This window comes from Actinophytocola sp. NPDC049390 (assembly GCF_044466355.1).
GTDB lineage: Bacteria > Actinomycetota > Actinomycetes > Mycobacteriales > Pseudonocardiaceae > Actinophytocola.
On sequence record NZ_JBITMQ010000001.1, the window covers coordinates 1 to 57671 of the forward strand.

Sequence of the window (57671 nt, forward strand, 5' to 3'; positions counted from 1 at the left end):
AACAACGCCACCACCCTGGTCTACGACGAACGCGCGAGCCTTGTCGAGGCCCGGGTTCCGCACAAGACCGGGATCACCCGCACCACGAAGTTCGTTTACGACGAGGTCGGCAACCGCACCAAGACCATCACCCCCCGCGGTGTCGAGACCACTGACGATCCGGACGACTTCGTCGCCGAAACCATCTACGACAAACTTAACCGCCCCAAGGAACAGCTGACCCCGTTCGACCGCGACCACGCCGAGATCACAACCCCCGACAAGACGATCTACACCTACGACGAGGCAGGTCGGCTCACCGAGGTGTCCATGCCCCCCTCAGCGGGGCAGACCATCCGCAACATCACCCGCTACAGCTACTTCGACAACGGCTGGCAGCGCACCTCCACCGACCCCTGGGGCATCCAGACCAGCTACGACTACAACGCCCTCGGCCAGCAAACCCTGCGCACCCTCACCAGCGCCGGCGGCTCCACCGACCGCACCATGGTCTGGGACTACTACCCCGACGGGAAACTCAAATCCCGCAGCGACAGCGGCGCCCCTGTCGGCAAACACGAAATCCTGGTGGACAACTCCGACAGCTCACGGGTCTCCTTCGTCGGCCCAGGCGAGGACGTGACAGTCCGCGACACCTCCGGCACCGGATACCACGGCTACGACTACGGCCGAGCCCCAGCAGGCACGTTCACCTGGAACCCCGTCGTCCCCGCCGACGGCACCTACGAGGTCTTCGTCCGCTACCCACAGGCCGCCAACGGCGCGCAGGCCGCGACGTACGCGGTAGATACCGGCACGACCCGGACGTTCAAGGGCGTCGACCAGACCCAGGGCGGTGGCGCGTGGGTGAGCCTCGGCCGCCATCAGCTGACGGCGGGCACGGCGGCGAAGGTCGAGCTTTCCGATGACGTGGCCACCGGAGACCTGCTCGCGGACGCGGTGAAGCTGGTCCGCGACAACACCGGTGTCCCGGACAACGAGGCCAAAACGTTCTCCCACGTCTACGACGCCAACGCCAACCTCACCACGCTCACCGACTCCAGCCCCGGCACCCCGGTCGACACCTACGCGATGACCTACAACGGGCTCAACCAACTCACCAAGGTCGAAGAAAAACTCGCCACCACCATCAAGAACACCACGCTGTTCACCTACAACGAGAACGGCGCCATCAAAACCCGCGACCACGACCGCCAAGACTCGGTGTTCGACTACAACACCCGCAACCTACTCGACAAGGTCACCAACACCGAAACCGGCGGCACCCCCAAGATCACCGCCTTCACCTACACCCCACGCGGCCAGATCGACATCGAGACCAAGGCCAACGGCAACACCGTCGACCACGGCTACCACCTCGACGGCGCCCTCGCCTCCCAGGTCGAGAAGAAGACCGATGGCACCCTCGTTGCGCAACATCTGATCGAGTACACGCCGAACGGCAACCGCGCCACCGACCACACCAAGATCCAGAACGCGGACAATCACGCTGGCTACCTCGACCACATCTACAACTACACCTACGACCCGCGGGAACGGCTCTCCCAGGTCCAGAAGAAGAACCCGACCAGCGGCGCGGTGATCGAGTCCGAGACCTACCGGCACGACGCCAACAACAACGTCGTCGACCAAACCGTCGACGGCACCCAAACCCAGTTCACCTACGACCGCAACCGCCTCGTTACCGCCGCCAGCGGCGGGGCTACCGCGGCTTACAACTACGACCCGTTCGGACGGCTCGACTCGGTCATCTCCGCCGGCCAGATCATCGAGCAGTACATTTACGACGGTTTCGACCGCACCACCACCCACCGCAAACGCAGCAGTGGCGGCAGCCTGACCTCGACGAGCTACGCCTACGATCCGCTCGACCGCACCACGTCGAAGACCGACAAGGCGGGCACCCCGGAGGCGAAGACCACAGACTTCGCCTACCTCGGCCTCACCGACAAGGTCGTCGCCGAAGAGATCGCCGGCCAGCTTGACCGGACTTATCAGTACGACGCCTACGGTCGCCGTCTGACCCAGCAGAAGAAGGACACCGACGGTTCGGGCCCGGAGGTGGCGGAGGACTCCTATTACGGCTACAACCCGCACACCGACGTCGAAATCCTCACCACACAGGCGGGTGACACGAAGGCGACCTACGGCTACACCGCCTACGGCAAGGACGACGAGCAGGCGTTCACCGGTATCGACAAGCCGGACACCCAGAACCCGGGCAAGGAACCGTTCAACTTCTACCGCTACAACGGCAAACGCTTCGACCCCGCCTCCGGCGGCTACGACATGGGGTTCCGCGACTACCAACCCGGGATCAACCGCTTCATGACGCGGGACATGTACAACGGCGCCCTCGCTGACTTCAACCTCGCCACCAACCCCTGGACCGGCAACCGCTACGCCTTCACTGGCGGCAACCCCATCAGCCGCATAGAAATCGACGGCCACTGCTGGGTGTGGGACTTCGTCTGCGACGGTGCCGAGGCTGTTGGAGAATTTGCCGTAGACACAGCCGACAAGGCTGTCGAGGTCGCAAGCGACGTCGGCAACTACGTCGCCGACACTTTTGGGGACGCCGTCGACTTCTTCTCGGAGCACATCGATGACTTCGGCGAGATGGCTCTCGGCGCAGCCACTGCTATCGGTGGCGGCTTCCTTGCCATAGCAGGAGGCACTCTTGCGGCCGGCGGAGCGGCTGCCTGCGGCACCGGCGTGCTATGTCCCGCAGGCATACCCGCCATGGGAGTCGGGACGGCTGCGGCAGCAACCGGCGGAGGTATCTTCCTCGCCGGCGCGGCGATGGTCGCCAACGGATTCTCGGGTCTGTTCGACAACACAGGTGGCGGCAGCGGTGGCGGAATGTCAGGCGAGGCAAAGCTGCCGAAAAACTTGCGAGTGACGCCGGAACGCTCAACGCATATTCGAAGCGAACACGGGCCGGGTGCCAGAGATCGAAACCCTGAGAAAGGCGAGTTCTCTGACGACTTCTTCTATGATAGGAATGATAACGATGTCCTCGATAAAAGAGTTATTGAGGCTGCGCGTAACGGTGACGTGCGCGTCAATGACAAAGGGCCCGGTGTGATCTCTCGTTACGATTTCGGACCAGGAAACGAGATTGGTTGGGATGGAGAACGTCCCACAAGTATCATTGAAGTGGTCATATATCCAGATGGTAGAATCTGGACGGCATATCCTACACTATGATGTGGTGAGGCTCCAAAGATGTACCGTGTTGAGCGTGTGGCAACCGACAGAGTCTCGGGTAAGGTCGTCGGCGCATGTCTTAACCTTGAGGGCAATCCAGTCAGGCTCGTGAGGGAGAAAGAAGGCCTGCGAATATATGCGAATGACCTCGTGATCCCGGTTCCGTCGGCGGCGAGTTCGGCGGATGTGGTCGATGTGCTAGGAGATCAGTATATCCTGGTGAGACGTCGAGTATCCCCGGAGGACTATCGGTCATTCGAGAAGAATGCGTGGATAATCACCAAATCAGGAGAGTTGGTCCGTGCGTTCGCCTTGACCGGCCGATTCTCTGGGGTTGCGACGGACTATAGTAGCCGAATTTGGACTCGATATGAGGATCAGGCAGGGTTCTGGATGCCGCCCCCGGGTGCCAATAATTCCAGCCATCAGGCGAGGGATTCGTACCTGTTGCCTGGTGCGGTGCGTTGGGATGACACTGGGTTGTTTAACTGGGTACTATCAGAGGATGGAGGGATTGATCCTCCGCTGATTCATTGTGGCGTTATCAATTGTTCTCGCGACGCAACGATCTTCGCTATTGATCATGAGAACTCCGTGTTACGATTCTCGGGTGATTCAAACTTGTCGGTCTGCTCTACGCCGGTCCAAAGCCCGTGGGGTCTGGCCGTTGTCGAGAATAAAGTCGCCTTCCTGGGGAGATACGAGCCGTTGAAGAGGCGCGGTGCGCCTACTACTGGCTACGATGTGGTGACTGTTGGCGAAATCATTGATCAATCATTTACGGTCGTAGACATCGGTACTGCGGTCATGTCGGACGGATCTCCGTTTCCTAGGCCGCCGCAGGTGATATATTCACGGGATGGCTCAATATTGATGCACTTCGGTGATCCTTCAATTCTATATATTCTATCTGTATTCTAACGGTGGAGACAAGGCCATTCAACAGTGCTGTCGATGAGCTTTACGCGCTGGCCGGTCTTGCAGATTTCGCACGCCCGAATGATACCTGGTTGGAATCGAGCACTCTCTAGAGCTCCGACTGCCAGATGACTATAAGGAGATAGAGTCAGAAAAATTCCCCGTAGGTCACTTCCACGGATTTTCGCGTGCTCCGACTGGGCGATCGAAGAGGAGTACCGTAAGGGTACCTGGCTATTAGAGACGTCGAGCGTTATTCAGAAGTGTTGATCTTGTTGGTAGCGCAACAGCCCCGTCTGGTTAGGATCGTTTCCTTCCACAGAACACGACTGACCAGGGCGGGGCTGTTGCGGTACGAGTCTACGACGGGTCTTGATCACGCTCAGATCCAGGAGCTGGTCGCCCGGATCAACCAGGTCCTGCCCGCAACGAAGCGGGGCCGCCGTCCGGTACTGGGGTTGTACCGGCGGGTGGTGCTCACCCTGGTGCTGCTGCGGTCCAACGCCGCCCAGACCATGCTGGCCGACTTGTTCGGGATCTCCCAGCCCACCGTGTCCCGGATCTACCGGACGATGCTGCCGCTGGTCGAGCAGGTCACCTGCCTGCACCGGCCGCCCCTGCCCGACGTACTACGCGGACGGGTGGTGCTCGTGGACGGCACCATGATCCCGATCGGGAACCGCCGCACCGACCGGGCCACCCACGACGCCAACTACTCCGGCAAACACCACAAAGCCGGACTGTCCGTCCAAGTCCTCTCCGACCTGGACGGACACCTCCTCGCCGTGGCCGAACCCATGCCCGGCAAAACCCACGACCGGGCCGGGTTCACCGCCGCCGGATACGACCAGCTCCTCGCCACCACACCCACCATCGGCGACCTCGCCTACCAGGGCACCCACGTGATCCGACCCCACCGCAAACGCCCCGGCCACACCACCCACGACCCCGCCACCGCCATCTGGAACCACAGCGTGGCCTCGATCCGCATCGCCGTCGAACGCTGCATCGCCCACTGGAAGAACTGGAAGATTCTCGCCACCGGCTACCGCGGACGACTCACCGAACTCCCCAACCTCATCCGCATCATCACCACCCTCGAGTACTACCGCCTCGGCTGGTGAACCACTTCTGAATAACGCTCGTCGACTCGGCGACATGAGGACTTGGCAAGCGGACGAGCCTGAACGCTTCCCTATCCAATTTCCGGAGTCGGGCGGCCTCGTTCCGTGGGGTGAGAAGACCCCGACGAGACGCTGACCCGGGCGCGTGAGCGGTGTCTGCCCGTCGTAGGTGCCAGGGTGTTAAGGGCGCGATCGGCGGCCTTCGTGACCGATGTGTTTCACACCGGCGAAACTGGAGCAAACCTGGAGCAGGGGTGCGTGCACAACCGCGCCGTACTGCACTGGACCGCGCCAAGCCGCTTTGGTTGCAACCGTTCTGACGTGGGGATTGGCTAAAGGCGCAGGTCAGGGGCATGTTGCGTATCACACTGGCAGTGTGGGGGTCAGGGGTTCGAACCCCCTCAGTTCCACTTCCGAATCTGTTTCAGAAGCGCCCGTTGACCTGCGAGAACAAGGTCGGCGGGCGATCTTGGGTTCCGTCCTTTGTGGATAGTGACATCTAAACCCTGGAGCAAACTGGAGCACGCCCCCTGACCCTGTTCAAATGGCGAATGGCAGGACCCGTTGGACGTCGATATCCACTGCTGCCGAAGATCCTGACGCGCAGGGTGTGCGGTGTCCGAATGTACGGATCTTGTACGGGCCTGTCCCACAGTACGTGCATGTCGCTTCGTTACAAGAGTCTCAGCCGTCGTGGGTTCTTGGCCGTGGTTCCGGCGGCGGTGTTCGCACCGTCGGTGGCGGCTGCGAGTGCCGGCACCGCAGACATGGAACTGGTCGTACTGGCCGCGCAGTGCGACCCGGTGAAGGATGGCACCGGGCTCACCCCGGGCGCGGGGACGAGTGTGCGGTTGGTCGAGCAGGCGCTCGTCGCCGAAGGCCTGCTGGCCGCCCAGTATGTCGATGGGCACTTCGGCACCGCGACCCGGAGCGCCTACGGGCGTTGGCAGGAGTCGCTCGGGTACCAGGGCCTGGCGGCGAACGGGCTGCCGGGCAAGGCGTCGCTCACCGCGCTCGCACAGAACCGGTTCACGCTGGTCCGCACCATCACGCCGGGCACCCGGACGACGATGCAGGGCTTCCCTTTCAACACCCGCACCGTCGCGATGCTCCAGGAGGCGCGGCGCCTCTGCGGCGTTCCGCTGGTGGTCGAGCAGGGCTCGTACTCGCCGGGCAACGACCCCACCTCCGCGGGCACACACGACGGCGGCGGCGCGGTCGACCTCGACGCGGAGGCCCTCACCTCGACACAGCGAACCGCACTGGTCACCGCCCTGCGGCGGGTGGGCTTCGCCGCGTGGCTGCGCAGGCCCCGTCAGGGCGACTGGCCACTGCACATCCACGCCGTCGCGGTGAACGACACCGACCTGTCCACCCCAGCGCAGAAACAGGTCGGCCAGTACTACCTCGGCCGCAACGGACTGGCGGACAACGGCCCGGACGACGGTCCACAGGTGACGAAGGTGACGTGGGAGCAGTACCTCCGCACCGCCTGACCGTACCGTCGGTGACCACCGCGGACAGCGGTGGTTGAGCAACGGAGCGGCTGCCCGCCCTGACCGACTGCCTCACGTCGCTGGGTGCCTCGCATCGAAGGTTCAACCTGCAACCGTGGCACCACGCGGCGGTCGGCGACAGCTGATCTCCACGCTGCGGGTTCGCGCCCGTGACACCTGGAGACATCATCGCCAACAGCATGCGCGAGGCGACACCGGCGAACCGACTCGGCATACTCCTCGGCCGGTCGGAATGGATCGTGACCCGCCGTGAGGCGCGACTGTCCTGCCGCTCCCGGGACCGGACCGGTCTGTGGCACGTCAGGTGGCGGCCAGCGGCGACTCGGTCGAGAACGTGGCGCGCGGTGAGTGCTGGTGCAAGGCCGCCGAGGTCACGGTGGCTGTGGGCCAGCAGCTGCTCAGTTGTTCGGTGATCGTGGTGGTGAGTCGTGCGATGTCGGCGGCCGCCGTCTCGTGCACCGCCTCGGCGACCACGAGTACGGCGGTGGTGTCATCCCGCACCGCGGACCAGCCGCTCTGCCGGTCGGTCCAGCGGCGGGCGTGGGCGCGGCCGACGTTGTCGACGAAGATCACCTCGTCGGGCTGCGGATGTTCGGTGTCTCCGCCGAAGGTCAGGTACGGCTCGTCGCCGTTCGCGTGCCGCACGGTCACGCCCCCGGTGATCCTCACCGCGTCGAAGACGCCGATCGGGATCGCCAAGGCGAGCGACAGAGCGTTGCACAGGTCGATCACGGGATGGATGCGCGGAGACCGGTGGTGCGACGGAGTCGCTGTACAGCGGGGCCAGCATCGCGGGTGGGATGGGCATCGGGTTGTTCTCGGCCGCGTTGCGGTTCGGCTCGCGGGCTCGTTTCGCCGGGTCGGCCGGGTTGAGGCCGCGGCCGCCGGGTGCTCCGTTGGGCGGGCCGTTGGGCGACGGGCCCTCGAACGAGCCCGCTGCCCGAACCCGTGATTACACCGTTGCCAATTCCTGGCGCTTGGCCGTTCCCGGTCTGGTTGCAGTTGCCGGTCAGCCCACGGCCCTCCGGCCGCAGCGGGCATAGGCCGGAGCCGATGCCGCCACCCGGCTGGGTTCTGGCGTGACCGTCGGGGTCGACGTAGTTCAGCGGCGAGCCGCCCGTGTAGCCGTACCGGTTCGTGACGGGTGACGGTGTGACCGGTTTCGTTGCCTTCGGCGTCGGTCATGCGGATGACGCGGTTGTGGTCGTCGTAGAGCAGGGTGGCGACGCGGGTCGGGTCGTAGGTCGTGGTGGTGCGCAGGCGGTGGGTTTCGGCGGTGACCGTGGTCGTCACTGCCGGTCAGGGTGGCGAGGTTGGCGTTGGCGTCGTAGGCGTGGGGAACGTCTTGGCCTCGTTGTCCGGGACACCGGAGTCGTCGCGGACGAGTTCACCGCGTCGGCGAACAGGTCACCGTCTCGCTCTCCGGCGCGTGGTCCGAGCGCACTGACCATGCGTGATCGCGTTGTTGCCGACCGGGCGGCCATACGACGGCGAAGGGTCCAAGATCGGTTAAGAGCAGGCAACAATACCGGTCAGTAGTGGGTGGCTCGGCGATGTGATGGCAGGATGCCCCTCACTCGACCTGACCTGAGTAACGAGGAGCCCAACCGTGACGCGTCGACCCACGCTGAAGGTATTCGCGGTGTTACCGGCACTGGCGATCATGCTGGCGGGCTGCGGGGATGCCAGCGCGCCCTCCGGTGACGGAAGCAGTGCGGACGGGGGTCCCGAACTGGTCAACGAGGGCAAGCTGACCAACTGCACCGGGCTGCCCTACAAGCCATTCGAGTACGAGGAGGGTGGCGAGGTCATCGGCTTCGACATCGACCTCATGGACCTGGTGGCCAAGGAGCTGGGCGTCGAGCAGGACGTCGTCGACACGCCGTTCGACGGCATCCAGTCCGGCGCGGACTTCAACGCCGGCAAGTGCGACCTGTCGTCGGCGGGCATGACGATCACCGACGAGCGCAAGCAGAACATCGACTTCTCCGACCCGTACTTCGACGCCACCCAGGCGCTGGTCGCGAAGAAGGGTTCAGGCATCGCCAGCCTCGACGACCTCGAGGGCAAGCGCCTCGGCGTGCAGAACTCCACCACCGGCCAGACGTATGCCGCCGAGAACGCGCAGGGCGCGGAGTCCGTCGTCTTCGAGGACCTCGGCCTGCTGTTGCAGGCGGTCGAGACCGGTGCCGTGGACGCCGGCATCAATGACAACGGCGTGCTCTACGACTGGGTCAAGGAGAAGACCGACTTCGAGGTCGTCACCGAGTTCGACACCGGCGAGCAGTACGGCATCGGCATGCGCAAGGGCAACACCGCGCTCGCCGACGTGGTGAACAAGGTGCTGGCCGACGCCAAGGCGAGCGGCGAGTACGACCGGATCTACGAGAAGTGGTTCGGCACCAAGCCCGGCGCCAACTGACCGATCGACAAGGGCTCGCGCGATTCTCGCGCGGGCCCTTCCCTCGTGACGGCCTTCTCGAGGAGTGAGTGATGGCCCTGTCCAAGCGCAAGCGCGCGAAAGTCATCCGCTGGGTCCAGTACGGGATCCTCGTCGCCGTCGTGGCGGTGATCGCCTTCGCCGCCGACTGGAGTCGGATCGGCGCCGCGTTCTTCGACCTCGAAGTCGCCGCGGAGCAGTTCCCGGACGTCATCACGATCGGGCTGGTCAACACCGTCATCTACACCGCGCTCGGGTTCGGCTTCGGGCTGCTGCTCGGGTTGCTGCTGGCACTGATGCGACTGTCGACCGTGGCGATCAACCGCTGGGTCGCGGGAGCCTACGTCGAGTTCTTCCGCGGCCTGCCGGCCCTTCTGGTGATCCTGGCCGTCGGCACTGGCATCCCCCTCGCGTTCCCCGGCATCATCCTCGACAAGTACGTGGCGCTGATGCTGGCGCTGGGCATCGTCGGCGCGGCCTACATGGCGGAGACCTTCCGGGCCGGCATCCAGGCGGTGCCCCGCGGGCAGATCGAGGCCGCCCGGTCGCTGGGCATGTCGCCGGCCAGGACCATGATCACGGTGGTCATCCCGCAGGCGTTCAAGATCATACTTCCGCCGCTGACCAACGAGCTGATCCTGCTCACCAAGGACTCCTCGCTCGCGCTGTTCCTCGGGTCCTCGATCGACGAGTACGAGCTGACCCAGTTCGGCCGGGTGGCGCTGAACGAGTCGCGCAGCCTGACTCCGGTACTCGTCGCCGGTCTCTGCTACCTGGCCATCACGATCCCGCTGTCGTACCTGTCCCGGTACCTGGAGCGGCGCACCGGCGGCAAGAAGATCGCCTCACCCGAGGCGCCCGGCCTGGAGGTGGCGGCATGACCGAACTGGTGAGCGAGGTTTCGGGCGATGTCGCGGTCGACGTCACCGACCTGCACAAGTCGTTCGGATCGGTCGAGGTGCTGCGCGGCATCGACCTTCGGGTCAACCGCGGCGAGGTGGTCTGCATCATCGGCCCGTCCGGATCCGGCAAGTCCACGCTGCTGCGTTGTGTGAACCTGCTCGAGGAGCCCAACAGCGGCACGGTGATGGTGAACGGCGTCGCACTGACCGACCCGGACGTCGACATCGATGCCGCGCGCAGCAGGATCGGCATGGTCTTCCAGTCGTTCAACCTGTTCAGCCACCTCAACGTGTTGAACAACCTGACGATCGCGCAGCGCAAGGTGCTCGGCCGCGGCCGAGCGGAGGCAACCGAGACCGCACTCGCCAACCTTGCGCGAGTCGGTCTGTCCGGCCGGGAGAACGCGCTGCCGAACGAGCTCTCCGGCGGCCAGCAGCAGCGGGTGGCGATAGCGCGGGCGCTGTCGATGGACCCTGACGTGATGCTGTTCGACGAACCGACCTCCGCGCTGGACCCGGAGCTGGTCGGCGACGTCCTCGGGGTGATGCGCCAGCTCGCCGACGAGGGCATGACGATGCTCGTGGTGACCCACGAGATGCAGTTCGCCCGCGAGGTAGCGGACAACGTGCTGTTCATGGATGCCGGCACGGTGGTCGAGGAAGGCCCGCCGGACCAGGTGATCGGCGCCCCGCGACACGAGCGCACCCGAACGTTCCTGGCCCGGGTGCTCAACCCCACACACCAGCACACCAGCGGGACCTAGCCTCGATCTTTCATCTGGTACCAGGACCGCTGTTCGTAGGCAACCGAATCGGTCGATTGGTCGGCGTCGGAACCGATGTCGGTCCGGCGGTGTAGGAGTGGCATGAGAATGCGTGCCCTCCTCGCGGGTGTCCTGCTCGTCGCGGCGTGTGGCCCGGATCCGACCCCACGCTCCGCTCCGCCTGCCGATCTTGTGTTCTATCGTTCAGCACAGGGCATCGTGGTCGCCGACGGCCGGGGTGAGGTGCTGTCGGCGGGGGCCACCGTGGCAGCCCCGGACTGGGCCCGGCTCTACGCGGTTCGCGGCGGCGACCTCGTCACGATTGAGCCGGCGACGGGCCGTGAGGTGGCGAGCACGGCTGTGCGCGAGGGGTTGAGCGCGCGGGTGGTGTCGGCCGACGGGGGTCTGGTCGCGCTCACCGAGTCGGGCGGCGACACCTATGAGCCGATTCCGAGGACGCGGACCAGGATCACGGTCGCCGACCCGAGCGGTGCGGCCCCGGCTCGGGATTTCGACCTGGTCGGCAACTTCGAGCCGGAAGCGTTCTCCGGAGACCGCACCCATCTGTACGTACTGGAGTACCTGCCGGCGACCGCTCCGGCGCGATACCGGGTGCGGCGGGTGGAGTTGGCGACCGGCACGGTGGTTCCCCTGCTGCTGCGCGACAAGTCGGTGGTCCCGGCCGGTGCGGAGGAGGAGATGCGCGGTGAGGGCAGGCAAGCGGTGCTGTCGCCGGACCGCGGTCGCCTGTACACGCTCTACCTGCACCAGGGCGACCACGAGCACACCCGCGACCTGCTCCCCGGCCCCACCTCGGGCGGCTCGCAGGTGCACGCGTTCGTCCACGTCCTGTCGCTCACCGAAGGCTGGGCTTACTGCCTGGACCTGCCCAGCCCTTTCGGCGAGCACCCAGCGGGCACGCACGCGCTGACCGTCTCCCCGGACGGCACCCGGCTCTACGTCGGCGAACTGACCACGAAGCGGGTGGCCGTGGCCGACACCGCTGAGCTGACCATCACCCGGGTCGCCACCCTGCCAGACGACCAGGTGGGCGGGGTCGGTGCGACGATGTCGATGTCCCCTGACGGCGACACGCTCTATGTCGGATCGGCGAGAAACGTGCTGGCACTGGACGCCAAGGCGCTGACGGTGCGTGACCTCTGGCCGACGCCGGAGCCGGTCCAAGGGCTGGCGGTACGTCCCGACGGACGGCAGGTCCTCGTCGGCCAGCGCGACCACATCGCCCGCCTCGACCCTGGAACCGGCAAGATCCTCGACACCGTCGTCGCGCCGGACCTCCGCACGCTCTACACGACCATCGCCCGATAGCTGTGCTCCTGCTCGACTGGAGTCATCGCCAGTCGTGAATGTGCTGTCCGAAGTCCGCGCGGACGAGGGTGCCGAGGAGACGATCATGGTTCGCTTTGACTGACGGCCATGTGGGGTCGCCTTGCGGGGTTCTCCTCCGCCATCTGTGCTCAACCGGCGTCATTCGTGGTGGACTGCCGCCGCGACGGGTTCGGTCGCGGTCGATGGGGGATGCTGGTGAGGAACTGCTGCCATCTCTGGGCGTTGCACTATGCGGCGTCACAGCCGAAGCTGTGACGCCGCATGATCTCGCAGGATCGGTCCAAGCGGTCTTGTTGATCGTCGGTGTTCAGTGATGTGTTGGGTCGTGCCCGGTCCACAGCCACGCGGTGGTTGTGACTTCCTTGACCCGGATATCGATGTGGGTGAAGTGCTCTGGTGGTAGTCCTGGCATGTCCTCGCCGACGACGAAGGAGTGGAGGCGGTCTGAGACAACGACGGCTACCTGGCGAGCGAGGCTGTCGGCAAGCCACTTGCGTGGTGGCGCGCTGTTGACCAGCCTGCCGAGGTTTGTCGCTACAGCACCGTCGAATCCGAGTTGCGCCACGCTCACCGGGCCAATGTCGACCGCGACACGTAGCTGCACCTGGTCGCGGAACTCGTCGTTGTCGGCAGCAAGGTGGGTCACGGTCGAGCGGAGCAGTTGTGGAAGGGAGCGCTGGAAGTCGAGATCCTCCGGGAGGAACACCAGTATGCCGTCTCCGGTGCCCTGCCAGTCGGTGCTGGCCAAGGTCACGCCCAGGTCGTTCAGCGTGACATTCGCGAGCGCGGGGAGCCGCTGTTGTACACGCTTTTTGTCGCGTGCGGTACGGGCACCGTAGCCGACCACGTCCCAGACGAAGCCCATCCTGAACGGGCGAGGACGGGGGTCCTGCCACATGGTCTTGTCGAGCTGGTCACGCAAGAAAAATTGCACCAATCGGTGTAGTTGGAGCGTGTTGCGTGCGTGGTCGATCTTCGCGAGGCTGTAGCGCGGCATGTCCGGAGCGCCGCGCACGCCTGCAGGAACTCATGGTGTGGCGGCCGGGCCTGCGCGGTTCCGGTGAGGAGCGTCAACGCCGTGAAGCCGATTGCGGCACAGGCCAGGTGCAGTTTGGTGGACAGCCCGCCCCGTGACCGGCCCCCGTACGCACCCGCCACCGAATCTAGTCGAGCCGCTTCCAGGTGGTGTCCGGGAAGGTTCGATGCGCTGCCACAGCCCGTCGAGCACGATCCAAGGTGGCTGCTCGCCACGCCTCACACCACCGCATCGTTGATCATTGTCGCGAGCAGGGATTCCGCCTTCGTGGTCTGGGCGTGCAGTACGTTGGGGCCCGAGCGCCTGCTCGTGATCAGGGCGGCTTCCCGCAGCCGGCCCAAATGGTAGGAGACCGTCGCCGGGCTCAGGGCGTGGCGGTGGGCCAGTTCTTTGGTCGACCGGGGCACCCGCAGGTCTTCTAGCAGTGTGGTCCGCCGGGCGCCAAGTACCACCGAGGGCTGCATCGGCGATGGCTGCGACCAGATCCGTCCTCGGCCGCGAGCGGGGTAGCCGAGCATGACCTGCTCCGGTGTGCCACGCCACATCGCGGGGCTCGGCAGGAACACCGACGGTGTCAGCACGAGCCCAGGCCGCGGATCCGCGGCCACCTCGGAACGCAGGTCCACCGTCAGGTACTCGCCGTCCCACTGCAGGCTGGGGTGGAGGTCGATGACGACCTGGCTCAGGCCGACCCGCATCGCGCGTGCCGCACGGTCCCTGATGTCCTCGTCCATGATGCGGCGCAGCATCGGCCACGAGTCGGCAAGGACCGCCTCCCAGCAGATTCGTAGCTCCTCGGCGGCTCGTTCGGCAACCGCCCGGCCACCTCCGCGGGCCAGCTCGTCCGCGATGATGTCGGGCAGGGCGGTGTGCGGGCCGCTGTCACACCCGGTCTGCTGTCCGTGATCGGTGCCGAAGGTCTGGTCGAGCTGGGCGCGGACGACCTCGTCCGGGGTCGCCGCTACCGCGGTCAGCTCCGTCTCCAACGTCGGCTCGTACTCGGTGGGCCAGGGCACCAGGAAGTCCGGCACGTACCACGACCCGTGGCTGACAAGGGCGTGAACCAGGGCGGCAGCACGTGGGGCGAGCCGGGGCCGGGTGAGCGCCACCCATGCGTGCGCGAACGGGGCCCGCTCCGGGTGCGCCAGCACCTCGAGGGCGCAGGAGAGCTCGGCCATGCGGGACAACGCGAACCGGGACCGGAGGAGTCGGCCGGGGTCTGCGCGCAGCCTCAGCACGGCCGACCTGGCCCGGAACCGGGAGCTGGACGATACATCGGCGTCGTGTTGTGACCGGTCACGGCATCACCTCCGCGCTGACTCTCGCGGAAGTGAGCATAACGGGGTGCCCGGTTCACCGACGCGGGCGTTCGACGTTTTTCGAATACCTCGCGGCGTGCGGCACCAGCTGGTCGACTCGGGCAGGTCCGGTGACAGGGCGAGGAAAGGTGCTTATGAGCGACCACTCGAGGACATTCATCGACGGTTTCGCTTCGGCTGAAGGGATGCGGGAACTCGATGACGCGATCGAGGTAGCTACCCGGCGCGCCGAGGTGTTCGGCGAGGCCAACCGGCGGATCGACGCCATCACCGTGACGCAGTGCTCACCCGACGGCGCGGTGGAGGTCACCGTCGGCGCCAGTGGCAACGTGCTGAACGTCCGCTGCACCGAGCGGGTTCGCACCATACCGCCGCATCAGCTCGCGGCCGTCATCCAGCAGTGCGTGCAGGCCGCACAGGCCGGGCTCGCCGGCCGGATCGAGGAGACGCTGCGGTCCGCCGCGCCTGATGACCCGCTCACCGACGAGCTGGTGGCCAACGCGCACAAGGCGTTTCCCCCGCCGCTGCCCGTGCCCGTGCAGGCGGCGGGAGGACCGGCCGGGCCGCGGCACATGGACATCGGCGGCATCGTGGACGACGACCCGCGGCCACGCCGGATGACACCACGCCGCCCGCGCCCGCCGTCTCGCGACGAGGACCCGGACGACTGGGGCGGCCGGTCCTTCATGTCGTGACACCGAAAGCGCACTACCAGGAAGGCAGAGATGGCGCCGCCGAAGACGTTCACGATCAAGCCGGACGAGCTGTACGCGCACGCCCGCGCGGTGGCCCAGATACAGCACCCGTTCGACTACCTGAGGGCCGCGACGAAGACGGTGTGCCCCGACGGGTTCAATGTGGCGTATGGGGTGTACTGCCAGGTGCTCGGGGCCGCGTTGATCCCAGCTCAGGAGCGCGCGCAGGACGCGATCGGGAAGATGTCCACAGCAGTGGACGGCGCGGTCGAACAGCTCCTCGATGCCGTCGACACATACGTCCACTCCGACGGGCAGGCCTCGCAGAAGCTGCGTGAACTCGGCGCCGAGCTATCGTCCAACGCGCCCAACAAGCTCATCAAGGATGGGACGACGTGGGACTGGAAGAACTACAACCCGCTCGACGGCGGTCCCATGACCAACATGGAGCCGAAGAACCTGACCAAGGGCGCCGGAATCGTCGGCGACGTCTACGACCTGTACACCCAGATCCACAACAGCGCCCAGCGCAACTACGCCACGATGGCGGGCCATGTCGCCTCCATCAGCGTCAACGCGGCCGCGATTGCCGGCGACCCGGTCGGTGTCGCCGTCGCCAGCGGGGCGGGTTGGGTGATGGAGCACATCAAGCCGTTCAAGCTCATCCTCGACGGGCTCGCCGGCAACCCCGACATGGTCAACGCCGCCAGTGACACCTGGAAGAACATCGCCGGGGAACTGGACCGGCTGGCCGGGCACTACACCGCCGCAGTCAAGCACGGCACCGGCAACTGGAACGGCGACGCCGGCGCGTCCTATCGGGACAAGTTCGCCTCACCCATCGTCGACGCCCTGAAATCGAGCGCCGTCCTCGCCAACGCGCTGAGCATCATCGTGGGCACAGCGGGCGAACTGGTCAACATGGTCCGGTCCCTCGCCCGAGATCTCACCGCGGAGGCGATCGGCATCCTCGTGGTCGAGGGGCTTAAGAAACTCGGCTACAAACCGCCGATGGACGAGATCGAGAACGTGCTCTACACGCTGAAGACCCTCAAGGGCGTCGTATCCTTCCTGATCGTCTTCGTGGACGAGTTCGCCAGGCAGATCCAGCTCCTCCTGGAGGCGTACAAGGCGGTCTCCGCCATCATCCCGAAGCTGAACGGCGTGTGAGCCTGATGACCGGCAGCTCCCGGTCTGTGTCCACGGGGCACCCGCGAGCGTCCTGTCCGGCAGAATCTGCTGGTGGTCGGCCCATCACAAGCCCGCGGCCGTCGTCGACACCAGGGTCGGCAGCCGCGACTGCACGATGCGCTACCGATCACAGGTCCGGGGACGTCGGCTATGGTCGGGCCGGTGAACGTCGACCCTGTCCACGCCGTCAGCGGAGCACGCGGGCAGGAGTGGCAACAGCTTCACGACGAAGGCGTGCGGCTGCTCCAGTCCGGTGACGTCGAGGCCGCAGCCGCCGCGCTCGAGGCGGCCCGCCGGATGACGATGACCGACGACGTCGACGTGGAGGGGCTGGCGTGGCGCGCGTCGACCCTCGCGAACCTCGCCGCGCTCGCCGGGCACCAGGGCGACCTGGACCGGGCCACCCGGCTGGTCACCGACGCGGTCGAGCTGACCGCGGCGGTGGAGCGGGAGGTCGGCGACCGGTTCGGCACGACGGCGGTGCGCGCCAACGCCTACGCGCTGCGCGCGCAGGTGGCCATCCGCGCGGGCCGGGCCGACGAGGCGTTCGCCGACGTCGACCGGGGGCTCACCGACGCGGCGGTGGCCGGCGACGATCGTGAGCCGCTCACCATCGCCCTGCACAACGTGCGGACCGGTCTGCTGATGGTCACGGGACGCCTGTCGGAGGCGCAGGACGCGGCGCTCGCCACGGTCGAGCTCGCGCTCGCCCACTCTCCCGAACTCGCCGCGGACCCGTACACGAACCTCGCGCTCATCGCGGACGCGGTCGGCGACGACGAGCACGCCACGATGTACCGCCGACTCGCCGAGTCCACTATGGATGGTGTGCGGCCGATCGGTGAGCGCTGGCGACGTTGCGTCGAACTGAACGCGCAGGGGGCCGAGCTCGTCCAGTCGGGCGATCTCCGCGCGGCGGCCGCCACGCTCGACGAGGCTTACCGCGAAACCCTCGTGCCCGACGAAAGCGAGGACGGGGACGTCGAGGCGCTGGTGTGCCGGGCCGCGATCGCCGGGAACCGGGCTGGTCTCGCGGCCACCCTCGGCGACTTCGACGACGCGCTCCGGCTGAGCACCGAGTCGATCGACCTCGCCAGGGAGATCGAGGCCCGGGTGGGTGACGAGTACGGCACGACCGCCGACCGGATCGGCGCGTTGACCACGCGGGCGCAGTACCTGCGTTACAAGTCGCGCTACGCCGAGGCCCTGCGCGATCTCGACGAGGCGGCCGAGGCGGTGCCGGGCGACGGGCCCGCCGCGGTCTCGCTGCATCATGTCCGTGCCACCGTGCTGGCCGCGGCGGGCCGGTTCGAGGAGGCCGTCGCCGCGGCCGGGACCGCCCTCGACGTCGCGGGCCGGGTCGCGCCGCACCTCTCCCCGTACCCGCACATGACGCTGGCCGACATCGCGGAGGCGACCGGGGACGCCGCGGTGAGCGCCGAGCATCTCGACCTGGCCCGCGTGCTGTTCGCGACGGTGGGCGACGCCAACGGCGAGGCCGCCGCACTGCTCGGCCTGGCCCGGCTGTCCTATCTGGACGGTCAGAACGACGTGGCGGACGAGCGGTACGGCGCGGCGGAGGAACTGTTCGCCCGCATAGGGAACACCCTGCAGCTCACCACCTGCCTGCACGGGCGGGCCGCCGTCGCGGTGAGCCGCGGTGAGCCACGGACCGCGCTCACACTGCTCGACCGAGTACTCGACGCCCTCGGGCCGGACCCGGCGCCGATCCCGCTGGTCGCGACATATCACGTGCAGGGTGGGGCGCTGGAGGCGCTCGGCGAGTTCGCCGAGGCCGAACAGCGCTACCGCGCGGCCCGCGAGTCGAGCGAACGGGCCGGGCTGTGGCACGCGGCGCTCGGCATGGACTGGTGGCTGGCCGACGCGCTCGCCAGGTGGGCCGCGACCGTGCCCACCGAAGACGAGCGCCGCGAACTGCGCCGCCGCTCGCTGGACCTCGCGCTGCCCGCCGCGCTCGCGGCGGAAGCGCTGCGGCAGCGGTTCGCCCCCGGGCCGATGCGGGAACGCTGGGTCGCGCTCGCCGCCGCCCCCGCGACCCGTGCGGCGCTGGCCGCCATCGCCGCCCTCGACGACGTCGAACTGGCGGGCGCGTACCTCGACCACCTCGCCGCGGCGGTATCGCTGCCCGGCGAGTCGGCCCAGTCGTCCGGCGCGCGGCCGGTGCGCCCGGACGAGGTGGTCACCCTCCCGGCACCGGCGCCCGGGACCGGCCCCGCCTGCGGCCCGCACGCCTTCGCGCTGCCGCCGAGGGTGCGGCTCGACCCCGACGTGCGCTCGGTCCTCGACGACTGGATCGACCTCGCCGAGGCGCGTTACGCGCTCGCGGTGCGCTCGACCGAGGCGGTGCGGTCGTGGTGACGACCGCACCGAGGACGACACGGAACACGACGCGGCCTGCCGTCCAGCTCACGCTCGTCGACGCCGGGCACCTGTACCTGTCGTGGCGCTGGGAACACGATCCCCACGCGCAGCGCGTGCTTGTGCTGCCGCGGGACGAGGTCCGGGGGCCGCTCGACGAACTCGCCGCCGCCGTCCCGTCACCGCTGGCCGGTGAGAGCGGCGAGCAGGCGCTCGAACGGTCTCTTGGACACGGGCCGCTGGTCGACCGGTCCCGCGAGACCGGCCTGGCCGAGCGCCTCGCCGCCGGCCTGTTCCCGGCCCGGCTCGCCGCCGAGCTGACGGCGGTGTGCGGCGACGGCGTGCGACCGCACCTGCGGGTCCAGCCGTCGCCGTCGACCGCGCAGGTGCCGTGGGAGGCCCTCCTGGTCGACCCCGGCACGCGGCTCGTGGACCACGTCGACGTGTCGGTGCTGGTGCCCGCGACCGTGCGCAACGCGCGGGAGCGGTGTGTGTCGCCATGGCGTGCCGGTGGTCCGGTCGTCGGCGTGCTCGACCCGGTCGTGCCGGGCTTCGACTCCGCGTCGGCGCTCGGGTCCGTGCTCGGCCCGGGCGCCGCCGACTCCGCGCTCGCCGGGATGCTGACGCGGCTGGGTTCGCGGCTCGCACCGACGGGCGCGCGGGCGTTGCGCCCCGACAACGTCGACCGCGACGTCCTCGAACGCGCCCTGGCCGACGCGTCGCGGCTGCTCTACGTCGGGCACGTGACACGTGGCGGACACGGGCTCGACGTGCGCCTGCACCTGTGCTGCGGACCCGGCACCACCGGCCTGGCGCCGCTGGTCGGCGCACACCGCCCGCTGACCGCGGCCGACATCGTGCTCGGTCACCGGCCGGACACGCGGCAACCATGGCGCATCCCGAACCGGGTGGCGCTCATCGCCTGCGAGAGCGGCAGCGACGCGCGGTTCGCCGAACCGGCGGGCCTGGTCACCGCGATGGTGCACGGTGGGGCCGAGTACGTGACGGCGACCAGGTGGGTGCTCCCGACCGACGCCGGGCTCGCCAGATACCTGCCGGGGATCGACGGCGCCGTCCTGGCCGACACCGTGGTCGCCGTGAACGACACCCACGAGTCCGCGGATCCGGTCGCCGCGCTGGGCACGTGGCAGCGGGACATGGCCACGCGCTGGGCACGGACCGGCGAGCCGGCATGCTCGCCACTGCTGTGGGCGGCCTTCTCCACCGCGTACGCGCCCGCTCCGGCGATCACCGGCCGAACCTGTGATCGGTAGGCAGCGGGGACCGGCACACTCCTGAGAACGTGTCGCCGGCCTACCCGTGGTCACGGCGACTGCCAGCGAAAAGAGGCGCAGCATGGTGTTCCTGGCGACCTACGCGACACCAGCGTTCGCCGTGTGGGCGTTCGCGTGGTTCTGGTTCGAGCTGCCGTGGTACCTCTCGCCACTGCCGGCGTTCCTCGCGTTTCCCGCGGGCTTCCTCGTCTGGGTCATCCGACTGCGGGTCGCCCGCCTCCCCGCGCTCGACCCGCACACCTACCGGGCCACGGTCGTCGAGCACACCCTCGAGGTCTACGACCAGGAAGATGGTTACGAGCGGACGAACCTCCACGTACGGGTCGACACACCGGACGGCGGTTTCGACTCCGTGCTCGCCGACAACGTCGCCGACGAGGATCTCCACCGGTTCCACCCGAGCAGCACGTGGTCGGTACGCGTCTTCGCCGACACGACCGCCCGGGTCTTCCTCAGCGACGCCCACGACGACGTACTGCGGAGCGGCTACCACCTCGACGGCATCCGCCACCCTGGCGAGCACACCCAGAGGCCCCGGCCGAAACCCGGATCACCGTTGGCGCGCAAGCGATTCCGGACGTAGCCACCATGCCGGACTTCTGCCGGGACCGCGCCGGCCCGCGCCCGGGCCGGGTGTGGGCCATCCGGCTGGGCCCGCTCGCCCTGGTGCTGTGGGTCATCGCCGCGATCCGGTTCGACCTGCCGTGGTACCTCCCACTACTGATGATCTTCGCCGGCTTGGTGGGCTGGATGCCGTACTTGGCTTTCGGTCCCCTCCCCGCGCTCGACCCGCACCCGCGCCAGGCCACGGTCACCGGGCACACGACCGAGGTCGTCGACGAGCTCGACAGTCGACGGCCCGTCATCCACGTCCGGGTGGACACGCCCGGCGGCGGCTTCGACTCCGTCCTCGCCGACCACATCGCCGACGACGACCGCGACCGGTTCGTCCGGGGCAGCACGTGGTCGGTACGCGTCTTCGCCGACACGACCGCCCGGGTCTTCCTCAGCGACGCCCACGACGACGTACTGCGGAGCGGCTACGACCTCGACGGCGTCCGCATGGCGACGGAGAGCGTCCACTTCTCGGGTGCGCCGAAACCCGGGTCACCCCTGACGCGGCACCGGATCGGGAGGCGGCTTCGATGAACCTCGTGGGATGGCTGGTCGTCGGTGTCAACGGACTGGTGCTGTTGTCCGTGGTGGCGTTGGCGATCTTCGACCGGAAAACGTTCAGCACGCCGGAAGAACTGGCCGCCGTCGCCCGCCGGGTGGCGGCCAGGACACGGGACTCCTGGGACCTCGACCGCCGGAAGCTGAGCGAACCGCTGGCCATGACGGGCCGGTGGACGACCGCGGTCGGGGTGGTCCGATGGCGACCCGGGTTGCCGCGCCCGACCGTCGGCAGGCTCACCCCGTGGTGGGCGACGGACGGGATCTCGGACTCGATCGACACCGTCCGGCTGGCGCTCGACGTGGACGGGCAGCGCGATCCCGTCGTGCTGGAGGAGTACCTCCATGACCTCCGCGAACTCCAGCCCGGCATGCTCGTGCCGATCGTGGATCCGGGCGACGGCAAGGGCATGCGGCTCGCCCTCGACTATCCGGCCGACCAGCTCGGCCTGCTGCTGGCCGACTACCGGCGCGACCACGGGCTGCTCGACGAGCACCAGCACGCGGCCTGGACACGCGGGCGCCGGCAGCTCGCCGAGGTCCTCGACGTCCGGCCCACCGGCCGGGTGCTGGCGGACTCGGTCGAGGTCGCGGCCGTGGTCAGGGTGGCGGGCGAACCGTTGACGGCGGTCGGTTTCGTCCGGCCGGAGGAGGCCAGCGCGATGCGCAGAAGCAGGCAGGTGCCTGTCTGCGTCCTCACCGAGCGGCCCGGCGAACCCGTCCTCGGCTGGTTCCCGTTCTGATGGGCACCGCGAACCCCGGACCCGTCCGGTACGCCGCCATCACCGGCGTCGAGGACAACCTCAGCAGGACAGCACCGGATCCGCGGCACACACTGTCGCTGAGCGTCTCCGTCGAGCTACCGGGTGCCCGGCCCGCCCTCCTGCTCGTCAAGGAACGCCCCCGGCGGTGGTCTCAGCTGCGCGCGGGCCGGATCGTCGCGGTGCGGGCACACTCGTCGATCCCGGACGTGGTGACCTACGCGGGCGACCTGACCCGCGAACAGCAGCTGGCCGGGCTCGTCGCACAACGGGCAGCGCACGGCCTGCTCCCCGACCTCGCTTCCGCCGACGACGACCTCGTGGCCGCGACCCTGCGCGCGGTCCACGCGGGCACGCACACCCTCGGCGAGCACACCGAGATGCTGTTCGACGTCGAGGTGTCGCGGCCGGACACGGCTCCCGAGCATCACCTTGCCCGCGGCTTCCACCTCCCCGAGGAGATCGCGGGCCACCGGCAGGGCACCGCCGTCCGCATCCGGCCGGGCAGCCCCGCGATCCTGTGGCCCGACCTCGAGCTGGTCACACTGTCGGCACAGCACGGGTAGCCCCGTCCGCCGGAATCCGCTCCCGGCGTGCCGCGACCGCCCACGCGCACAGCGCCGCGAGCACCGCCATCGCGACGAACGTGCAGATGCTCGTCGTGATCATCGGCAGCGGATCGAGGGTGAGCGGGTCGTACGGCGGGTCGGGAATCACCCACACGCTGATGCGCAGCGCCAGCACCGCGACCGGGACCACCGCGCACGCCCACAGCACCGTGCTGCGTCGTCGCCGGGCCACGTCGCCGACGTGGATCGACACCGGCAGCAGCCAGACCCAGTAGTGGTGCCAGGCCACGGGCGACACGAGCACCATCGCGAGCACGACGGCGGCCAGGCCGACACCGTCCTCGCCGATCCGGTGCGCGAGGGTCGCGGTGACCGCCGCGGCGGTCACCGCCAGCATCGAGGCGACCAGCCATGGCCCGGTCACCTCGGTCGAGTGCAGCACGCGCGCGAGCATGGCCCGCATCGACTCGTTGTCGACCCAGCCGATGGGGGCGAGCCGGTCGGGCTGCAGGCCCTTGTCGAACCAGAACTCCGCCGAGTACGCCGGGAACACGAGCCAGCCGAGCGCGACCGTGCCCGCAGCGGCGCCCGCAACAGTCGCCGCGGCCCGGCGGCGGCCGGTGAGGGCGTAGTACAGCACGATCGCCATCGGATACACCTTGATGCCCGCGGCGATGCCGGACAGCACGCCCTTGACCCGCGAGGTCTCCGGCAGGTGCAGGTCCAGCGCGACGAGTCCCACCAGCACCAGGCTGACCTGTCCACATTGGAGGACCTGGTCAACGGGCTGCACGAGCAGCGCGGCGACCGTGGCGCCGACCGTGAGCGACCACGGTGGACGGCGGCGCGAAGGTTCTCGACGGCTGGTCGACACGATCGCCGACAACGCGTCGTCCGGCGGTGTCGTGCTTCGGAGTGTCGCCACGCGGCTGTCCGATGTGGACTCCCACTCGCCGGGTGCGTGCTGCGCACCGGCGGCGCGGCCGGGTTCGGCTCGGTTACCGCAGTGTTCGGAGGTGGCAGGTGATCGTTGTGCTCGGGCGCTGATGGCCTGGGCGATCCGGGCGCGCCGATCTCGCTCACGTGGGTGATTTTCCCGCGTCGACGCATCGGGCTGAGCGTTGCCGAAAGTGCGCGGCAGGAACGCGTTTCAGGGTCGTGGAGGCGTCGGCTGCCGGAATTGTCAGCAGGCGACCAGGGTGGGAGATCGGTTAGCGTCCTGAGCGGTTACCGCCCGTCGAACCAGTGAGAGGACAACAACGTGGCCATCTCCGCCAACCTCGACAAGCACCTGGACAAGGCGTACGAAAACCTCAGCCTTGCCGAGCTTCTCGACGCTCCGGTTGCCGCGCTCGCAGGTGTCAGCGACGGTGACGCTGACAAGCTGGCCGCGGCCTTCAACATCAAGACGGTGCGTGACCTCGGTGCCAACAAGTATTTCCGCCTCGCCGCGGCCCTCGTCGACCTCGACAAGTAGGCGAATCCGCCAAAGCCGGCCGCTTGGTGACGGTGCCCGTCCGCCTGATGACCGGTGCGGTCGCGCTGAGCGTCATGGTGCCGCTGTCTCGGTGAGGCGTTGCTTGAGAGCTTCCAGTTCGGTGTGCAGCGCGATCGGGTCCCGCCGCACCACACCGACCTGGCCAGCAAGGTCTGGTGGGTGGTGGGGGCCTGGTCAAGGCCGGGAATGGCTGCGGTGGTCGTCGTCTCCCTGCGGATGCTGCGGCGTCGTCGGGCCGGTCAGCCGATCGTGGTGTCGAAAGGGCGGTGAGCCAGCTTGCGGAGCGCCCGGGCGGCGGCGTCGGCAACCCGGTCGGTGAGCGCCGCGTCCGGTCCTGCCGGTGAGCGCTCGTCGGGTGGGGTGGCCATGACCAGCGCGAGCGCACAGTCGTGGTAGACCTCGAAGTCCAGGCGTGCGCCGGGGAAGTCGGTGAGCGCGCGGAGCAGACCGGGCAGCGCGAGTAGCGGGTCGCTCGCCTCGTCCGGCGCGAGAACGGTCGGTTCGGCGTGCGGCGTGAGCGGTTCCAGGTCGGCGGTGACGTCGAGGAGGTCGACGACGACGTGTGCACCCGCGGCGATGCGTCGCAAGGGGAAGGTGATCGCGTCGGCCGGGCTCCAGGTGGTGATGTCGCTGATCCCGCAGACCATCAACAGCGGGCACAGGATCGGCAGGTTGTCCGCACCGGCGATCACGACCTTGCTGGCCCGTGGCGCGCGGCCGGCGCGGCTCAGGGTGGTCAGCAGCGCCGCCGCCAGGGCGATCGCGGTGGTGTCCTGGTCGGTCAGTACGGGCCGCCAGCCCGCCAGCGCCCGCACCTGACGTGCGAACTCGGGCCGTGCGTGCTGGAGAAAGATCGTGGCGACTTCGGGCGGGAACGCGCGCAGGTCGGTCTCGTCCTGCTGCTCCCCGCCGCCGGCGGGGCCCAGCACGCGGACGGGCAGCCCGGCGAGGTCCTCGATCAGCGCTGCGTACCGGCGCGCGCTCGGCGCTACCGCGCCGCCGTCGCTCACCACGGCCACCAGGTGTTCCGGTCGTGGTTCGGCGGTCACGCGGTGCCACGCAGGATCGCCGGATGCCGGGACAACGCGCCCATGATCAGTCTCCGAGGGTCGCGGATTCCAGGACGGCCGCATCCACCCACTCGCTGGTGTCGATGCCGTGCCGCGCGGCCACGTCGAGCAGGTCCCGGATGCGGGCTACGTGCACATGGACCTCGTGGTCGTGACCGGCTTGCGACGCCTTGTCCAGCGTCTTCAGACCGTCGGCGACCTGGCTTCGCAGGACCGCTTCGAACTCGCTCATCGTCCCCATGTCTCCCGCGCGCGATCCAACGCCGCACCCCACTCGATGACGAATACATCATCTGCGCACTTAAGTAATTTCGCAACTACTGGATCGCGCGAGACCAGCCACACGGGTGCCCGCGTGTCCTACCTGGCCGGTTGCCCAGTCGCCGGCGAGGGTCGAGACGGTTCGGCCACCCGCGCTTCCGCACGGGTTGTGAAACGGGGACGAGGTGCGGGTCTAGCCACGCCGCGACGTGGTGCCGGGCGAGCCGCCGCCCCGGTTCGTCGCCGAGGACGCTGGGGTGCCGAGGTCTGCCAGCAGTTCGACCTGCCCGGACAACACCCCGGTCAGGATCAGTCGGGCGACTGACAGCAACTCGGCCACATGTGGGCTGGTCAGCGAGTAGTAGACGTTCGAGCCCTCCTTGCGGGTGGTCACCAGACCCGCGCGGCGCAGCACCGCCAGCTGTTGCGACAGGTTCGCCGGCTCGATCCCGACCTCCGGCAGCATCTCCGCGACCGCGTGTTCCCGCTGACTCAGCAGCTCCAGTACCCGGATCCGCGCCGGATGCCCCAACGTCTTGAAGAACTCCGCCTTGAGCTGATACAGGGGCCTGCTCACCAGCACTCCTCCCCACACGCTCCCGACATACGGCCGGCCCGCGCCCCACAACGAGAACAGGACACCTGGTCGCAGGGGTTCAACAGTTGCTAACCTTAGCAAGTCTGAAAGGGCATGCCGCGACGCGTGCGCCACGGCCACCCGCACGCCGGGGTGGGAGTCGACAGTGCGTCAGTTGACCGTGGCCGAGGTGACGACCCGTCACGTGACCACCGTTGTACCAGACGGCGTCATGATCGTCCACGGACTCGACGCGCACGCTGGTCGCCGCCGCGCCTTGTGCCCCGGGTCTGTGCCCGCCCGCGCGGAACGTGTGTTTGTGCTGGTCGGCTGGATCGATGCGCCAATCGATCCAGTGACGGACGGAACACGTTCCCCGGCATCCGGGCCGGTGTTCGATGGCTACGTTCGAGGTCTCGTTCCCGTGAAGGAGAGGTTTCGTGGGCGCTGACGTGGATGGTGTGCTGGACGGGGCCGGGTTGAAGAACGCCCCTGTTCGGGAGTACGTGCGGCACTGGGCGGAGGTCACCGGTGCGGCGCGGGTCGAGGTGGTCGGCGCCGCCGACGACGCCCGGCTGATCCGGGAGGCACTGGACGCCGGGGAGATCCTTCCGGCCGGCGAGGGCCGCTACTACGCGCGTAGCTACGTCAAGGACACCGCCCGCTCCGAGGAACGCACCATCGTCGCCACGAACGACCCGGCCGACGCGGGCGTGTACAACAACTGGCGGCCGGCTGCGGAGATGCGCCCGCTGCTGGAGGAGCGGATGCGTGGCGCGTCGGCCGGCAAGACGATGTACGTGGTGCCCTACCTGATGGCGCCGCCGGGCTCGCCACTCGAGGCGTACGCGGCCGGAGTGGAGTTGACCGACCACCGCACGGTCGCCCTGCACATGATTCGCATGGCCCGGGTCGGCGTCGACCACATCAACGCACTGGCCGAGCCGGACTCGTTCGTCCGGGCCGTGCACGTCACCGGTGACCTGCCGAACCTCGGCCAGGGCACCCCGGACGACCAGCGGTACTTCGTCACCGTCGCCGACGAGCGCACCATCCTGCACTTCGGCTCGTCCTACGGCGGGAACGCGCTGCTCGGCAAGATCGCGCACGGGCTGCGGCAGGCCGCCTACGACGGCTGGGCGTCGGGGGAGTTCCTGGCCGAGCAGTTCATGTTGCTGGGCATCACCGACAAGAAGACCGGCAGGAAGTACCACGTGTGCGGGGGATTCCCCAGCGCGTCGGGCAAGACGAACCTGGCGATGATGCTGGCCCCGGACGCCCTGGGCGACCGCTACCACGTGGAGTTCTACGGCGATGACATCGCCTGGCTCTGGGCCGACCCAGCCGACGGGCGGATCCACGCGATCAACCCCGAGTTCGGGGTGTTCGGTGTCGCCAAGGACACCAACGAGACCACCAACCCCACCGCACTGGCTTCGGTCGGGCCGGGCACCGGCACCCTGTTCACCAACGTCGCGTACCACGAGCCCACCGGCGAGGTGTGGTGGGAAGGCAGGACACCGCACCCGCCCGCGGACGTGGCCGGGTGGCGGGACTGGACCGGCGAGCTGATCAGCGACCGGCCCACCGACCGCCGCGACGCGCCGTGGGCACACCCGAACAGCCGGTTCACCACTACGCTGGCCAACGTGCCCAACATCGCCGCGGATTTCGAGAACCCACGTGGCGTGCCGATCGACGCGATCATCTTCGGCGGCCGGACCCGCGACCGCGAGCCGCTGATCCGTGCGATCACCGACCTCGCCGAGGGCGTGTACGACGGGCTGACGTTGGGCGCCGAGGCGACGTTCGCCGCCGAGGGCGTGGACGGGCAACTGCGGTACGACCCGATGTCGATGCGGCCGTTCATGGCCTACCCGGAGGGTGCGTACGCGGCGCACTGGCTGAAGATCATCGGCGCCGCGCGGGAGAAGCCGGTCTTCGCGCACGTGAACTGGTTCCAGCGCGACCCCGATGACGGCCGTTTCCTGTGGCCGGGCTACCGGGACAACCTGCGTGCGCTGCTGTGGCTGGTGCGGTTGAACAACGGTGAGGTCACCGGCCGCGCCACGCCGGTCGGGATCATTCCCACGGCCGACGAACTCGAACTCGACGGCGCCGATGTGGACGCTGGTGACCTGGAGCGCCTGCTGTCGATCGACGTCGCGCGCTGGCGCACGGAGATGGCGAACCGGGAGCGCCACCTCGCCCAGTTCGCTGACCTGCCCGAGCCGATCTGGCAGGCACACCGCCGCATCACCGCCGGCCTGGCCGACCTGCCCACCTGATCCTCGGACGCGTCCCTCCCGCGAGGCGATCGCCGAGTTCGAGGCGTCGGTACCGGACCTCGAGGTCCACAGCCCCGACCTCGCGGTGCGGTCGATGCACGACCTTGCCGTTCACGATCGCGGATGTCCGGATCTACCAGGGCGGCGTTGCGAATCCGGGTGGGGCCATACCCTGTGGCGTCATGATTCGTCTGGTGACGGCGGGCGCCGCGCATCGTCTTGCCGGACGGCGGGATCACGAGTCCGCCGACTGTCAGGCTGGCCACGGTGGCGGGACTTTCGTTGTCGCCCATGGGTTTCTCGAACGCGGCGCCGATCCCGGCGATCCGCATCTCCTTCATGTGCATGGATCCAGGATCGCGATGATGCCACGCGGATCCGCCCGGAACTGGTCGCGGTCGCGACCGGTCATGTCCGGGCCCGCACAAGGTTGTCCGTCAGCGCGCAGTGTCAGCGTTGTGGTGCCGGTCCTGGGGAGCCGCCCGGCGTCGGTGTTCCTCCGGGTTGCTGTGGCGGCGGGGTGAGCGGGCCGCCGGTATGGATGCGCTCAGCCATCTGGACCTTGGGCTGGTTGTACTCCGGCTTGTAGTGGTCCGGCATGAAGGTTTCGACCGCCTTGTCGATGGCGAAGCCGGCTCCGACGCTGACGCCGAATCCGATCAGGCCCCCGCCGAGCCCGCCGATTCTCGGCAGCACCTTGGTGATCACGGTCGAGGCGACCTTGCCGACAGCCGCGTCGGCGCCGATCTTCGCTCCTGCCGCGTACAACGTTTGCTCACCCTTGACCGCGCCGAAAAGTTCGACGCCGACGCCGAGGCCCGCGCCAAGGTACGGGAGCCGGTGAAAGGTCGCACGCGCCTTGTGCGCGCCCGGGACCTCGGTCACCTTGCCGCGTCGGCCGTCCGCTGCCTTCCGCACCCATTCCCGGGTGGACTGATAGGCGGGGTTGGTGAGGAACTCCTCGTACTGGTTCACCCTGGCGAGCGCCTCGTTCCTGAGTGAGCCGGCGTGTTCGGCCGCCGCTCGCAGCGTCGCGCGCTGGGCGGAGGTGAACTCCTGGTAACGCTCACCATTCGCCCAGTCGGTGAACAGTTGTGCCTTGTCGTCCCAGCGGTTGGCTTCCCGCAGGGCGGCGTTGCGGGCTTTCGCCGTCTCGTAGCGGGGATCCTTCTCGTCGTACTCGTTCCCGAACGACGCGACTTCCTTCGCCGACTTCAGGCCGATGTTCCACGCTTCGCCGCTGCCCTGGCCCGGCGCGTTGAACGCCGCGAGCAGCGCACCGTGCGCCTCGTCCTCGGCGATCCGTGCCTGCTTCACGATCTGGCTGCACGCGTTGAACACGGCCGCCTTCGCGTTGTACGCGTCGACCTTGGCGTTGAACGAGGCGACCGCCGTGTTGTAGGCCTTCATGTTGTCGGTGGTGGCCGTCGACGGCTTCGCCGGTGGCTCGCCGACCATCGCCGCGCGGTCCGGCGCATGGATGAGGGTGCCCTCGACCGTCAGCCCGCCGTCGGTTGCCGTCTTCGTCGCGCTGTCCATGGTCCTGCCGATGCTTTCCAGCGCGCCGGCGAAATCGCGCAACCCCTGTTCGTAGGTGTAACAGGTGTAGGCGAGGTCGTCGCAGTCGTCACGGGGCGCAACCACCTCGTTGATGAACACGCCCGCGGCCGGGCCGGTCCATCCGGACAGCGCGGTGTTCCGTGCGGTGGTCGCCGCGGTGCCCGCCGCCGTACCCATCAGGCTCAGTTTCTTGAGCCAGTCGGCGGTCGCGGTGCACGTGCCGGGGCTGCCGTTGACATGCGTGCTGAGCGCGGTCATCGATTCTCCCAGGATCGTGCGTCCGTACGCTTTTCCTCGTCGTACACCCGTGTGTCGAGGAGCCCGCTGTCCTGCTGACGGTTCGCCTCGGTCAGGGCGCTGATGCGTTCCGTCGCGGCGAACTCTCCGGCGTTGGTGTTCTCGATGTCGGCGTAGTTCCCGTGGCCGACCTCTACGGCGTGCCCACTGTCGTCGAGGAACTGGGCCAATGCGATCCCGGCACTGTGCACGACCGAGATCCTCGCGCCAACCGTGTTCGTCGACTTCCCCGCGTCGACGTCGGGAACCTTGCCCTGTGTGGCGCTGTCGAGCGAGGAGGCGGCGGCTTTCAGCTGACTGGCGATGGAGTCAAGGGCTGCCGGTTCGTAGCTGTAACCGTCTGGCATGAACGATCCTTCCTGAACGGATGATGGTGGTTGTCAACGGTCACCGTCCACGGAGAACGGGTCCTCGCGTCGCCAGTCCACGACAGGGGCCGAATGCCGCACGTCCTCATCGAGTACGGCGTCCATCAGGACGCCGTGGGCGCCGGTCGTCCGGACGATCTCGTCCAGGTCCCGCGGGTGGACCGCGACGGCCGCCTGGTACGGACCGCAGCTGTCGAGCAGGTCGCTCAGCGACTGGTAGCCGAGAAGCATCGGTTCATCGGCGGCCACGTAGTGCAGTTCGGGTCTCGCCTCCTTCGAGCCGGGCTCGACAGGACGGGTGGGAATCCACACACGCGTGATCGGCGGCACCGGATCGGCGGAGGGCAACGGTTCGAGCTCCCGCACGTCCGGATCGGCGTAGCGGACGCCGGCGGGATGCCAGGTGTCCAGGGCGAGGAACAGAGGATGCCCCGCCGCCTCGGCGGACGCGACGAGATGCGGGAGGCGCACTCGAAGCCGTGGTTGTCCGGGACCGCAGGCCGTGACGAGATGCCGTAACTCGGTGTAGCAGAAGAGGACCTGTTCGTTCCGCTCCGTGATGAACAGCTCGAGGTCGCCGTCGGGTAGCGCCAACGCGAGCAACTCGTCGATCTCCGCGTCGACGGCCACCTCGTGCAGGTCTCGCAGCGCACGACGATCGAATGGTGCGAGCGCGCCGCCCTCACGGTGCACGCCGTTCTCCGACGGTGACTCCGACAGTGACATTGCGAGTTCCTCGCGATGAGCGCGTTTAGTTGCGTACGAACATGGTTGCGCTGTTCAGCCAACCTGCGCACCAATCGGCACGGGCTGTGGATCGGTCGCCAGCACAGGGCGAACAAGCCGGTCGTCCCATGTCGTCACCCCTCGCGTCAGCTCTCGTACATCCCGGCTCCAGTGTGGCAACGCTAGCAGATGTGTCACATTCGCGTGGTCGAAACGACTGACTCGGCCAACTGCTCTCGCTCTGCGAGCTCCGCGGTCGGGCGGAGTTCTTGATCAGGATCGCCACCCGGCGGACGCTCATGCCTGTCCGGACGCTCGGCGGGCGCGAGGGGTCCTACCTCGGCCAGTGGCTGCCAAAGTCGCTGCTGATATGGCCCGTTCGGCGTTGTGCCCGCCGAGTCCTCCGGGCGTGCCAGATCGGCCGGATCATTCCCCGGGTGCGGGCCACACGCCTATCTCGGGGTTTTGAACTGGGTGGAGCGCTCATCAGGCGGCCCTGCTGAGAAAATACTTATCAATAATCTCGGGACCGGTCCTGCCGGCCTGATTTGGTTACATGCTTCGCATTTGTCGTTTCGGTCGAATTTCGCAAAAGAAGGGAATCTGACGACGGTCACCCCATGCCCTTGTCTTCGTCGGCTGGGGATTTCCAGCGGTAGTGGTGTCTGGGGCGGCCGACTTGCCCGTAGCGCAGCGACATCACCACCTCGCCGCTGTCGACCAGCTGTCGCAGATACCTGCTGGTCGCGACCGTTGAGAGTCGGCAGCGGCGAGCGATGTCCGATACCGACATGCCGCGCCGCTGTTCCCGCAGTATGGCCGACACACGGTCACGGGTGCCGCCGGACGGCGACGGGCCATGAGCTCCGACTTTTGGGGGAAATATCTGGTCGACGCCGTCCTGGTCCAGCGGGCCGTGAGCCGGCAGGCGGGTCATGCGTCGCCATCGGTTGAGCCAGCCGTTGGCCCGTGCGGACACCGCGTCCTCCTCGAATGGCGGTACCAGGCAGGACAGCACGCCGTACTTGGCAGCACTGCGGATCAACGCCGCTTCCGGTCGCTCGGTGACCAGCACGATGTCACTCGCATGGCGACCGGGATCGCGTAACCGGTGCAACAGTCGCAGCCCGCCGTCCAGGTACCCGTCGACCGAGAGAACGACCAGATCTGGACGCAGTTCGTCGACCGCCTGCAGGGACCGGAACATGCCCGAGACGCTGGCGAGGATCTCGATGCCGCGCACGTTCTCCAATGCCGCGACGACGGCTGCTGGTCGACGTCGCCCGACGCTCACCAGGGCGCGGTAGGGCTGTTGGCCGGCGCCGCCCTCCCCGGCGTCGGGCGCCGACTCAGCGGGGCCCATCCGAACGAGGAAAGGTAGCGCTAGTGTCCAATTCCTGGCAATCCATAGACAGGCGATCCCCCATACCACAGTCATACCACTCGATCAGGCGACTGGCAAACATGCCGACCGCCGGACGGCCGGCGCGGTGAGTTAAAAAACTTAGAAAACATCCGCCCTACGCCGATCGGGTAGCTCGACCATTTCTTCTTGACGGCCGCGTGGCGTTATCGCAAGAGTCGTTTTGCATGCGCATTCTGAATTCGCTGCATGGACGGAAGGTGCGAGTGGATGGCCAGTGAATTGAAGGACGACAACGTCCCCGACCTGGGACTGGTCGATGCCGTGTCGTTGCCCGCCGAGGGGCGGGTTCCGGATCCGGTGACCGGCGCCGCCACGGGCGCCGAGTACGACCGCTACTTCCGCATCATCCGTGCCGACGGCGATCTCGAGGCGTGGACGCGCAGCTGTGTGGCCGCGACGGGAGCGTTGCTCGACGACATGCCCAACGGTGGCCTGCACGACGGCGAACGTGCCGACTTGCTGCACGGCGTCGTGCTCGTGCTGCGTTCGACGTTGAACAGGTGGCTCACGGCCGTTCCCGTCACACCGGCGGCGGAGCCAGGCCGATGACGCGCACCGCCACGCTCCCGGCCGGCTTCGCGGACGCCATCCGGCGGTGGAAACTCGGCCACCACGTGTTCCACCTCAAGCTGATCGTCATGAACAGCATGCTCGTCGAGTTGCACGTGGCCTGCCGGGAAACACGCTGGACAGACGCGGACCGCCTGTTGGGAGATCTGGCACATCTCTATGACGCGGCCACCGCGAGCATGAAGTACGCAGCAGACTTCCCGCCGCACGCCTACCGCGACCTGATCCGGCCGTCCATGGGTGAACCGCTGCTGAGCCCCGGATTCTCCGGCACGCTCAACCGCGACCACGGCCAGATGCTGGCACACCTGCGTGAGCTGCGTGCGATGCTGCGCGATCGCAAGCAGGACGGGACCCTGCCCGCCGACACCCGCGTCGCGGCCAAGCAGCTCTGGTCGGCCCAGGCACGCAACCGGCGTCACCACATGCTGATCTGCGAGAAGTTCGTGCCGGGCGGCGAGTCGCAGCTCCAGGAGTTCCTCAACGGCCAGGACGCGGCCGAGGGCTGATCACACCGAACGAAGGGAAGTGCGAGACATGGTGACCGTGAAGGAAACCTGGTACCTGCGCGACGAAGTAGCCGACCGTGCGCTGGAGCTGATGCAGGAGATGGACGACCTGACCGGGCCCAACGCCCATGCGGACCCGGGCTGGGCGGGTCACGCCCGGTTCTTTCGACGCGGTTCGGACCCGACCCAGGTGATCATGATCTACCCCTGGCGCAGCGTCGCCGACCACACCCGGCTGTGCGATGCGGAGAAGTCGCTGCTGGCCGACTTCCACACCAGGTACTGCACCCGCCAGCGCGACATCGAGTACATGGAGGAACTGCCGGTGGATGTGGACGGCGACCACGACCACGGACACGGGCACGGCCACTGATGAAGACCGGCGAGCCGCTGGGTGACTGGGCACCCGAGGAGCTTGAGGAGAACGGCCGCGCGCTGCTGGCGCGGCTGCGTACGCACTTCGCCGGCATTCGGGACGTCCCGGTCACGCCCGGGATCTCCGCCGTCGAGTTGCAGCGGCGCATCGACGCCGAACTGCCGGAGGACCCAACCCCGTTCCCGCGGCTGCTTGACGAGACCTGGGACGACGTGGTGTCGCACCTCGCCCTCTGGCACCACCCGAACTTTCATGCCTACTTCAGCAACAGTTCCAGCGGGCCGGCGATTCTCGCCGAGATGCTGACCGCCGCACTGAACGTCAACGCACAGCAATGGCGCACCGCGCCCGCCGCGTCCGCGGTCGAGCGGACCGTGCTCGGCTGGCTCGCGGCGATGGCCGGCTACCCGGTGGATGCCGACGGCGTGCTGGTGAACGGGGCCTCGCTCGCGGTGACGTATGCACTCGTCGCCGCGCGAGACGCGGTACCGGGTTTGCAGGTGCGCGAGCGTGGCATCGCCGGGCGGGAACTGCCGGTGATGCGGGTCTACACGTCCGACCAGGCGCACAGTTCCGTGGACAAGGCAGCGATCGCGCTCGGCATCGGACTGGACAACGTGGTCCGGCTGCCGACCGACGGTCACCACCGGCTTGCCCCCGCGGCACTCGCGGCGGCACTGGACAAGGACATCGCCGCCGGCGTGCTGCCGCTCGCGGTGTGTGCGACCGCGGGCACCACGTCGACCGGTGCGATCGACCCGGTCGACGAACTCGCGAAGATGTGCGCGGAGCGGGGCGTCTGGCTACACGTAGACGCCGCGTTCGGTGGGTTCTGGCGGCTCGTGGACCGGCTCGTTCCGGAGCTGGCCGACCTCGGCGCGGCCGACTCGGTCGTGGTGAACCCGCACAAGGTGTTGTTCTGTCCCATGGAGGTCTCCGCGTTCTACTGCCGACGGCGAGGCGCCTTGCCGGACGCGTTTCGGTTGGTGCCGGAGTACCTGCGCACGGTGCCGGACGAGGGTTCGGTCGACTTCATGGACTACAGCCTGCAGCTCGGCAGGCAGTTCCGGGCGTTGAAGGTCTGGTGGGTCATCCGGTCGTTCGGCCGGGCAGGTCTGGCCCGGCGCCTGGCCGATCGCGTCGACTACGCCGACTGGCTGCGCGCGGCGGCGACCAACCATCCCGATTGGACCGTCGTGGCCGACTCGGTGCTGCCGCTGGTCTGCCTGCGGTACGACCCGGGGGGCACCCCACCCGCCGGTGTGGATCGCCGTGCGTGGCTCGATGAGCTGAACGAGGCCATCTGCCTCGCGGTGCACCAGTCGGGCCGGTCCTTCGTGTCGCACACCGTGCTGGACGTCGGATATGTGATCCGGGTGTCGATCGGCAACATCCAGACCACGGCGACGGACATACATGCCCTGTGGGAACTGCTCAACGACACGGCGACCGCCTGCCACGACCGGACGTGCGCCGTGCGAGAGGAGACAGCGTGACCACCGCGAACACCACAGCAGCAGACACCGCCGACGACGACACGGCGGACGACTCGTTCTACGCGCGCTTGGAGGAGTTGCACACAGAGGCGCGGTGGACGGTCGAGCAGGGTGCGTGGCATCCGCGTCCCGCCTCGGTACCGATGTTGTGGCGCTACCAGGACCTGCGCCCGCTCGCGCTGCGCTCCGCGCGGTTCGTCCGCTCCGACGACTCCGCCCTGCGCGTGATGACACTGCGCAATCCTGGCCGCGGAGAGGAACTGGCCACGCCGCACGGCAGTGCGCCGATTGTCGGTCACCTCTACAGCGGCCTGCAGTTGCTCAACCCGGGGGAGTCGATGACGGCGCACCGGCACGCCGCCACCGCGCTCCGGTTCATCATGGAGGGCACCGGCGCGTGGACCGTCATCGGCGGTGACCGCGTCGAGGCCGGTCCCGGCGATTTCATCGTCACGCCGAGCCAGGTGTGGCACGAACACGGCACCGACTCTCTCGAAGCACCGGTGATCTGGCAGGACGGCACCGACGACCCGCTCGTCAACACGCTGGACGCGAACTTCTACCAGTTGCATCCGGACGTCCACCAGGTGCACGGCAAGCCGGTCAACGCGTCGCTGCACACCCATGGCAGCGCGTTGCTGCGGCCGGATCACCGGCGGGCGCAGCCCACCTCACCGTTGCTGTACTACCCGTGGGACATGGCCTACCAGGCCCTGCGCGACTACGCGGAGGTCACCGATGGATCCCCGTATGACGGAGTACTGATGGAATACCAAAATCCGGCGACCGGCGGGTCGGTGACGCCCACGCTCGGTGCCGCACTGCAGATGCTGCGTCGCGGCGAGCGCACCAGAACCCACCGGCACACCGGTTCGGTGGTCTACCAGGTCGCCAAGGGACGAGGCCACTCGGTCATCGCCGGACAGCGGTTCGACTGGCGCCGCAACGACATCTTCTGCGTTCCGTCCTGGGCGTGGCACCGCCATGCCAATGACGACGCGGACGACGACGCCTGCCTGTTCTCCTTCAGCGACCGACCCGTCCTGGATGCGCTCGGGCTGTACGCGGAGGAGGCCTCTGCCGACGACGCCGACCCCGAAACGACTGGGAGCGCACCGTGACCACCGCCTTGTTCGCCGTCACCGGTGCTGACCGGCTGCCGCTCGCCGACGGCAGCGATCATCCATGTGGCTTCTGGCCGGAGGAACTCGCGACGCCGCACCGAGTCATGCGCGCAGCCGGGGTCGACATCGTGGTAGCCACTCCCGGTGGCGTACCGCCCACTGCCGACCCCGCCGGGATGGCTCCGGAGTGGAGGTCCTATTTGGACACCGTGCAGGACCTGGCCGCCCCGCGCGTGCTGGAGGATGCCGACCCGGAGGCGTACGACCTGCTGTTCGTACCCGGTGGTCATGCTCCGATGGTCGACCTCGCCGAGTCGGCCGCGTTCGGCGCGCTTGTCCGAGCGATGGTCGAGTTCGGCAGGCCGGTCGCGGCCGTGTGCCACGCACCGGCCGCGTTCCTGCCCGCCGCCGCGGCTGACGGCGGCTGGCTGTTCTCCGGCTACCGGATGACCGCCTTCACCAACGAGGAGGAGGGCGACACCGGGCTGCGCGAGCGCATGGTGTGGCTGGCCGAGGACCGGTTGCGCGCGGCGGGTGGGATGTTCTCCGCCTCGAGTCGACCGTGGGGTGAGCACGTGGTGGTGGACCGCACCCTCCATACAGGACAGAACCCTGCCTCCGCCGGCCCACTGGCTCGGGGCCTGCTTGACACCGTGGGCGTGCGGTGAGCGGATCGGGAGGACCGACGTGTTCATGACGACCAAGAGCGGGGTCCGTCTGTCCTATCGGGACAGCGGTGACGGGCCGCCCGTCCTGTTGCTGACCGGTACCGGTGCTCCCGGTTCGGTGTGGGACCTGCACCAGGTGCCTGCGCTTCGTGCCGCCCGGTACCGGGTCATCACCATGGACAACCGCGGCATCCCGCCCAGCGACGACGGCGCGGACGGGTTCACGATCGATGACCTCGTCGCGGACGTGGCGGACCTGATCGATCACCTCGATGTCGCGCCGTGCCGGGTGATCGGCACGTCGATGGGCGCGTACATCGCACAGGAGCTGGCGCTCGCCCATCCGGAACTGCTGGGCACGGTGGTGTTGATGGCCGCGTGCGCCCGGAGCAGTCCGGTGCAGCGGATGCTCGCGGAGGGCGAGGCGAAGCTGATCGCGTCCGGCACGCAGCTGCCGCCCGACTACCTCGCCGCCGTTCGTGCGTTGCACAACCTGGGCCCGACCACCCTCGCCGACGACGAGCTGACCCGGGACTGGCTCGACCTGCTTTCGGCGTCGGGGATGGGCGGGCCGGGTGTGCGCTCACAGCTGCTGCTGAGTGCGTTGCCCGACCGCGTCGAGGCCTACCGGGAGATCGCGGTGCCCTGCCACGTGATCTCGTTCGAGTACGACCTCGTCGCACCGCCCGCGGCCGGGCGAGAGCTGGCCGCGGCGGTTCCCGGTGCGACGCACCGCACGATCCCTGGCTGTGGGCACTTCGGCTACCTGGAGGCGCCGGGGGTGGTGAACCGCGTGCTGATCGACCTCATCCGGGAGGACATCGGCGAGCGGCTGGAGGAGACGGCGTGACCCGCATGACGGTACCGCCGGGCGTCGACGTCTCGACCACCGCGACGACGCCCGCGTTGTTCGAGGCGGTCGCGGCGTCGGTGCCGTCCCGGCCTGCGGTAACGATGGGACGCACCACGCTGTCCTACGCCGAGCTGAACACGCACGCCAACCGGCTCGCCCGCCGGCTCGTGGCACTCGGCGTCGGCCCGGAACGGCTGGTGGCCATCGCCGCACCGAGGTCGATCGAGTTCGTCGTCGCGATGCTCGCCGTGCACAAGGCGGGCGGGGCATACGTACCGGTCGACGCGGACTACCCGGCGGAGCGCAGGCAGCGGATGCTTGACGACGCGGTGCCGCACTGCCTGCTGCGGCTTCCCGGGCAGGACATGGCCGGCCCCTCGCTGGTGCTGGACATCACGCTGGAGGACGGCCCGGCTGGGCCGGACCTGACCGACCGGGACCGGCTCGAACCGCTGCGTGCCGACCACCCGGCGTATGTCATTTACACGTCGGGTTCGACCGGGCGGCCCAAGGGGGTGGTGGTGACCCACCGCGGGATACCGCGGCTGGCCGCCGACTACGTGCGCCGGCAGCGACTTGGCCCGGACAGCAGGGTGCTCGGCTTCGCCTCGCCCAGCTTCGACGCCTCGGTCGCGGAGTTCTGGCCGGCCTGGGCGGCCGGCGGCTGCCTCGTGCTGGCGACGGCGTCCGACCTGGTGCCCGGGGAGCCGCTGGCCCGGCTGGTGCGCGCGCGGGGCATCACGCACCTGACGTTGCCGCCGTCGGCGTTGCCGCCGCTCGAGGAGGGCGGCGGGCTACCAACGGGGCTGACGCTGCTGGTCGCGGGCGAGGCATGTCCCGCTCCCGTCGCGCACCGCTGGGCCCGGGGCCGGATCATGATCAACGCGTACGGCCCGACCGAGGCCACCGTCGCCGTCACCGCGAGCGATCCGCTGACGGGCGAGGGCACGCCACCGATTGGTCGACCGATCTCGGGCGTTGGCACCTACGTGCTGGACGCGCGTCTGTGGCCCGTCCCGGACGGAGAGGTGGGGGAGTTGTACGTGACCGGCCCGGGCCTCGCCCGCGGGTATCTCCGCAGACCGATGGCGACCGCGGAGCGGTTCCTGCCGGACCCGTTCGGCGAGCCGGGCAGCCGCATGTACCGCACTGGCGACCGGGTGCGGGTGGGCCCGGATGGTCAGTTCGTGTTCGTCGGCCGGGTCGATGACCAGCTGAAGGTACGGGGGCACCGGATCGAACCGGGCGAGGTCGAGAGCGCGCTCCTCGCTGTCGACGACGTGGCCCAGGCGGTGGTGGCCGCGCACGAGAACCGGCTCGTCGCCTACGTAGCGGCCGTTGCCGGTGGCCGTGTCGACACCGATCGCCTCCTGGCACGCCTGCGAGAGCGGCTACCGCCTTACCTGGTGCCCGACGTGATCGTGCGCCTGCCGCGGCTGCCGGCATCGCCCAACGGCAAGGTCGACCGGGGGGCGTTGCCCGCGCCGGAGGCCGTGGTCACAGACACCGTGGCAGCGCGCCGAGCGCCGCGCACCCCGACCGAGGCTCAGCTGGCCGCGCTGTTCGCCGAGGTACTCGGCGTCAGCGGCGTCGGCGTCGAGGACAGCTTCTTCGACATCGGTGGCCACTCGCTGCTCGCTACCCGTCTGGTCAGCCGCATCCGCACCGGCTTGCGGGTGCGGTTGAGCGTGCAGGCCTTCTTCGACGCGCCGACCGTGGCCGCACTCGCCAAGGTGCTCGACGGCGCATCAGCGTAGTCTGGAGGTCCAGAATGGACACGATCGTCGACGTCGACCTCGGCGACCCCGACCTGTACGCCACTCTGGGGCGGCACACCCGCTGGCGCGAGTTCGCGGTGGCGGACGAGATCGTCTGGAGCGGCCCGGGTAGTTCGCCCGCCGGGTTCTGGTCGGTGTTCTCGCACCGGGCATGTGCCGAGGTCCTCGCGCCGTCCGCGCCGTTCACCTCCGAGTACGGGATGATGATCGGCTTTGACCGCGAGCACCCGGACACGTCGGGCGGCCGGATGATGGTGGTCGCCGAACGCGACCCACATCGGGCCTTGCGCCGCATCGTCGGACCGTTGCTCTCCCGGGCGAGTGCGCGGGCGATGGCGGCGCGAGTACGCGCCGAGGTGCACGAGGTGCTCGACCGCGTGCTCGACGAACCGGTGTGCGACGTCGCTGACGCGATCGGCCCGCGCATCCCGGCCGCGGTCGTGTGCGACATCCTGGGTGTGCCGGCGGCGGATCAGGACATGCTCATCGGGCTGACCAACCACGCGTTCGGCGGTGCGGACGAACTCTTCGAAGGGATGACGCCGCGTCAGGCGCACACCGAGATCCTCGTGTACTTCGACGAGTTGATCACCACCCGCCGTGGGCGCCCAGGCGCCGACCTCATCAGCCGGCTGGTGGCCGACGACGGGCTGACGACCGAGGACGTGCTGCTCAACTGCGACAACGTGCTCATTGGCGGCAACGAGACCACGCGGCACGCGATCACCGGGGCGGTGCACGCGTTGGCCAACGTGCCCGGGCTCCTGGCGCGCCTGCGGGACGGCAGCGCGGATGTCGACGTCGTCGTCGAGGAGGTACTGCGCTGGACCTCGCCCGCGATGCACGTGCTGCGGGTGTCCACCGAGCCCGTCGTGCTGTGCGGGCGCGACCTGGCCGCCGGTACACCGGTGGTGGTGTGGTTGCCTGCCGCGAACCGGGATCCTGCCGAGTTCGCCGACCCCGACACGTTCGACCCCGCCCGCAGTCCCAACCGGCACGTCGCCTTCGGGCACGGAGTGCACCACTGCCTCGGGTCGGCCCTCGCGCGCGTCGAGCTGTCGATCGTGTTGCGAGAGCTGGCAACCCGGGTGTCGCATGTGGAACTAGTCAGGGAGCCCGACTGGTTGCGCGCGATCGTCGTGCGGGGGTACAGGTCGCTGCCGGTGCGCTTCGTCGGGCGTTGACCTCGATGGGAGGCTTCGGCGCAGCGCGGCGTGCAGGGCACGGATGGGTGGGCTCTCGTCGTCCGCTCGCCATGCCATCCGGATCTCCCGGTGGAGCCGTGGGGTGGTGGGGACGTATCGCACGCCGTCCGGGGTCATGCGCTGGGCCGTCGCCGGCACGAGCGCGACGGCGAGGCCGGTGGCGACGAGAGCGAGCTGGCTCGGGTACTCGGAGACGGTGAACCTGACCTCGGGCTGCACACCGAGGCCGCGCATGGTCTGCACGAGCGCGTTGTGGGACTCGGTGTTCGCTGGGCAGCAGGTCCACGACTCGTCCGCCAGGTCGACGAGCGCGATCCGGGAGCGGTGCGCCAGGTGATGGCTCTCGGCGATCGCCAGGTTCACCGGCTCGCGAACCAGAGTGTGGACCGCGAACCCCGCGGGCAGTTCAGGCGGCCGGACGACCCAGGACTCCATCAGCAGCACGGTGAGCTCGCCGGTGAGCAGGAGCGGAATCATGTCGACCACTTCGCCGTCGCGCAGATACACGCTCAGCCTGGGGTTGTCGCTCATCAGTCCGGCCAGCGGGGCGAGCAGCAACGCGCGGATCACGCTGCCGACCGCGCCGATCCGTAGCGGCCCCACGACCTCGTCGTCGAGCGCGGCGAGGTCGGCCCGCGCCTCCGCCAGCTGTGCGAGCACCCGGCCGGCGTGCGCGGCCAGGACCTCCCCCGCCCGCGTCAACCGGACACCGCGGCCGACCTGGTCCAGGAGCCGGTACCCGCACTCCCGTTCCAGCTTGGCGAGTTGCTGGGAGACCCCCGACGGGGTGACGTGCATCGCCTTGGCCGCACGGGCCACCGAACCGTGCTCGGCCACCATCGCCAGCGCTCGCAGCCGACCGAGATTCATGTAGCGATGCTACCGAATTATCGGTGCGAAGAGTCGCTTTTGCTGTGCGATCAGATCGGGAAGAGTGGTCGTCATGACGACGCGGAAAGCTGAGGTCGCGGAGGTCCCGGCACCCGACCAGCGCAGGACGGCGGCGGTGCGGGTCATCGGTGGCGCGGTCTGCACCTCGGTGTCCGCCGGGTTCGCGAAGCTGTCGGGGGCGAGCGCGGGCACTGTCGCGTTGCTGCGGTGTGCCATCGCCCTGGTGGTACTCGTGCCGCTCGCCACCCGAGAGTGGCGCCGCGTGGGCCCGCGGCCGTGGCGACTCGTCCGGTGGGACCTGATCGCCGGCCTGCTACTGGGCATCGACTACGTGTTCTGGGTGGCGAGCATCTACGACGTCGGCGCGTCGATGGCCACCATGTTGATCAACATCCAGGTCGTCGTGTTCCCGGCGTTGTCCCGCGTCTTCCTCGGGGTGCCGTTGTCCGGCCGGTTCGTCGCGACCGTACCGGTGCTGCTGGCCGGCGTGGTCATGGCGTCGGGAACCGTCGGGCTTGCAGAGCCGGGGACTGATCCGGTCGGCGGGATGGTGTTCGGCACGATCGCGGGAGTCGCCTACGGGGGTTACCTGTTCTTCATGCGACTGGGCGGCGGCGAGCGCCACACCGTGTTTCCCGTGTGCGCGTCCACGGCGACCGCCGGCCTTGCCGCCCTGGTGTTCGGTGGCCTGTGGACCGGTATCAACCTTTCGCTCGGACTGCCCGCCTGGCTGTGGCTGACCGCGCTCGCGCTGATCGGACAGGTCGTGGCGTGGCTGCTGATCGCCGGCGCGCTTCCACGGCTCGCGCCGCACGTCAGTGCGACCTTGTTGCTGCTGCACCCCGTGCTCGCGATCGCCTTCGGGGTCGTCGCGCTGCACGAGCGGCCCACGTTCACTCAGATCGTCGGTTGCCTCCTGGTAATCGGGGGCGTGTGGTTCGCCAGTCGAGCTCCGCGCCTGGATCCTCGATCCAGTTAGGAGCGACGGTCCCGCTCATCTCGCAGCGCGACGTCGTCCGCAAGCAGCGCGAGTCGGCTGACTCTTCTTGGCGATGAGGAACGGCACCAGAGCCAGGTGGATCTCGCGAGCGCGGTCGTCGCGAGCGTGAAGGACGAAGTCGTAGCGCTCCTCGGTGAACGTCTTGCCGCGTCGTTTGTAGTTCGGGTGGTCTTCGATCTTGGCCACTGCCTTGGCAGCGACCGTGGAGACGTTGGCGTCGCGGATGAACAGCAGCAAGGCGGCCTTGGTGTCGCGCCAGACGAGATAGCCGACGAGTTGGTCAAGCGCCTTGGTCACGGTCTGGGGTCCGTTCCAGATCTTGCACTCACCGATGAAGACGTTGCGGTCGTCGACCCGGATGAGGATGTCCGTTTTGCCGGCACCGTTGAACACCTCACCGGTTGCCGTGCCCTCGAACTGGGCGTTGAGGCTCACGAGGAGGACGTCGCGGATCTGCTCCTCGCCGAGGTGACGGGTGGTCGAGGGGCTCCGTTCCAGGGCGTTGCGGGTGCTGCGGAGCACGGCAAGGGCAGCTTCGTAGTCGGCGTCGACCAGCACCGGCTCGGGTTCGAACAGCCGGGGTTGTGCCGGGTCGGTCGGCCTGCGCTCCAGAGCGACCTGACGTCGCCTGACAGGAACCGCGTAGGTACCGGCGTCGGGGCGACGCTTGATGGGAAAACCGATGTTCGCGTGCAGTTCTCGATCCGTCAGGAGCTTGGTGCGCCGGTCGGCGACCAGCTTGGGGATTTCTGTCGCAAGCCGTCGACGGTGCTGGTCGATGTCATCTTTCGCTCGATGGGTGGACTGCTCAATCACATCGAGTTGTGTGTCGAAGCTGGCCTTGACGGTGGCGGCGTGGCCGCCGTTGGGAGTACAGAACAGACGCAGTTCGCCGTTGCCGATGTCGCCCCGCAGCGGGTTCCGCGGAGCCGAACCGACCTTCAGACTGAAAACTTCGGGGTTCCCATCGAACGGGACGGCCAAGACGAACGTCGTTGCTCGATGTGGGATCTGGTCGAATCCGCGGGACCGCTGGTTCGCTTCAGTCGGTTCGAGCAGGTAGGCCTCGTCTCGACGCAATGTTGGGGCATCGAGGTCGGCGACGCTCAGGAGTTGCTTGACCACGTCGGTCTCCGGCGTTGTCAGGAAGTCATCCGGGTCCCAATTCATGAGGTGTTGCTGTGCTGTCTGGCGCAGTTCCTCGAGTCGGTCGGACAGCCAGTGGCCGGCAAGGAGAACTGTATTTCCACACATGGAGTCATTTTCCACTGTGGGACCGACGGTCCGGTGCACCGCCTCCAGCATGGTGGTCAGTCGGGTTCAGGAAGTAGGCGGCGTCTCCGCTCCCAAGTCCTGCGGCAGACAGCGCAGTCGTTCGGCCGCGACGGGTTGCACCTCAGCTCCCGTTACGGCGCCGATGGCTCCGTTCGGGTAAAGGTCGCGGTTTCACCGCTGATCCACTCGTTCGATGGCTGACACAGCCCTCCCACATGAGTTGAGTTGGTGTCATGGGGAGGTGCGCTGCCGATGGATGCCGATGAAGCGATCAAGAAGCTGTTCGAGCCGGCCGATGTGGCCATCGAGTCGAGCGGGCAGCTGGCTGGCAAGGTCGAACGCAAGGCCGCGAAGCTTGCCGCCGAGCGACGCGACAACGAACAGGAAGTCGACCAGATCAAGCCTCAGCTGGTTCCGGTGCCTGAACGCGAGCACGGCAGGAACATGCGCATCATGCCGTGGGAGCTGCTGCACCTGCTTGGGCGGGCAACGGTGCTGTCCGGACATGGTTCGTCACGGGCGTTGGCGCAGCACTGGGGTTGTCTGAAGTACATCACGTCGCTTCAGCGGAACGTTCACGATCGAATGGAACTCTCGGAAAGCGGCAAGGACCCTCGATACCACCGGCGGTCGGTGCAGGCCGAGGATCTGGGGATCGCGTTCGCGCTGGCCGCAGCGCTCCGGATCGCGCAGCGACGTCACTCGGACTACCGGTTCGAGATCGTCGACGCGGATGTCGCGCTGGAGGCGGGATGGGCGCTGCGTGGCAAGGAGGTGAAGACGAAGCCAAACACCAGGCTTCGGCCCGACTACTTCCTGTTCGGCTTCCGGGACGGCGCGGCAGCACGCGTGATCACTGTGGAGTGCAAGGGATCCCACGGGGCCGCTGACGCTCAGCACAAGCAGCTGGCGAAGGCGGCCGCGCAGGTGAACGCTGTGGTGATCGCGGACCCGGATCACGGCGACGTGACGCCACCCGGGCTGATGATGTCCACCTCACTGGACGACACCGGCGGCATTCAGATGAGGATCCTCGACCCGCCCGGCGATGGCACGCTCGCCCTCTCGGGTGATAGAAATGACGACGGGTACGGTCTCAATGGGCCTGTCGAGCAGTATCACGAGTTCCCCGGAATCCCCGTGCGTGACGAGGAAGCGGAGCGCGACCGCCGCCCGGGGTTCTACATCGCTCCCGAACGATCGGAGTGGTTCGCTCGGGTGCTTGCCCGGACGGCGAGCGCCGGGCTGTTGGCCTTCGCCGGGGATCGGGACACCGCCGGCCGCCTGCTAACCCCGCGCCAACGGGCCAGGCTCGGGAGTGAACATGAGACCGGGCCCAGTCACGTCGACTTCGACACCGGCATCGAGCTGGCGGGCATGCGCCTGGTCGGCACCGACCACGTGTTTCGACTGCAGTCGCAGCGCATGGAGGTGTTCTCGGGGATTCCCCATGTTCTCCACAACCTCCTCAGCGGCGAGCCCGACCTCAAAGGCCGCTACCACATGCTGCCCGACCTCAGTGCCCAGTGGCACGAACGTCAGGAAGCCATCCTGGCGGAGTGGGGTGGAGTGATCTTCATGGACACCAACGGCGCGGTCATGGGACTTAGAAAGATGGGCGACGGGCGGGCTCCTCTCGACTAGCGCGCGACGATCAGCCGACCGTGTCGTTGTGTGAGCGGCGAAGAAAATCGGAGGGTTCACCATGTCGTTGATGGGGTGAACCGCATTCAACCACGCTGGGGCCAAGGGGTCGCAGGTTCGTTTCCGTGTTCCGGACGTGCGCAGCCCGGTTCACGCCGCGCGGTGAGCGGGTCACGCCACGGCCTCTGGGCCAGGTGGGCAGCACACCTGCTGCCCACCTGGAAACGGCACTGTCGACTCTGGGGTTGGGAGACCAGGTCGGTCAGCGAATCGCTCAGACTTGGGCTGCTGAGTACTGGGGCCTGCCGCTCATGGCGAGTTCGCGAGGGATCGGTGTGGCGATCCGGGACGTGTAGACCAACGGTGACACCAGTCGCGCTATCTCACGTAGCCGGAAATGGCGTTCCGGTTCGTCGGCTGCGACTTCCTCGACGAGATGGGTTTCGGTGAGGTCCTCCAGGGTCGCTTCCACCGCCTTCGTTTCACGGCTCAGCCGGGTGGCGACGGCAGCCAGGCTGGTGTCCGTGCCGGTGCGCAGTGCCGCCAGGGTTTCCGTGGCCGCGTCGGTGAGGTGCCGGACGCGCTCCCGGACACTGTCCTCCAGGCAGCGACCCGCCCACCACAACCGTGCGAGCCTGCGTGGGTCCTCTTCCAGTTCTCGGACGAGGCGGGACACCGGCACGAGCGGGCGGCACGTCATCCACCTGGCGACCGCGCTCAACACCAACGGATTCCCCGCGCAGAGCTCCACCAGGCGAGATGCGGCCGGTGAGTTCCCCTGAGCACGGTCGTGGCCTGCGATGGTGGCCAGCAACGTGAGGCTTTCTCGGTGGCTGAGCGGTGATATCTCGACGATGTCGTCGCCGACCTGTCCGAGGGTGGACGACTGGTTGATGACGATGAGTGCGCTGCCGGGGCCGGACGGCCGGATCGTGGTCAGCGCGGTCGGTGTGGCGAGGTGATCGGCCACCAGCAGCAGTTCGCGGGATTCACTCCACCCGCGGAACTGGTCGGCGACCTCCTCGAGGTTCGTGCAGCGTGACATGGGCACGCCCGCGGCGCCGAGCCGCTCGCCCTGTGCGTGCCGCGAACGGGCTGTTGTCCGTGACACCCCTCATGTCCACGAGGAGGCACCCGTCCTTGAACGTCGCGCTGAGCTCGTGCGCCGCGTGCAGGGCGAAGGACGTGGTGCCCGCGCCGGGCTCGCCGACGATCTCGACGACGCGCAGGCCCGCCGGCCGGTCCGCTCGCGCCAGTGCCGTGCGCAACCGGCCCCGCTGACCCTCCCGGCCCACCGGGCTGGGACACGGCGGGAGCGGTAATCGTCGTGACCGGATGGCGGTGGTCGTCGGTGGCGGCTCGTCGAATGGTGTCGTTCGGCGATCGTCGAGGATTTCCTGAAACGCCTTCTGCACCGTGCCGGAAGGCACGACACCGAATTCTTCGGCGAGGTGTCGGCGCAACCCGTGGTAGACGTCCAGGGATTCCGCTCGGCGGCCGCTGCGATGCAATGCGATCATGAGCTGGACGGAGAACCCTTCATGGCTCGGTTCGTCGGCGACAAGGGCATACAGTTCGTCGATGAGCTGCTTGTGCTGGCCGAGTTGGAGTTCCAGTTCGATCCGTCGTTCCAGTGCGCTCCTGCGGGATTGTTCGAGCCGTACTCGCGAGGCGGTGAGCAGTGGGCCGACCTGCAACCCGGCGAACGGCTGCCCGTGCCACAGTTCGAGAGCGGCGCGGAACGTGCTCACCGACTCGGCGAGTGCGCCGTCTCGCGACAGCTGCCGGGCCCGCTCGAGCGACCTGTCGAAGCGGACGACGTCCACGACAGCCGAGGAGGCCAGCCGCAGCTCGTACCCTCCCGACCTGGTAATCAACGAACTGCGGTCTTCCTGGGCGCTGACCCGGCTGTCGTCCAGTCGCAGGTGCTTCCTGATGTGGTAGACGTAGGTCTGCACGGTGCGCATCGCGCTGACCGGTGGGTGCTCGCCCCACAGTTCGTCGACCAGCCGGGTGGTCGGCACGACGCACCCGGCGTTCAGCACCAGGGTCGCGAAGATCATCTGAGTTTTCGCGGGCAAGGAAACCTCTTCGCCGTACCGGAAGATTCTCATCGGTCCGAGTAATTCAATATGCATATCGCGCGCGGGTCTCCTCGACATCAATCAGCGTAGAGCACGACACACCGTTTCCCGTAAATATCGGCACCAATGCCCCCCGGTCTGACGATCTCATGCCCCCATGTTTCCTGTCAGCCGGTTCAGTTTGCCTGACAGTGGTTGCGGAGGCAACGCATTCATTTCCGGGAGGAAACGGACAAAGTAATGCACGTCGGGATATCTGTGATATCAGTCACCGGGTACGGGGGCCGGTGTGCCTCGCAAGGTTCGCCCACGGGGCGGTATCCGATCCGCCGATCGGTGGGTTCGCCGATGTCGATATCGGTGGGGCCGATCGCACCCATCGGAACGGCCGGTCGCCCGCCGTCTCCGGTGACGAGTGCCGGCCCTCGACTCGACATCGACTCGACATCCACTCGACACGGTGCCAAGACCTTGCGGTGGGACAAGGACATGGAGGTGCGATGCGTGGCATGCGGATCGACGTGATCGGTGGCGGACCGGGAGGTCTCTTCCTCGCCAGGCTTCTCCGGCTCCGCGACCCGGCCACGCGGGTGCGAGTGTACGAGCGCAACGGCCCGGACGACGCGTTCGGGTTCGGCGTCGTCTTCTCCGACCGCACCATGTCCTCGTTCCACGCGGCGGACCCGCACACCCACGCTCTCATCCAGGAGGCGAGCGTGTCGTGGACCGACATGGAGATCAGGGTGCCGTCCACACGGCTGCGGTACGGCGGGTACGGGTTCACCGCGATCTCGCGGCGCCGCCTGCTGCGCCTCCTCCAGGACCAGGCCACGCGGGCGGGGGCGGAGTTGTGCTTCCACCACACGTGGTCGGCGGACCCGGCCACCGACGCGGACCTGGACCCGGGCACGGTGCTGGTCATCGCGGACGGTGTCAACTCGGTCAACCGGGAAGCCCGGGAGTCCGCGTTGGGGACGTCGATCACGACGGCGGGCGCGAAGTACGTCTGGTTCGGAACCGAGGCGGCCTTCGACGCGGTGACGTTCCCCTTCGTACCCACGACGTTCGGCACCTTCGCGGCGCACGCCTACCCCTTCGCCGAGGGCCTCAGCACCTTCATCGTCGAGGCCGACGAACGGACGTGGCGGGCGTCGGGCATGGCGGAGCCAGACCACCTCGCGCCGGGGGAGACCGACGACATGTCGCGGAAGCTCCTGGCCGACATCTTCTCCGAACACCTCGGCGGGCACCCGTTGATCGGCAACAACAGCAGGTGGAACTCGTTCCGCGTCGTGCGCAACGACCGCTGGTCCACCGGTGGCGCGGTGCTGCTCGGCGACGCGGCGCACACGGCCCACTTCTCGGTCGGCTCGGGCACCAAGCTCGCCATGGAGGACGCGGTCGCGCTCGCGGACGCGCTCATCGACGAGGAACACCGCGGCGACGCCTTCGCCAGGTACGAGACGCGGCGCAGGCCAGCGGTGGCGCGGACGCAGGCACTCGCCGATCGGAGCATGCGCTGGTGGGCCACGTTCGACCGGCGCATGCACCTGCCACCGCACCGGTTCGGCACGCACTTCATCACCCGCACCGGTGCGATCGACTACGCGGGCCTGGTGCGCAGGCACGGCGACCGCATCCAGGACGCGGAGAAGGAGTTCGCGCGGCTGTCCGGCAGGAGCGCGCGGCCGGACGAGGACAACGGCGCGCCGCGCGCGCTCACCACGCCGCTGCGCCTCGGTTCGCTGACCGTGGACGGTCGGGTGGCCGTGCGGCTGCCCACCGCTCCGTCGGCGCACCACTGGCTCGAGAACGGGTACGCGGCGGGCGCTGACCTCCTGCTCGCCGACTGGCGTCGTGCGCACGCCGAGGTCAGGAGTGGCGCCTGGCGGGACACCGCGGTGCGCATGGCGTGCCGGGGTGCTTCGCTCGGCGTGCTCGTCGACCCGGCGATGATCGACGAGACCGGCCGGGACACCGTCGTCGCGGCGGGTGCCCGGCTGGTCGTGCTGATGTGCGCCGACCGCCGGGCGCTGTCGTCGGTGGACGCGCTGATCGCCGACCTCGCGGACACGGCGGCCGTGTGTGTCGGACTGGCCTGCCCCACCGGCTCGGCGTGGTCCGCCGAGGGGGAGGAGGTGACGGCGGTCGCCCGCGGGTGGCGCGAGCGAGGTGTGGCCGCGGTCTACCTGCACGGCGCGGAGTGGGAGCACGGCCTGGCGTGGGCGGACCGGATCCGCACCGAATCGCGGCGTGCGGTGTTCGTCGACGGGCCGGACGGCTGGGCGTTGCGGGTCCGCGGGGACGGGGAGGAGGACTGGAGCACGCGGCTGCACGTCGCGCTGGTGAGCGGCCGCGCCGACATGGTCGTGGCATGGCCGCTCGGCGCGCCGTCTAGACCGGCTGCTCGAGCCCGGTGAACACGTCGCTCGCGGTCTCGAGGAACGCGGCCAGCGCGGCCTTGCGCTCCCATCGACGCAGCCACGTCATCGTCACGGTGGTCCGCGACGCCGCGTCGACCAGCGGGATCGCGACGACCTCGTCACGGGCCACGTGCCCGCTGATCGCGATCTCGGGCAGAAGGGCACAACCCATCCCGGACGCGACACAACTGCACAACGCGGCGAGGCTGGTGACCTCCGCGATGATGACCGGACCGTCCGGGCCGAGTCCGTTGACCGCCCGGTCGTACATCTCGCGGAACCCGCAACCGGTCTCGGTGGCGAGGAACGCCTCCTGGTGCAGGTCGAGCATCCGGACCTCGTCGAGCGAGGACAGCCGGTGACCGGTGGGGGCGGCGACCATGAGCCGGTCGTGGGCAAGGGTGCGGCTCGCCAGCGCCTCGTCCGCCGGCGGGTTGCCGAAGGTGAGGCAGACGTCGAGCTCACCGCGGCGCACCGCGCCGTAGAGCTCGCCGCGGTTGCCCTCCCGGACGGTCACCTTCACCTTCGGGTGGTTCGCGCGGTATCTGGTGAGGACGGATGGCAGGCGGTGGGCGCAGAGCGTTTCCAACGCGCCGACCGTGAGCTCGCCGGACGGTTCGTCCGGATTGTCCACCACGGCGGAGCGCGCTTCCTCGACGAGCAGAAGTACCCGATCGGCGTATTCGATGAGGCGTTCTCCGGCGGGTGTGAGTTCGAGCTTGCGGCCGCGCCGGTCGAACAGTCGCGAGCCCAGTTCGGTTTCCAGCGCCTGGATCTGCTCGGTCACACTGGACTGTGCGTAGTGCAGTTCGGCGGCCGCCCTGGTGAAGCTCAAGGTCCTTGCCACCACGCGGAACGCCCGAAGGTGCCGCAACTCCATGAGGGGTACTCCTGTCCGATCCATCGGTCACGCCGATCCACGCCATCGTAACTGCCTGCTTCTGTCCCGGGCCTTCCGCTGGAAAGGTGACAGGTGCCCGTCCGCCAGCGCGCGCGACCGGAATTTCCGACATTTCGTATCTCAGGAGAAAGCGACACATGACAACGCGACAAACACCGGCGAGCACGAACGCGGTGCCACCACCTGGCGCGGCGGGGAATCGCAACGGGCTGCTGCTGCTCGCGCTTTCCCTGGGCTATTTCCTCGTCATGCTCGACACGACGATCGTCACGGTCGCCCTGCCCGCCATCGGTGCCGACCTCGACGGCGGACTCAGCGGTCTGCAGTGGGTGTCGAACGGCTACACCGTCACCTTCGCCGCGTCGCTGCTGACCGCGGGCGCGTTGTCCGACAAGTTCGGCGGCAGGCGGGTGTTCCTCGTCGGCCTGTGGTCGTTCGCCGTGCTCTCGGCGGTCAGCGCCGTGGCGATGTCGATGGGCATGCTCATCGCGCTGCGTGCACTGCTCGGCATCGCGGGCGCCCTGCTGGTGCCGACCTCGCTGGCCCTGATCGCGAACACCTACGCCGACCCGAAGGCGCGGGCCAAGGCGCTCGGCGTGTGGGCGGCGTTGAGCGGTTCCGGCCTTGTGGCGGGCCCGATCGCGGGTGGGCTGCTCACCGAGGCGTTCGGCTGGCAGGCGATCTTCGTGGTCAACGTGCCGGTCGCGCTCGTCTGCGTGTGGATCACGACGCGCCGTGCGCCGGAGACCGCCCGCAAGCCGGGCCGGGGCATCGACCTGACGGGGCAGATCGCGGCGGTGGCCGCGCTGGGCGGGCTGACGTTCGGGCTCATCCAGAGCGGCCCGCTCGGCTGGCGCGATCCCCAGGTGCTGGTCGCGCTCGGCGTGTTCGTCGTGGCCGCCGTGGTGTTCGTCATGGCGGAGCGCAGGCCGGACACCGACCGAGGCGGTCCGATGCTGCCCGGCACGCTGTTCCGCGACCCGGTGTTCCCGGCCGGCCTGGTCGCGGGTGCGATCGTCAACTTCGGGCTCACCGGTGTGCTCTTCGTCCTGTCGTTGTTCTTCCAGGACGCGCACGGTTTCTCGCCGTCGGTCGCGGGGCTCGCGTTCCTGCCGCTGACCATCCCCACCGCGTTCAACCCGATCTTCACCGGCAGGCTCGTCGCGCGGATCGGTGCCCGGGTGCCGGCGACCATCGGTTTCGTGATGATGGCGCTCGGCACACTGGCCCAGGTGTTGTTCGACGGGAACTCGACCGGCGAGGTCGTGATCGCCATGGCCGGTCTGCTCGTACTCGGGTTCGGCGTGTCCTTCGCGATCCCGTCGCTGCTGACCGTCGTCGTCGGTTCGGTGCCGAAGGAACTGGCCGGGGTCGGTTCCGGCGCGCTGAACTCCGCCCGCCAGACCGGCGCGGTGCTCGGTGTCGCGGTGCTCGGCGCGTTGCTGAGCGCGGGTGACACACCGACCGGTGGGGCGCAGCTCGCGCTCGTCGTCGCGGGCGTGGTCCTGCTCGTCGGCGCGGTCATCGTGGCCACGTTCGTGGGTCGCAAGTCCTGATCCGACAACCGAAGCGGCCCGTCACCGGCAAGGTGGCGGGCCGCTTTCGTCTGCCCGCACGCGAAAACACGGCGCGCTGGAGTTCTCCTCGACATCTCCTCGACATCCGCTCGACGCGGTCCCACGACGGTGGGACGTGATCGGCCGAGCAGCCGGCCGGAGCGACGCCAGGAGGAGCGAACGATGACCGATCACCTCGACAAGGACCGCGACACGTTCGACGTGGTGGTGATCGGAGCGGGCCCGGGCGGCTCGACCGCCGCCGCCCGGCTGGCCGCCGCCGGTCGTTCGGTGCTCCTGCTGGAACGCCGCACCATGCCGCGGTTCCACGTCGGCGAGTCCCTTCTCCCGCCCACCAACGCGTTACTGGAGCAGCTCGGCGCACTCGACCTGGTACGGGCACAGGGCTACGTCGCCAAGCACGGTGCGGAGTTCAGCGGCGGCAGCACCGGCAGGTTCGGCCGCATCCCGTTCGCCGGGCAGGGACCGGGCAGGCACCCTTCCACGTTCCAGGTCGAGCGTGCCCACTTCGACCGCACGATGGCCCACTTCGCCCGCGACCGGGGTGCGACCCTGGTCGAGGGAGCCACGGTGCACGAGCTGCTGCTGGACGGTGACCGCGTCGTCGGTGTGCGGTACCAACGTGACGGCCGGTCCCACGACGTGCGTGCCGGCCACGTGATCGACGCGGGCGGCCGGGCGAGCAAGGTCGCCCAGACGTTCGGTCTGCGCAAGTACATCGAGAACCTGCGCATGGTGGCGGTCTACCGGCACCTCACCGGCGTGGAGGAACGGCACAACCCCGGCTGGGAAGGCGACATCCAGATCCACGGCCACGAGGACGGGTGGATCTGGGCCATCCCGATCTGGCCGGACACGATCAGCGTCGGCGCCGTCATGCCGCAGTCGGTGCTACGCGCCGGTGACGCCGAGACCCTGTTCGACGAGCACGTCGCCCGCGCACCCAGGATCAGCGCCCGCATCACCGGCACCCGCCCGGCCGGTGAGGTGCACGTGGAGACCGACTACTGCTACTACTCGGACACCATCGCCGGTCCCGGGTGGACGATGGTCGGCGACGCCGCCTGCTTCGTCGACCCCATCTTCTCCGGTGGCGCGTTCCTCGCGATGACCACGGGCATGCGTGCGGCCGAGACGGTCGACGAGCTCCTGTCCGCACCCGCACGGGCGGCCGAGCTGCAGGAGGCGTACTCGAACTTCTACAAGACCGGCTACGACGTCTACGCCCGGCTGATCTACGCCTACTACGAGTTCGACTACAACCTCCGCCCGTTCCTCAAGTCCGTCGGCTTCGACCTGTCCGGCGACGAGATGGCCACCAACAAGTGGCTCGTCCGCCTGCTGTCCGGTGACTTCTGGTCCGGGCAGAACGTGCTCAACCACCGGCTGCGCGCCCAGTCCAGGTGGGACACCTTCGCCCCGTTCGAGCCCGAGTGGGGCTGCCCGTTCTACGAGCACCTGAACCAGGCCGAGCAGGAGTTCGAACAGGACGTCGCGCTGGCGAACTCCTGACCACCCGAGGATTTGGAGACAGTCGTGGGAGCGAATCTCGAGTTGGCCGTCCACGTGCTGGCGGCGCTGCTCGTCATCCTGGCCGCCACCACCGTCTGCGGCCGCCTGGCGATGCTCGTCAAGCAGCCGAGGGTGGTCGGGGAGATGGTGGCGGGCGTCCTGTTGGGACCGACGTTGCTCGGTGCCGTCGCACCCGGCGTGCAGGAGGCCCTGTTCGACGCGGACACCAAGGGCGTGCTCTACGTGCTGAGCACGGTCGGCCTCATGTTCTACATGTTCCTGGTGGGGCTGGAGGTCGACCACAGCAAGCTGGACCGCCGGGCCACCCGGCGGGCGGGTGTGCTCGCCGTGTCCGGCATCCTGCCGACGTTCGTGCTGGGGGCGGCGGCCGCGACCATGTTCTACGACCTGCTGTCCACTTCCGACATCGCGTTGTGGAAGTTCATGTTGTTCCTCGGCGGTGCGCTGTCGATCACCGCTTTCCCGATGCTGGCGCGCATCCTGCAGGAAAGGGACATGGCCGGCACGCCGCTGGGTGGCCTCACGCTCCTGGCGGCGGCCATCGACGACGCGGTGGCGTGGGCGATCCTCGCGATCATCATCGCGGTGGCCGCGGCGGGTGACCCGACCGGCGCGGTGATCACGATCGGCGGCGCCGCCGTGTTCGCACTGGTGATGCTGACCGTCGGCAAGCGTGCGCTGACGGCCTTCGCGCGCGGCGTCGAACGCGACGGCGTGCTGCGGCGGGACAAGATGGCGGTGGTGCTGGGTGTCGTCGTCGCCGCGGGCTACTTCACCGACATGATCGGCATCTTCTCGGTGTTCGGCGGCTTCATCACCGGCCTGGCGATGCCACACCTCCCGGTGCTGCGCAACCAGTTGCGCCAACGACTGACCGACCTCAACTCGATCCTGTTGCTGCCGGTGTTCTTCGCCTTCTCCGGGCTGAACACCCGGCTCGACGGCCTCAGCGGCTGGGCGATGATCGTGCCGCTGGTCGTGATCCTCGTGGTCGCCGTCGTCGGCAAGTACACCGGCTGCGCGCTCGTCGCCCGGTGGCAGGGCAGCTCGTGGCGGGAGGCGTCCGCGATCGGCGCGCTGATGAACGCCAGAGGCCTGATGATCCTCGTGTTCATCAACATCGGCCTGTCCTACGGGCTGATCTCCACCGAGCTGTTCGCCATCCTCGTGATCACCGCGATCGTGACCACGGCCCTGGCGATGCCCCTCTACCGCGCCTCGCTGCCCACCTGGATGGAGGACGCCGAACGGGAGATCGGCCGGGCCGAGGGCGCTGACGGCAGGGCCGATGCCCCACCCCCGGCGCGCGACGAGATCTCCCCGACATCCGTCTGACCCCCCTTTGTGCCGATGTGCCCGGAAGGACACGCCACCATGGCTGGATTTGCTGGACACGACCGCGACGACGGCCCCGAGCCGCTCGCCGTCGTCGGTATGGCCTGCCGCTTCGCAGGCGGCGCCGACTCGCCGGAGCGGTTCTGGGAACTGCTCGTCAACAGCCGCGACGCGATCTCCGAGATCCCGGAGGAACGCTGGGCCGCGTACGCTGAGGCGAGCCCCGAGAACGCCGCGGCCCTGCGGGAGACCACGCGGTTCGGTGGTTTCCTCGACGACATCACCGGTTTCGACGCGGAGTTCTTCGGTGTGTCGCCACGCGAGGCCGAGCTGATGGACCCGCAGCAACGGATCATGCTCGAGGTCGCCTGGGAGGCGCTGGAGCACGCGGGCATCGCACCCACGGCTCTCGCCGGTACCGACGCGGGTGTCTACATCGGAGTCGGCTCGGACGACTACGGCCGCAGGCTGCTCGAGGACCTGCCCGGCATCGAGGCGTGGACGGGCATCGGCGCGTCGATGTGCGCGGTGGCCAACCGGATCTCCTACGCACTCGACCTGCGGGGGCCGAGCTTCGCGGTCGACACCGCGTGCTCGTCCTCGCTCGTCGCCCTCCACCTGGCGAGCCAGGCGCTCGCGGCGGGGGAGACACCGGTGGCGGTCGTCGGCGGCGTGAACATCATGGCGGGCCCCGGGCTCACCATGGTGCTCGACGCGGCGGGCGCCATCTCCCCGGACGGCCGCTGCAAGTCCTTCGACGCGTTGGCCAACGGGTACGGCCGCGGTGAGGGCGCGGGCGCCGTCGTGCTCAAGCGGCTGTCCGACGCCGAGCGGGACGGGGACCGGGTGCTCGCGGTGCTCCGCGGCAGCGCGGTGCACCAGGACGGGCACACCAACGGGATCATGGCACCGAGCGGTCCCGCGCAGGCCCACCTGTTGCGCCAGGCGTACCGCTCCTGCGGGGTCCACCCCGGTACCGTCGACTACGTCGAGGCGCACGGCACCGGCACCAGGGCGGGCGACCCGATCGAGGCGTCCGCGATGGCGCGGGTCTTCGGCACGGGCAGGCCCGTGGACGAACCGTGCCTGATCGGGTCCGTGAAGTCCAACATCGGCCACCTGGAGGCCGGTTCCGGGGTGGCGGGCGTGATCAAGGCCGTCCTCGCGCTGCGGCACGGCGAGATCCCGCCCAGTCTCAACTTCACCGAACCGAACCCCGCGATCCCGTGGGAGACCTCGGGGCTGCGGGTCGTCGCCGAGCGCACCGCGTGGCCGGTCACCGACCACCCGCGCCGGGCGGGCGTGTCCGGCTACGGGTACGGCGGCACGATCGCCCACGTCGTGCTGGAGGAAGCACCCGAACCGCCGCCCGCGCCGCCGGTCCCGGCCGTCGCCGGACCACGGCTGTTCGCACTGTCCGCCGCCACGGAGGCTGGTCTGCGCGCACACGCGGGCCGTGTCGCGGACCGCCTGGCCGAACGGCCCGAGCCGCTCGCCGACCTCGGGCACACCCTGGCGGAACGGCGTGCGCACCTCGCGAGGCGCACCGCGGTCGTCGCCGACAACGACGCACAGCTCGTCGCACGGCTGCGCGTGGTCGCCGCGGGGGAGGAGCCCGAGGACACGGCGTTCGGCACCCCGCTCGCCGAGCCCGGTCCCGGCCCGGTGTTCGTGTTCTCCGGACACGGCTCGCAGTGGCTCGGCATGGGGCGGGA

49 protein-coding genes and 1 tRNA gene (1 of these 50 running past the window's edge) are annotated in these 57671 nt (G+C 68.6%); 34 read left to right on the forward strand and 16 right to left on the reverse strand.

Features of this window, described 5'->3' with window-relative positions; genetic code table 11:
• The 4 genes from ACIBVP_RS00005 to ACIBVP_RS00020 form a co-directional block, all read left to right on the forward strand.
• The coding region (locus ACIBVP_RS00005) for an RHS repeat-associated core domain-containing protein (RefSeq protein WP_396103683.1) at positions 1 to 3210 on the forward strand (3210 nt) is incomplete at its 5' end.
• A gap of 1265 nt (positions 3211 to 4475) precedes the next feature.
• On the forward strand, positions 4476 to 5252 hold the full coding sequence (locus ACIBVP_RS00010; RefSeq protein ID WP_396103684.1) for a transposase family protein: 777 nt from the start codon (positions 4476 to 4478) through the stop codon (positions 5250 to 5252).
• A 324-nt stretch (positions 5253 to 5576) separates the two neighbouring features.
• Positions 5577 to 5662: transfer RNA gene (locus tag ACIBVP_RS00015), tRNA-Ala, on the forward strand.
• A gap of 252 nt (positions 5663 to 5914) precedes the next feature.
• Entirely contained in the window at positions 5915 to 6748 is an 834-nt protein-coding gene (locus tag ACIBVP_RS00020; RefSeq protein WP_396103685.1) for a peptidoglycan-binding protein, read from the forward strand.
• Positions 6749 to 7069: 321 nt separating this feature from the next.
• On the opposite strand, the gene ACIBVP_RS00025 is transcribed toward ACIBVP_RS00020, so the two are convergent.
• A complete protein-coding gene (locus ACIBVP_RS00025; protein ID WP_396104893.1) occupies positions 7070 to 7954 on the reverse strand; it encodes a B3/4 domain-containing protein in 885 nt (294 codons plus the stop codon).
• A gap of 424 nt (positions 7955 to 8378) precedes the next feature.
• Between ACIBVP_RS00025 and ACIBVP_RS00030 the strand changes: the two genes are divergently transcribed.
• The 4 genes from ACIBVP_RS00030 to ACIBVP_RS00045 all read left to right on the forward strand — a co-directional run bounded on the left by ACIBVP_RS00030 (position 8379) and on the right by ACIBVP_RS00045 (position 12204).
• Complete coding sequence (locus ACIBVP_RS00030) at positions 8379 to 9191, forward strand: basic amino acid ABC transporter substrate-binding protein (protein ID WP_396103686.1); 813 nt, start codon at positions 8379 to 8381, stop codon at positions 9189 to 9191.
• A gap of 71 nt (positions 9192 to 9262) precedes the next feature.
• A complete protein-coding gene (locus tag ACIBVP_RS00035; RefSeq protein WP_396103688.1) occupies positions 9263 to 10090 on the forward strand; it encodes an amino acid ABC transporter permease in 828 nt (275 codons plus the stop codon).
• Positions 10087 to 10875 (forward strand): amino acid ABC transporter ATP-binding protein, encoded by a 789-nt coding sequence (locus tag ACIBVP_RS00040; RefSeq protein WP_396103689.1) that lies wholly within the window; start codon positions 10087 to 10089, stop codon positions 10873 to 10875. The genes ACIBVP_RS00035 and ACIBVP_RS00040 overlap by 4 nt, the downstream gene beginning before the upstream one ends.
• 102 nt (positions 10876 to 10977) lie before the next feature.
• Positions 10978 to 12204: a hypothetical protein gene (locus ACIBVP_RS00045; RefSeq protein WP_396103690.1), complete on the forward strand. Its 1227-nt coding sequence runs from the start codon at positions 10978 to 10980 to the stop codon at positions 12202 to 12204.
• A gap of 328 nt (positions 12205 to 12532) precedes the next feature.
• Here the strand turns inward: ACIBVP_RS00045 and ACIBVP_RS00050 are convergent, their stop codons facing one another.
• Together ACIBVP_RS00050 and ACIBVP_RS00055 are read right to left on the reverse strand one after the other, a co-directional pair.
• Positions 12533 to 13222: a hypothetical protein gene (locus ACIBVP_RS00050; RefSeq protein WP_396103691.1), complete on the reverse strand. Its 690-nt coding sequence runs from the start codon at positions 13220 to 13222 to the stop codon at positions 12533 to 12535.
• Positions 13223 to 13479: 257 nt separating this feature from the next.
• Positions 13480 to 14499 carry a DUF5937 family protein gene (locus ACIBVP_RS00055; protein ID WP_396103692.1) on the reverse strand — a complete coding sequence of 340 codons (1020 nt, stop codon included), beginning with the start codon at positions 14497 to 14499 and terminating at the stop codon, positions 13480 to 13482.
• A 266-nt stretch (positions 14500 to 14765) separates the two neighbouring features.
• On the opposite strand from ACIBVP_RS00055, the gene ACIBVP_RS00060 reads away from it, so the two are divergent.
• The 8 genes from ACIBVP_RS00060 (at position 14766) to ACIBVP_RS00095 (ending at position 22640) form a co-directional block, all read left to right on the forward strand.
• Positions 14766 to 15275 carry a YbaB/EbfC family nucleoid-associated protein gene (locus ACIBVP_RS00060; RefSeq protein WP_396103693.1) on the forward strand — a complete coding sequence of 170 codons (510 nt, stop codon included), beginning with the start codon at positions 14766 to 14768 and terminating at the stop codon, positions 15273 to 15275.
• A gap of 30 nt (positions 15276 to 15305) precedes the next feature.
• The gene (locus ACIBVP_RS00065) at positions 15306 to 16445 is read left to right on the forward strand and encodes a type VII secretion target (protein WP_396103695.1); all 1140 of its coding nucleotides are present in this window, start codon (positions 15306 to 15308) and stop codon (positions 16443 to 16445) included.
• Between the two features lie 183 nt (positions 16446 to 16628).
• On the forward strand, positions 16629 to 18845 hold the full coding sequence (locus tag ACIBVP_RS00070; protein ID WP_396103696.1) for a hypothetical protein: 2217 nt from the start codon (positions 16629 to 16631) through the stop codon (positions 18843 to 18845).
• On the forward strand, positions 18839 to 20119 hold the full coding sequence (locus tag ACIBVP_RS00075) for a CHAT domain-containing protein (RefSeq protein ID WP_396103697.1): 1281 nt from the start codon (positions 18839 to 18841) through the stop codon (positions 20117 to 20119). Before ACIBVP_RS00070 ends, ACIBVP_RS00075 begins: the two co-directional genes overlap by 7 nt.
• 82 nt (positions 20120 to 20201) lie before the next feature.
• Positions 20202 to 20723, forward strand: a complete 522-nt coding sequence (locus tag ACIBVP_RS00080) for a hypothetical protein (RefSeq protein WP_396103698.1) — start codon at positions 20202 to 20204, stop codon at positions 20721 to 20723.
• Positions 20724 to 20728: 5 nt separating this feature from the next.
• Positions 20729 to 21289, forward strand: coding sequence for a hypothetical protein (locus ACIBVP_RS00085; protein ID WP_396103699.1), 561 nt, complete (start codon positions 20729 to 20731; stop codon positions 21287 to 21289).
• Positions 21286 to 22056, forward strand: coding sequence for a hypothetical protein (locus ACIBVP_RS00090; protein WP_396103700.1), 771 nt, complete (start codon positions 21286 to 21288; stop codon positions 22054 to 22056). The genes ACIBVP_RS00085 and ACIBVP_RS00090 overlap by 4 nt, the downstream gene beginning before the upstream one ends.
• The gene (locus ACIBVP_RS00095; protein ID WP_396103701.1) at positions 22056 to 22640 is read left to right on the forward strand and encodes a hypothetical protein; all 585 of its coding nucleotides are present in this window, start codon (positions 22056 to 22058) and stop codon (positions 22638 to 22640) included. The genes ACIBVP_RS00090 and ACIBVP_RS00095 overlap by 1 nt, the downstream gene beginning before the upstream one ends.
• Here ACIBVP_RS00095 and ACIBVP_RS00100 read toward each other — a convergent pair.
• On the reverse strand, positions 22615 to 23568 hold the full coding sequence (locus ACIBVP_RS00100; RefSeq protein WP_396103702.1) for a glycosyltransferase 87 family protein: 954 nt from the start codon (positions 23566 to 23568) through the stop codon (positions 22615 to 22617). The genes ACIBVP_RS00095 and ACIBVP_RS00100 overlap by 26 nt on opposite strands.
• 336 nt (positions 23569 to 23904) lie before the next feature.
• Between ACIBVP_RS00100 and ACIBVP_RS00105 the strand changes: the two genes are divergently transcribed.
• Entirely contained in the window at positions 23905 to 24120 is a 216-nt protein-coding gene (locus ACIBVP_RS00105; RefSeq protein ID WP_396103703.1) for a hypothetical protein, read from the forward strand.
• 260 nt (positions 24121 to 24380) lie between these two features.
• On the opposite strand, the gene ACIBVP_RS00110 is transcribed toward ACIBVP_RS00105, so the two are convergent.
• From ACIBVP_RS00110 to ACIBVP_RS00120, 3 genes are all read right to left on the reverse strand, one after another.
• Positions 24381 to 25190, reverse strand: coding sequence for a hypothetical protein (locus tag ACIBVP_RS00110; RefSeq protein ID WP_396103704.1), 810 nt, complete (start codon positions 25188 to 25190; stop codon positions 24381 to 24383).
• Between the two features lie 46 nt (positions 25191 to 25236).
• Entirely contained in the window at positions 25237 to 25443 is a 207-nt protein-coding gene (locus tag ACIBVP_RS00115) for a hypothetical protein (protein ID WP_396103705.1), read from the reverse strand.
• A gap of 222 nt (positions 25444 to 25665) precedes the next feature.
• A complete protein-coding gene (locus tag ACIBVP_RS00120) occupies positions 25666 to 26049 on the reverse strand; it encodes an ArsR/SmtB family transcription factor (protein ID WP_396103706.1) in 384 nt (127 codons plus the stop codon).
• 440 nt (positions 26050 to 26489) lie between these two features.
• Between ACIBVP_RS00120 and ACIBVP_RS00125 the strand changes: the two genes are divergently transcribed.
• Entirely contained in the window at positions 26490 to 28337 is a 1848-nt protein-coding gene (locus ACIBVP_RS00125) for a phosphoenolpyruvate carboxykinase (GTP) (protein WP_396103707.1), read from the forward strand.
• Between the two features lie 450 nt (positions 28338 to 28787).
• Here ACIBVP_RS00125 and ACIBVP_RS00130 read toward each other — a convergent pair whose 3' ends face one another.
• The 4 genes from ACIBVP_RS00130 to ACIBVP_RS00145 all read right to left on the reverse strand — a co-directional run bounded on the left by ACIBVP_RS00130 (position 28788) and on the right by ACIBVP_RS00145 (position 32651).
• Positions 28788 to 30155 carry a hypothetical protein gene (locus tag ACIBVP_RS00130; protein ID WP_396103708.1) on the reverse strand — a complete coding sequence of 456 codons (1368 nt, stop codon included), beginning with the start codon at positions 30153 to 30155 and terminating at the stop codon, positions 28788 to 28790.
• On the reverse strand, positions 30152 to 30541 hold the full coding sequence (locus ACIBVP_RS00135; protein ID WP_396103709.1) for a hypothetical protein: 390 nt from the start codon (positions 30539 to 30541) through the stop codon (positions 30152 to 30154). The genes ACIBVP_RS00130 and ACIBVP_RS00135 overlap by 4 nt, the downstream gene beginning before the upstream one ends.
• Positions 30542 to 30574: 33 nt before the next feature.
• Positions 30575 to 31288, reverse strand: coding sequence for an SAV_915 family protein (locus ACIBVP_RS00140; RefSeq protein WP_396103710.1), 714 nt, complete (start codon positions 31286 to 31288; stop codon positions 30575 to 30577).
• A 613-nt stretch (positions 31289 to 31901) separates the two neighbouring features.
• A complete protein-coding gene (locus tag ACIBVP_RS00145) occupies positions 31902 to 32651 on the reverse strand; it encodes a helix-turn-helix domain-containing protein (RefSeq protein ID WP_396103711.1) in 750 nt (249 codons plus the stop codon).
• Positions 32652 to 32921: 270 nt separating this feature from the next.
• On the opposite strand from ACIBVP_RS00145, the gene ACIBVP_RS00150 reads away from it, so the two are divergent.
• Genes ACIBVP_RS00150 through ACIBVP_RS00190 form a run of 9 tightly spaced genes read left to right on the forward strand, consistent with a single transcriptional unit; the run spans position 32922 to position 41272 of the window.
• Positions 32922 to 33263 (forward strand): hypothetical protein, encoded by a 342-nt coding sequence (locus tag ACIBVP_RS00150; RefSeq protein WP_396103712.1) that lies wholly within the window; start codon positions 32922 to 32924, stop codon positions 33261 to 33263.
• Entirely contained in the window at positions 33260 to 33793 is a 534-nt protein-coding gene (locus ACIBVP_RS00155; RefSeq protein ID WP_396103713.1) for a hypothetical protein, read from the forward strand. Before ACIBVP_RS00150 ends, ACIBVP_RS00155 begins: the two co-directional genes overlap by 4 nt.
• Positions 33794 to 33821: 28 nt before the next feature.
• On the forward strand, positions 33822 to 34166 hold the full coding sequence (locus ACIBVP_RS00160; RefSeq protein WP_396103714.1) for a hypothetical protein: 345 nt from the start codon (positions 33822 to 33824) through the stop codon (positions 34164 to 34166).
• Entirely contained in the window at positions 34166 to 35665 is a 1500-nt protein-coding gene (locus ACIBVP_RS00165) for a pyridoxal phosphate-dependent decarboxylase family protein (protein ID WP_396103715.1), read from the forward strand. The genes ACIBVP_RS00160 and ACIBVP_RS00165 overlap by 1 nt, the downstream gene beginning before the upstream one ends.
• Positions 35662 to 36786 carry a cupin domain-containing protein gene (locus ACIBVP_RS00170; RefSeq protein WP_396103716.1) on the forward strand — a complete coding sequence of 375 codons (1125 nt, stop codon included), beginning with the start codon at positions 35662 to 35664 and terminating at the stop codon, positions 36784 to 36786. The genes ACIBVP_RS00165 and ACIBVP_RS00170 overlap by 4 nt, the downstream gene beginning before the upstream one ends.
• Positions 36783 to 37457, forward strand: coding sequence for a type 1 glutamine amidotransferase domain-containing protein (locus ACIBVP_RS00175; RefSeq protein WP_396103717.1), 675 nt, complete (start codon positions 36783 to 36785; stop codon positions 37455 to 37457). Before ACIBVP_RS00170 ends, ACIBVP_RS00175 begins: the two co-directional genes overlap by 4 nt.
• 19 nt (positions 37458 to 37476) lie before the next feature.
• Entirely contained in the window at positions 37477 to 38307 is an 831-nt protein-coding gene (locus ACIBVP_RS00180; RefSeq protein WP_396103718.1) for an alpha/beta fold hydrolase, read from the forward strand.
• A 5-nt stretch (positions 38308 to 38312) separates the two neighbouring features.
• The gene (locus tag ACIBVP_RS00185; protein ID WP_396104894.1) at positions 38313 to 40067 is read left to right on the forward strand and encodes an amino acid adenylation domain-containing protein; all 1755 of its coding nucleotides are present in this window, start codon (positions 38313 to 38315) and stop codon (positions 40065 to 40067) included.
• A gap of 14 nt (positions 40068 to 40081) precedes the next feature.
• Entirely contained in the window at positions 40082 to 41272 is a 1191-nt protein-coding gene (locus ACIBVP_RS00190) for a cytochrome P450 (RefSeq protein ID WP_396103719.1), read from the forward strand.
• On the opposite strand, the gene ACIBVP_RS00195 is transcribed toward ACIBVP_RS00190, so the two are convergent.
• The gene (locus tag ACIBVP_RS00195) at positions 41192 to 42163 is read right to left on the reverse strand and encodes a LysR family transcriptional regulator (protein WP_396103720.1); all 972 of its coding nucleotides are present in this window, start codon (positions 42161 to 42163) and stop codon (positions 41192 to 41194) included. The genes ACIBVP_RS00190 and ACIBVP_RS00195 overlap by 81 nt on opposite strands.
• A gap of 73 nt (positions 42164 to 42236) precedes the next feature.
• Here ACIBVP_RS00195 and ACIBVP_RS00200 point away from each other — a divergent pair, with 73 nt between their 5' ends.
• Positions 42237 to 43163 (forward strand): DMT family transporter, encoded by a 927-nt coding sequence (locus ACIBVP_RS00200; RefSeq protein WP_396103721.1) that lies wholly within the window; start codon positions 42237 to 42239, stop codon positions 43161 to 43163.
• Between the two features lie 15 nt (positions 43164 to 43178).
• On the opposite strand, the gene ACIBVP_RS00205 is transcribed toward ACIBVP_RS00200, so the two are convergent.
• The gene (locus ACIBVP_RS00205; protein ID WP_396103722.1) at positions 43179 to 44489 is read right to left on the reverse strand and encodes a hypothetical protein; all 1311 of its coding nucleotides are present in this window, start codon (positions 44487 to 44489) and stop codon (positions 43179 to 43181) included.
• Between the two features lie 222 nt (positions 44490 to 44711).
• Here ACIBVP_RS00205 and ACIBVP_RS00210 point away from each other — a divergent pair, with 222 nt between their 5' ends.
• On the forward strand, positions 44712 to 46103 hold the full coding sequence (locus tag ACIBVP_RS00210) for a hypothetical protein (protein WP_396103723.1): 1392 nt from the start codon (positions 44712 to 44714) through the stop codon (positions 46101 to 46103).
• Positions 46104 to 46377: 274 nt separating this feature from the next.
• Here the strand turns inward: ACIBVP_RS00210 and ACIBVP_RS00215 are convergent, their stop codons facing one another.
• Both ACIBVP_RS00215 and ACIBVP_RS00220 read right to left on the reverse strand, forming a co-directional pair.
• Entirely contained in the window at positions 46378 to 47148 is a 771-nt protein-coding gene (locus tag ACIBVP_RS00215) for an NB-ARC domain-containing protein (RefSeq protein ID WP_396103724.1), read from the reverse strand.
• Positions 47093 to 48217 carry a BTAD domain-containing putative transcriptional regulator gene (locus tag ACIBVP_RS00220; protein WP_396103725.1) on the reverse strand — a complete coding sequence of 375 codons (1125 nt, stop codon included), beginning with the start codon at positions 48215 to 48217 and terminating at the stop codon, positions 47093 to 47095. Before ACIBVP_RS00220 ends, ACIBVP_RS00215 begins: the two co-directional genes overlap by 56 nt.
• Before the next feature lie 470 nt (positions 48218 to 48687).
• Between ACIBVP_RS00220 and ACIBVP_RS00225 the strand changes: the two genes are divergently transcribed.
• Entirely contained in the window at positions 48688 to 50607 is a 1920-nt protein-coding gene (locus ACIBVP_RS00225) for an FAD-dependent monooxygenase (RefSeq protein WP_396103726.1), read from the forward strand.
• On the opposite strand, the gene ACIBVP_RS00230 is transcribed toward ACIBVP_RS00225, so the two are convergent.
• On the reverse strand, positions 50582 to 51490 hold the full coding sequence (locus ACIBVP_RS00230) for a LysR family transcriptional regulator (RefSeq protein ID WP_396103727.1): 909 nt from the start codon (positions 51488 to 51490) through the stop codon (positions 50582 to 50584). The genes ACIBVP_RS00225 and ACIBVP_RS00230 overlap by 26 nt on opposite strands.
• Positions 51491 to 51648: 158 nt before the next feature.
• On the opposite strand from ACIBVP_RS00230, the gene ACIBVP_RS00235 reads away from it, so the two are divergent.
• From ACIBVP_RS00235 to ACIBVP_RS00250, 4 genes are all read left to right on the forward strand, one after another.
• Entirely contained in the window at positions 51649 to 53067 is a 1419-nt protein-coding gene (locus tag ACIBVP_RS00235; protein WP_396103728.1) for an MFS transporter, read from the forward strand.
• Positions 53068 to 53250: 183 nt separating this feature from the next.
• Positions 53251 to 54600, forward strand: a complete 1350-nt coding sequence (locus tag ACIBVP_RS00240; RefSeq protein WP_396103729.1) for an NAD(P)/FAD-dependent oxidoreductase — start codon at positions 53251 to 53253, stop codon at positions 54598 to 54600.
• Positions 54601 to 54624: 24 nt separating this feature from the next.
• The gene (locus ACIBVP_RS00245) at positions 54625 to 55956 is read left to right on the forward strand and encodes a cation:proton antiporter (protein WP_396103730.1); all 1332 of its coding nucleotides are present in this window, start codon (positions 54625 to 54627) and stop codon (positions 55954 to 55956) included.
• A 39-nt stretch (positions 55957 to 55995) separates the two neighbouring features.
• A protein-coding gene (locus ACIBVP_RS00250; RefSeq protein ID WP_396103731.1) for a beta-ketoacyl synthase N-terminal-like domain-containing protein crosses the window boundary here: on the forward strand, positions 55996 to 57671 show its start. 3562 nt of this gene lie beyond the right edge of the window; the window shows 1676 of its 5238 coding nt (coding positions 1-1676); the start codon lies at positions 55996 to 55998; its stop codon lies off the right edge, out of view.

What these genes read in the sequence shown, in the direction of transcription:
- ACIBVP_RS00085 (WP_396103699.1), top strand. Translation starts at nt 20,729, where the DNA reads ATGCCGGACTTCTGCCGGGACCGCGCCGGCCCGCGCCCGGGCCGGGTG.
- ACIBVP_RS00060 (WP_396103693.1), top strand. Translation starts at nt 14,766, where the DNA reads ATGCGGGAACTCGATGACGCGATCGAGGTAGCTACCCGGCGCGCCGAG.
- ACIBVP_RS00230 (WP_396103727.1), bottom strand. Translation starts at nt 51,490, where the DNA reads ATGGAGTTGCGGCACCTTCGGGCGTTCCGCGTGGTGGCAAGGACCTTG.
- ACIBVP_RS00065 (WP_396103695.1), top strand. Translation starts at nt 15,306, where the DNA reads ATGGCGCCGCCGAAGACGTTCACGATCAAGCCGGACGAGCTGTACGCG.
- ACIBVP_RS00160 (WP_396103714.1), top strand. Translation starts at nt 33,822, where the DNA reads ATGGTGACCGTGAAGGAAACCTGGTACCTGCGCGACGAAGTAGCCGAC.
- ACIBVP_RS00220 (WP_396103725.1), bottom strand. Translation starts at nt 48,217, where the DNA reads ATGAGAATCTTCCGGTACGGCGAAGAGGTTTCCTTGCCCGCGAAAACT.
- ACIBVP_RS00040 (WP_396103689.1), top strand. Translation starts at nt 10,087, where the DNA reads ATGACCGAACTGGTGAGCGAGGTTTCGGGCGATGTCGCGGTCGACGTC.
- ACIBVP_RS00240 (WP_396103729.1), top strand. Translation starts at nt 53,251, where the DNA reads ATGACCGATCACCTCGACAAGGACCGCGACACGTTCGACGTGGTGGTG.
- ACIBVP_RS00080 (WP_396103698.1), top strand. Translation starts at nt 20,202, where the DNA reads ATGGTGTTCCTGGCGACCTACGCGACACCAGCGTTCGCCGTGTGGGCG.
- ACIBVP_RS00185 (WP_396104894.1), top strand. Translation starts at nt 38,313, where the DNA reads ATGACGGTACCGCCGGGCGTCGACGTCTCGACCACCGCGACGACGCCC.
- ACIBVP_RS00225 (WP_396103726.1), top strand. Translation starts at nt 48,688, where the DNA reads ATGCGTGGCATGCGGATCGACGTGATCGGTGGCGGACCGGGAGGTCTC.
- ACIBVP_RS00195 (WP_396103720.1), bottom strand. Translation starts at nt 42,163, where the DNA reads ATGAATCTCGGTCGGCTGCGAGCGCTGGCGATGGTGGCCGAGCACGGT.
- ACIBVP_RS00035 (WP_396103688.1), top strand. Translation starts at nt 9,263, where the DNA reads ATGGCCCTGTCCAAGCGCAAGCGCGCGAAAGTCATCCGCTGGGTCCAG.
- ACIBVP_RS00135 (WP_396103709.1), bottom strand. Translation starts at nt 30,541, where the DNA reads ATGCCAGACGGTTACAGCTACGAACCGGCAGCCCTTGACTCCATCGCC.
- ACIBVP_RS00025 (WP_396104893.1), bottom strand. Translation starts at nt 7,954, where the DNA reads ATGACCGACGCCGAAGGCAACGAAACCGGTCACACCGTCACCCGTCAC.
- ACIBVP_RS00090 (WP_396103700.1), top strand. Translation starts at nt 21,286, where the DNA reads ATGAACCTCGTGGGATGGCTGGTCGTCGGTGTCAACGGACTGGTGCTG.
- ACIBVP_RS00205 (WP_396103722.1), bottom strand. Translation starts at nt 44,489, where the DNA reads ATGCTGGAGGCGGTGCACCGGACCGTCGGTCCCACAGTGGAAAATGAC.
- ACIBVP_RS00050 (WP_396103691.1), bottom strand. Translation starts at nt 13,222, where the DNA reads ATGCCGCGCTACAGCCTCGCGAAGATCGACCACGCACGCAACACGCTC.
- ACIBVP_RS00115 (WP_396103705.1), bottom strand. Translation starts at nt 25,443, where the DNA reads ATGAGCGAGTTCGAAGCGGTCCTGCGAAGCCAGGTCGCCGACGGTCTG.
- ACIBVP_RS00140 (WP_396103710.1), bottom strand. Translation starts at nt 31,288, where the DNA reads ATGTCACTGTCGGAGTCACCGTCGGAGAACGGCGTGCACCGTGAGGGC.
- ACIBVP_RS00235 (WP_396103728.1), top strand. Translation starts at nt 51,649, where the DNA reads ATGACAACGCGACAAACACCGGCGAGCACGAACGCGGTGCCACCACCT.
- ACIBVP_RS00020 (WP_396103685.1), top strand. Translation starts at nt 5,915, where the DNA reads ATGTCGCTTCGTTACAAGAGTCTCAGCCGTCGTGGGTTCTTGGCCGTG.
- ACIBVP_RS00200 (WP_396103721.1), top strand. Translation starts at nt 42,237, where the DNA reads ATGACGACGCGGAAAGCTGAGGTCGCGGAGGTCCCGGCACCCGACCAG.
- ACIBVP_RS00210 (WP_396103723.1), top strand. Translation starts at nt 44,712, where the DNA reads ATGGATGCCGATGAAGCGATCAAGAAGCTGTTCGAGCCGGCCGATGTG.
- ACIBVP_RS00165 (WP_396103715.1), top strand. Translation starts at nt 34,166, where the DNA reads ATGAAGACCGGCGAGCCGCTGGGTGACTGGGCACCCGAGGAGCTTGAG.
- ACIBVP_RS00045 (WP_396103690.1), top strand. Translation starts at nt 10,978, where the DNA reads ATGAGAATGCGTGCCCTCCTCGCGGGTGTCCTGCTCGTCGCGGCGTGT.
- ACIBVP_RS00095 (WP_396103701.1), top strand. Translation starts at nt 22,056, where the DNA reads ATGGGCACCGCGAACCCCGGACCCGTCCGGTACGCCGCCATCACCGGC.
- ACIBVP_RS00155 (WP_396103713.1), top strand. Translation starts at nt 33,260, where the DNA reads ATGACGCGCACCGCCACGCTCCCGGCCGGCTTCGCGGACGCCATCCGG.
- ACIBVP_RS00130 (WP_396103708.1), bottom strand. Translation starts at nt 30,155, where the DNA reads ATGACCGCGCTCAGCACGCATGTCAACGGCAGCCCCGGCACGTGCACC.
- ACIBVP_RS00215 (WP_396103724.1), bottom strand. Translation starts at nt 47,148, where the DNA reads ATGTCACGCTGCACGAACCTCGAGGAGGTCGCCGACCAGTTCCGCGGG.
- ACIBVP_RS00190 (WP_396103719.1), top strand. Translation starts at nt 40,082, where the DNA reads ATGGACACGATCGTCGACGTCGACCTCGGCGACCCCGACCTGTACGCC.
- ACIBVP_RS00150 (WP_396103712.1), top strand. Translation starts at nt 32,922, where the DNA reads ATGGCCAGTGAATTGAAGGACGACAACGTCCCCGACCTGGGACTGGTC.
- ACIBVP_RS00145 (WP_396103711.1), bottom strand. Translation starts at nt 32,651, where the DNA reads ATGGGCCCCGCTGAGTCGGCGCCCGACGCCGGGGAGGGCGGCGCCGGC.